The sequence below is a fragment of the Chitinophagales bacterium genome (genome assembly GCA_020636495.1).
Lineage (GTDB): Bacteria > Bacteroidota > Bacteroidia > Chitinophagales > Chitinophagaceae > UBA5543.
The window spans coordinates 1,153,428-1,211,098 of record JACJXQ010000008.1 but is presented as its reverse complement, the minus strand read 5'-3'; the positions used below and the strand labels follow the sequence as shown (position 1 = coordinate 1,211,098).

Here is a 57,671-nt window from a genome sequence, read left to right as displayed (position 1 = left end):
AGTAAATGAAGTATTATCACCTGAACAAATGGTACTTGAATAAGGGCTCTGTATCACTACAGGCGCGGTGTTGATATATAACCGTGCTGAGGCTGAACTTACCGGAGGCGTACAAGCGCCTGATACGACGCAACGATAAGGCGTATTATTCAGCGAAGCTCCCGCACCTACTATCGCAAGTGTATTAGTTGTTGCATTAGAATAAATACCTCCATTGGTAATGTTCGTCCATGCAGTACCATTGTGGAATTGCCATTGGTAAGATATGGCTGTTCCTGTAGCTGTAATACTGTAATTAGCAGAACCACCTTCGCATATAGTGCTGTTAACCGGTTGTGATGTAATAACAGGCAATGCATTTATAGTAAGGTGCAGCGTGTTGGTTGATGCTGTATTGCAAGGACCTGTTACTATACAGTGATAATGACGTGTAGTTGCCGTTACGTTTGTTGTAATGCCTGAAATATATAGTGTAGCAGAAGTTGCACCTGAATAAATACCCCCGTTGGCAACCGGCACATAACCAGTTCCATTGTTTACATACCACTGGTAGGTTGGATTGGAGCCAGTTACATTAACAGTATAACTCATACTGCCACCGCTGCATATCGTTGTATTTACAGGTATTGAACCTGAGTTGGTAATAGCAACCGGTGTATACACATCCAGGTGACCTTCTCCCGATGTGGTCGGCAAAGAACATTTACCGTTTACAATACACCTGTATCTTCCGTTATTATTAGCAGGAGTAAGATTGCTTAACGTTAACACAGACGTAGTAGCACCTGAATATACTCCTGTGTTGGTCAGGTTTGTCCAGTTTGTGCCATTATGTACCTGCCATTGGTAAGTAAGATCGGTACCGTCTGCTACTACAACAAAAGCAGTAGACCCCCCCGGGCAAACACCTTCATTGCTTGGCTGGGTTATGATAGCCAATGGGCTATATACTTTCAGCTTTGCAGATGCGGAAATTGCAGGCGGAGTGCATGTGCCGCTTACAACGCAACGATACATCGAGCCGTCCATACCGTTTATGGTAGTTACTTTCATCTCCCTGGTAGTTACATTGGTATACCCCCCCGTATTAGCAAGGTTCGTCCATGTAGTACCATTGTATGAAACCTGCCATTGATAGGTAGTTCCCGTTCCTGTTTCTGTTATGGCAAATGATGCGTCATTACCTGCGCAAGCTGTATCGTTCACCGGATTTGAAGTTATCGCCGGCAGTGCATTAATATTTAGTATCAATGTTTGTGTAGAAGCCGTATTACATGTACCTGTTACCAGGCAGTGATATTCTTTTGTAGCCGCTGATGGTGCTGCCGTTATCCCCGTTATCCTTAATGTATCAGTCGTAGCACCTGAGTAGATACCACCATTGGTCAAAGGTATATTGGTTAAACCATTATGAACATACCACTGATAGCTCAGGCCGGCACCTGTTGCCTTCACACCATACACCACGTTACCGCCACTGCAAATCGTAGTATTTTTCGGTGGCTCCGCAGTAATTACTGCAGGGTTATATACATTCAGCCTACCTGAACCTGAAATAAGTACAGGTGAACACAATTCGTCAATCAGGCAGCGATACAGGTAGTTATTCATACCGGTTGTCACATTGGAAACGCCCAGCATATTCGTCGTAGCATTAGCATACACGCCACCATTGGTTACGTTATTCCAGTTGCTACCTCCATTAGTGCTCACCTGCCACTGATAGGTAAGTCCGGATCCCCCGGTTGCCAATACCCTGAACGATGTGGATCCTCCCGGGCATATAGTGTCATTACCCGGTTGCGAAGTAATGGTGAGCGGAGCATATATGGTAAGTAATGCACTTGCCGATGTATCGGGCGGTGTACAGGCGCCACTAACAACACAACGATATTTTGTACCGTTTAATGATTGTGAAGTAGTTACTTTCATATTAGGCGTTGTTACATTCACATACCCTCCGGTATTAGTCAGATTTGCCCAGTTGCCGCTGTTGTACGATACCTGCCACTGGTAAGTCAGGTTAGTACCGGTAGCAGAAACATCAAAAAACGCGTCATTTCCTGAACATGTTGTTTCATCTATAGGGTCTGTTACAACTGCAGGCAGTGCATTTACATTGAGCAACAGCGTATTCGTTGATGCTATGTTACACGTACCTGTAACAATACAGTGATATTGATATGTACTTGCTGATGAACCGGTAGTAATACCAGTGATCTGTAATGTTGGTGTTGTAGCACCGGAATAGATACCACCATTAGTTATCGGATCATTGCTTGCACCATTTTTTCTGTACCACTGGTAGGTAAGACCCGATCCTGTAGCCGTTACTGTATAGGTTTTATTACCTCCGCTGCATATGGTACTGGACACTGCGGGTTGGCCGGTGATCACAACAGGACTATATAAAGTGAGCACTCCCGGATTAGATGGTGTTGCCGGAGAACAATCTCCATTAACAACACACCTGTACCAGTTATTGTTGTAAGCCGCGGTGACGTTTGTCAGGTGCAGGATATTTGTAGTCACTCCACTATAAATACCTGCATTAGCCAAGTTCGTCCAGGTACCTGCACCACCAGGTAGCACCTGCCATTGATAGCTAAGATTTGTGCCAGTAGCAGTTACAAAAAACGAAGCTCCTGTACCCGGACAAATAGTCGAATTAACCGGCTGAGTAGTAATATTAAGTGTATTATTAACACTCAACGTTGCAAACGCTGATATAGCCTGTGGCGGGCAATCCGCACTGACAACACAACGGTATTTTGAACCATGCATGGAAGGTATTGATGTCACCGTCATTTTAGAAGTAGTGACATTAGAATAACCACCACTGTTGGTCAGGTTTGCCCAGTTAACACCATTATATGACACCTGCCACTGAAATGTACGGTTAGGTCCTGTGGCCGATACCTCGAAAGATGCATCATCTCCTGAACACACAGTAACGTTAACAGGATTGCTGGTAATTGTCGGCTTCGCTTTTACATTCAGCAACAGTGTATTGGTAGCATCCAGGTTACAGGTACCGGTTACAATACAGTGGTACTGGTAAGTTGTAGTATTGACACCGGTAGTGATACCTGTGATAGTAAGAGTGGCTGTAGTAGCGCCGGAATAGATACCTCCGTTGGTAATTGGCACAGCGCTACCGCTAACATACGTGTACCATTGGTAAGACAGACCGGAACCTGTGGCTGTTACCGTATAGTTTACATTGTCTCCGTCACAAACTGTAGTGGATATTGCCGGTTCTGTTGTAATCACAGCCTGTGTATACACATTCAGTGTGGCGCTGTTTGATATCGCTGCAGGCGCGTCGGGTCCTGTAGCGATACACCTGTAAAGGTAGCCGTCCATACTAGCAGGCGCACTGTTCAGGTGCAATACATTAGTAGTAGCTCCTGAATATACACCTCCATTAACTACGTTGACGAACCCGCCGCCGTCATTTACCTGCCATTGATAACTTGTCGTGTTACTCGCATTCACTACAAAGGCTATAGTAGCAGGAGCACAGGCAGAAGTATTAGCAGGTTGCGCTGTGATGGATGGCGGTATCGCAAACGCCTTGATCGAAATAAAGAACATCAGTACAAAACAGGAAAAATAGTTTAGATACCGGTGCATGTGTGTGGTTGATAGTAATTGCTTTTCCATAAAAAAATAATTAACTCAGATTGACTATTAACAAAACATTTACAAAGTAATTGGACTGTAAAAATTGCATTTTTTTTTCATAGAACATCGTATTTCTTATATTATTTTTACAATCATATCCTACGTACTAACAAGTTTATATACATTAAAATATTAATTCCTGTGTTGGTTTAACAGAAAAACAATCATTTATTAACGTCCGCCTCCAATTGTTAACAACTTGTTAAAGCGCTGCACATCTGCATTAATATCTATTTTATCATTTTTTAATAAATGAGCCGTAAGTTGAGCGGAGAAATAAGGTGCTAATGAGCATCCTTTCGTACCCATACCATTAAAAATGCCGACATTAGGGCACAAGGGGTGCATCCCGACAAATGGACGCCTCTCAAGACTGGCAGGACGTATTGCAGCTCGGTGATCTTCTATGGAATATGGCAACTTCAACCATTTTTTTAGAATTGATTCTGTTTTTTGGCGAAAGGCCTCGGTAGGACGGTCATGCTCAAATTCCCACTCAAACGAAGAACCTATCCAAAACAGGTCGCCCTCAACGGGCACAATACTTACTGCCTGCTTGTAGATATTGGTGGGAGGCAGTCCGGGGATGCGAGCCAGAAGCGCTTCGCCTTTGTTCAGAGTATAGGGTAGTTTTCCAAAGTATTGATTGTCAAACCCATCAATACCGTTACATAGGATCAACTTTTCGGCATATATATCCCCATATTGTACCCCCTTATCAGTAACGATACAATGAGCTATTTCAAATGACTGTTCAAGGATAGCATTCCTTTTGCTCAAAACCTCACGCCAGCGTTTCATCATCAGTTGAACATCTACCAGCATACAGGGTGCAGTCACCCCTACTCCATATCCCGTTTCAAAATATGCTGAATACACCTCTGAATTACCGGCGTAGCTAATATAATCCTCTCCTTCAGCTATCCTGTCATGCCAGGCGCTTTTCATTTGCTCTGAGCTATGAAAAGTCAGCAGATCTATTTCCCTGGCTATAGGTGCTCCTAGTTCCTCACCAAAAGTTCTGTAAGCGTCAATAGCAAAAGGCAACAACTCCTCGATCATCCAGGTACGAACAACCCGTCTCCCTGTAACAGGGTTGATGATGCCACTGGCTACTCTACTGGCAGTATCTGGTCGGTTATCATCTATCACAAGAACCTGCTTCCCAGCATTCAGCAGGTTCCAACTGAGAAAAGTTCCGCATATTCCCTGTCCGATTATCAGGTAATCTGTTTGCACAGTTGCAAAGAAAGGAGATATTCATGAAGGGACATAAAAAAAACGTTCCCCTCCGTAATGCAGGGGAACTTTTACCCCACCTAATGAAAAAACTGTCTTTCTTTATTTCATGTTACCCTGGTCATGGCCTCGCATATCCCGCCGGTGCACCTTACGCATAGCATCCGCTTTTTCCCGCTGTTCGTCTGTCATTATTTTTCTGAATTCCTCATGATACTTTCTCCTGTCATAATCAGCTCCAGGATATTTTTCGTTCAGGGCTGCCAGCTTTGCTTTCTGTACATCTGTAAACTCAAGTTTTTCTGCTGCTTTTGCCGACATAGTTTTCGGGTCGGGCCTTGGCCTGTCTCCTTGTTGGGCAAATACTGTATTTACTGACATTACCAATAGTGTGGCCAAAATGGTTGTTGAGATTTTTCTGTTCATATCTACTGTTTTTTTATTACTGATTATCATTAATGCCTCCAGCTACCTCATAGGCCCAACCATCAGCAGTTTCTATTTTTTTGTACAAGGTGCCATTATATTCATAATATATCTTCCCACCAACAGTCATTTCCTGTGCTCCATCAGGCAGATCATATATTACACCACCAGCAGGTGGTGCCACCACTTCATAATCGTTAGTGCGGGTATCCTGCCTATAGAAAGTGCTTCCGAAATTGAATAACACAGTAGGACCAACCACTATACTCCTGTAACCTACCGGTAATACATGCATTCGCAGGCCTATCGGTGCAGGTGTCAATATATACCTTCCCGCCGTTTTGCGGTAATACATGCCACTGTTGCAATAGTAAGGTATACTACGATGTGTAATAATAGTCGTTCTGCCCGGCAAAGTGTTAATTGTTCGAGCAGGTATTGCAATGTGTGATGCCTTCCGTTTGGCAGGTTGTTTATTTACAACAATAGTTCTTGCAACAGTACCACCATTTCTGCCCTGAGCAGATGAGGTACGATTTATTACAGTAGTTCTCGGTGACTGAGCGTCAGCCTTTAAAAATGGCAGTATCATTACTACTATCAGAGTCACAGCGACATTTCTATACTTTTTCATTTTTACCTCTAGTTTAGTTATTCAGTAGACTGTCTACTGCTTGCATCGTTTAACCAGAGGGGCATGCTTTAACATTTCATTTCCCATAAAGGATTAACTTATTTTAACATCGCGTTAAATATATTTTTCGCAAATTTATCCTTGCCTCTTTTGCCTGTGCAATGATTTATAAGTATAATTAGCTTTATTTTAGCAGACTCAAATTTTCAATTTTATGAGAAACAGAGCCCTTGTGCTGGTTTTAATGATTGCACTATTTAGCCGGGCATATGCCCAGGAAATACTGGTAGATAGTATAGACCTAAATAAATTTTCGGGTGTGTATAAAGGTGGCAATATGGGAGAAATGGTATATGTACCTTATTTCACCACCAACAAATCAGGCAAAAAGAATTTTATCATCCGGCAAATTGAAAGCCATAGTTTTAATGAAGACAAAACTATAAGATTGGAGTTGCCCGAGACATATGAATTAAAGCACTCTGCCTTTAACGGTATGGGATATTTGCTTTCTTTTTACGATGCAGCAAAAAAAGAGAATGTCCTTATGACGGTTTCAAATGGTGCTGTTTACAAGAAAAAAACAAGTAAAGCTAATGGACAGGAGCTCATTCCGCTAAGTGGCAATGAAGGCTTTATCTTACTCACTGTAAATAGCAAAGGCGGCTACAGTATTGAAAATATTGATATTGAATTAAAAGCAAGATGGGAAAAGTCATTTAATCCGGCATCGGGTACTACATGGGATATCATAAGTGCAAAAAGTACCATGGAGGGTCTTGAGATAATCAGGAAAGAAAATGGCCAGGGAGGTAAATATGCGTTTACACTCCATACCATTCAGCCCGACGCAGGAGATGATATTGGACAGAGTGTGCTAGCGATGAATGAAACAAATGTTTACCCGACGTTCTTTAGTGGCAGCGAAGGTATGAGGTATACAGGCGGCTACTATTACAAAAACAACACTTATACGAAACAACCGGACGGTGTATTTATGTCGATGATAACTATGGACGGTACACTGCATGAAGTAAAGAAAGTACCATACAGCCAGGTAATAGAGGCCGTAAAAAGCACACTTGGTGGCACACTTGCATCAGGCAATAGTTCTATTATTTTTTCCGGTGGCACTATGTCACACGAAACTCAATCGTATATTCTTACCGGCCAGCTGATTAGCAAAGAAAATACTGAGAAAGGATGTTCTGTTACGCTAGGCGACTTTGTAACCGTAAAGATCAAATTGGATGGCGAAGATCCGGATGGTACGTTCAAGAACGCTACTGTAATTAAGTCAGAACCACAGATAATCAAATTCACAGGCAACGCCGCTGGAACGAACATACTGGATTTCGGCACCTGGATGCAACATGCCGGTTTGTTACATTTTAAATATTTTGCTCAAATGCCGGGCAATCCTGTAATGGCTTATACTAGCGTTGACAAGAACGGTGTATCCTCATTTTGTTTCAGGAATGTAGGACTGGACCCCGATACTATCGAGCCTATATGCATGCCGTTGAATCGCGAACCAAAACCAGCCAGGGATTATGCTTTCGCAGGCACTTCTATTCCACCTGACTTTGCTACTGATAATACCGTAATTACCCAGGAGCAGGTGCCTATTGATTATGCAACTTTTGGCTTCAATGACAAAATGCTCACATTAAGGAAAATGCCGATAGTATCGTTGGAAAAGTTGCAGATAGAAATTCAGCCGGACGAACCTGTTTTAGAAGATCCAGGTAGTCAGCCTAACCCGGATGAAGAGCAACGTGATGAAGAGCCACACGAAACGAACACTTCTGAAGGCTGACAAGCTTATTTATTTAAACACCGGACACCACGGTGTTTTTTTTATTCCCTTTTCAATAAAAGCGGGAAGCCCCCAAAAATAGAGGCTTCCCTATCAAACAAAACAAACAAACCTCTTTATACAGATATACAACCAGGTAGTTCCGGTTGTATAGTATTAATAATTTTGGTATGTCAGAACAGCAAAGGTAACGCACAATGATCATATAAAACAGGGGAAAATCACCCAATTATCAATCAATGTAAATTGTGTCTGAAGTATAAACGAACTACTATTTTATTACAACTCAAAAAAACTCAATATCCAATACCCTGCTTTGTACTCGTCAGATACGATAGTGCTGTTGAAGGTTTTGCCATTATAACTCACTGGCTTGTCATACCTGCTAATGGCCATTATCTTTTCGGGTGTGTATGTGGAATTGAAAATATAGTTATATATACTGGTCATAGCTGTCAGCTCAGCCGTAATACGCATGAGTTTTACGATCCTGCTCTTTCTGATCGTACTGTCAGGCATTTCTACCTCTTCTACCCTGAACTGGAACTCCAATTTTATTGATTCGAAATTATTATTGTCGTAATAATATTTAGATAGCATTACATTTTCCCTGTCAACAAAAGCAGGCTGGTAGCCAACTGTTTTGCTCATGATATCTTTACAAAACTTTTGCACTGCCTGTTCTGTGCTATCCATTACCAGCGCGCTTACCTCAGGCAAGAATTCATCCTCGGTCTGTGCATATACCGCAACGGGCAGCATTAGTAATAAAGTCAATACCCACCTCATTATCTGCTAAAATAGTAAAAGAAATACTCCCAGTACTATATAAAATGTATAAAAATGCCCGGCTCAATACCTGAACCGGGCTAAAATCATACTTAGTTATTATCTAATGTCTTATGGCTATCTTTTGACTTATAATACCATTACTACCGGATACCGCCAGAACATAATTTCCTGTTGGCAGATCAGACACAGGTATAGAGCGATGGTAGGCTACTTTTGTATCCTCATGTTGAAAAAATATGGTTCTTCCATACATATCTGTTAACACTAGGTTGAAATCCTGCGGTTGATCCCACTTAAGATTGATATTAAGATTACTATTGGCAGGAACAGGGTACACAACCATATCAGCATCCGTTATCAATTCATCAACACTTGTAGGGTCATATTGCTCATAGTAATAGTGTATGGAAATATCGCCGGATTTATGTACCCAGCCATTATTCCACGAAAAGTCAGTCACCACTTCAGGCAGCGATTTATTGTTGTATTTTATTACTTCCCGTCTGTTGTTAACAAAAGAAACTGAATTATTGTCCCAAGTCATTTCTATATCTTCTGTCTTATTATTATCGCTGTCATAATAATACAGGTTTTGCTTTACGTTCACCCAAGTTATGCCATCCCATTTTTGTTCAGTATTTGATATGACATTACCCATTGCATCGTAAGCATATTTCCACTTCGATATTTTGGTCCAACTACTGTTATCCCATACCTCAAGTGTATACTCTACTACATCATTGCCTACGTACAAGTAGTTTTTACGTTGGTTACTTACCAGCCCTCCCGATGACCATACTTTATCTTCTATTCTTACAAGGTTGTTATTCTGATCATATACAAAGTCTACAGCATATGTTGTTGAGTTCATATTGACAACATTGTTACTATTGTCGTATGACAATGTAGATACCATATCCTGAGTCCAGAGTGTGCCATACCACAACTGCAGCACCGAGGAAGTCATTTTGCCATTATTGTCGTATTTATACAAGTAGCGTTCTGCATTTTTCCATGTGGCATCAGATGGGTGCCAGTTCTTATATATCAACTGGTCTACCTTTTTACCTGTAAAGTACTGTACCCGTTGCTTATTATTCTCATAACCCCATATTGATGCGTTGAATTTGTAGTTAACACTCTCATCAAACAATATGTGATCATCATTATTCAGATTATCAGGGTTAGGTACACTACCCCTGTTTGCGCCGTATGAATAAGTAGTAGAATCTGTAGGGACAAACCCTGCGTCTTTATATGACAAATACGTTTTTGCTATCAACCTGAGGTCTGCCGATACAGACTGATTAAGAGCACCGCCATTAAAATGTGGGAACATGCCCCCTACCTGTGGTGCGCTCGTCACATTATCGTCACTTCCTGCAATAGCAGATGAACAGATTAACAATAGTGCCGGAAAGAGTAGTATTTTTCGCATATCATCGGCATTTTTATGAAACAAAAAGCAGCAGTAACCAGTTGCTATTATAAATTTAACAATAAGTATTGTCATATTACTCCATCAAGGCATTTTTATGACAAATTTATGACCGGCCAATGACAGATAATCAGAATATATGACACAGCCGTAACAGCCTGAATACTTTTATCGTTTCACTTTAAATATCAATTCTTCCTTTACTCTTCCATTATCCAGTATTATACTGTATTCACCTGTCGACAGGCCTGACACGTCTAAACTTTGTTGGTAAGTCATTTTCGCTTTAATTTCCCAGTGCTTCTCATTATTCCGATCCGACCCAGGCAAAGTGATAGAAAAATCAGTTGGCTCATTATAAGTAACATATATATTTACATACTTATCTGCCTCTATAGGATAAAGCTTTAAATGCATTTCCTGAGCATGCTTCACCGTGTCTGTTCTTTTTTGGTTACCGGTTTGTGAATAAACCATACTGCAGGATAATAAAAATATCGTAAGTGTGATCAATGCTCTCATAATAGTTATCATTTTAATGTAAATATAGCAAATACGCACCCCTCTTATGATACAGCGCAGAGTCAAACATTATAGGCAATGATATTTACTAACCGTTTGTTAACGATTAACACTTACGTTAGTTAACTGATTATAAATCAACAGTTAAGGGTCAGCAAATATTTGGCAGAAGGCATATTTATGTTGCATATTTGTGTCATCAGCGAAACAAAGGCGTTTCAAAACAAAATAAAAACACACAATTATGTCATACGTTTCTTCATTTGTACAGACGCAGCCGGTAAAAATAATAGCCGAAGAAAAGAAAGTTGAACAACCCGCAATAGTCAACACAGCTGCCAGGAAGGAAATCACAACCAAAATATTACTGTTTATCGGTATCATCACCTGCCTGGTACTGGCGGTGATCATCTGATAAACATCATTTAAGAAACTGCCGGCTACCATTCTATCGAGTGAGTGAAGAATGCGTATGTCCGGCAACCAATTTCTCTCTTATCCTCTATATGTAAGAAAGCCCTTATTCCTAAGGGTTTTTTTATTGTCCTGTACATAGAGACATAAGTCTGCCTGGTAGCAGATCATCTTTCCCAAGCACAATACCTAAACCGACCTACCTGATTCAGTGTGCTTCACATCCACTATTAGTTAACAGTTGCAAATATAGCCACAGTACTTATTTTCAGCTCCTGGCGGGGGTATTTATACCCTCCCATATTTCTTAATAGATGGTTAACGGTTAACATATCATGCTGTTAAGCATTTACAAAGCGGGCGTTAACCATTAACGATTTTTTGGAAACGGCCCCCTTTGTGTCGCATCTTTGTATTGTCAACGGAACGACAGCGTTTCAGACAGAAAATAAAAACACATTTAAACAAACACAAAACAAAAACATTTAAAAACACAAGATCATGCAAGCAACATTAAACATCCACTACACACAAAACATAGCTGCTACTCATAACGCTAATCCTGCTGCAGCTATCGTTCGCAAAGAAGCTAATACCAAGATCGCATTATTCGCCGGCATACTGGTTTGCCTGTTACTGGCTGTATGTATCTAATACAGGCTGATAAGAGAAAACATATTTAAACAAACAAAACATATAGAGATGAATTACACAACATCAATCGCGTATAATACACGCAACGGAGATTTTGAACAACCTGAAGGTTTCAAATTCATAACCATAAAAGAAACATACATCAAAGTATTTGCCGTTATGGTTTCATTGTGCTGCGCCGCCGGCGTCCTGTACCTGAACAGTCTGTAGGAAATACCTCCTATCCTGCTTACCACGAAAACAAAACAAAAAATAAAACACACGACAATGCAACACACTTCACGTATATCTTTCCTACAAGGCATGACCAATGCTGTAAAGAATACCATGGCCCAAAAGGCAGTTTTCATAAAAGCTGTACTTACCAACGAGCTTACTCAAAAGATAATACTATTTACTACGATATTAGGATTGCTGCTTATAGCTGCTAACCTGGATGCTATTATGTAAGGCATACGCCGGTTTTTGTGATGATCTTCCGGCATTGCCTTACATAACCTAGTTTGTTTTATCCTATAGTGTTTGTGAAATAGCCCCGCTTATGTTTGTGCGGGGCTATTCTTCTATCATTAAGTAGAACTTTATACCTGTTTCAATTCAGCAACAAGGTCCTGCAACACCTTTTTGGCATCACCGAATAGCATAGATGTTTTAGGACGGAAGAACAGGTCGTTCTCTATACCCGCATAACCCGGCTTCATACTACGCTTATTAACTATAACATGTTCGGCCTTTTCTACTTCGAGAATAGGCATACCATATATAGGGCTGGAAGGATCGTCTTTGGCAGCGGGGTTAACCACGTCGTTGGCACCAATGATGAGCACTACATTGGTAGTACTCATCTGGTCGTTGGCGTCTTCCATTTCCAGAAGCTTTTCATAAGGCACGTCAGACTCTGCCAGTAGTACGTTCATATGTCCTGGCATACGGCCAGCAACAGGGTGAATACCATATACCACTTCCACATCTTTCTCGTTGAGCAGCTTTTCCAGCTCATGGCAGGCGTGTTGTGCCTGGGCTACTGCCAAACCGTAACCCGGTATGATCATTACCTTTTGCGCATAGGCCATCAGTACAGCTGTATCGCTGAGCGAAATCTCCTTATAGCTACCCTGCTCTTTACCATCACCACCGCCGGAAGCTTTTGCACCGCCGCCAAATGAACCTATCAATACATTCTTGAGCGAACGGTTCATGGCATTACACATAAGAATAGTAAGGATAGTACCCGCAGACCCCACAAGTATACCACCTGTTAACATCACAGGATTGTCGTATAAGAAACCACCAAAGGCTGCAGCCACACCTGTAAATGAGTTGAGGAGTGATATTACTACCGGCATATCAGCACCGCCTATTGGCATAACGAACAGGATACCATATAAAGCCGCTAAAGCCAGGATGCTATAAAATACTGTAGGTGAAGTGTTGTAACCGCCAATCACCATTACAGACAAAATGATCAGGCCCGCGAATAATAAGAAGTTGATGATCTGTGCTGCCGGTACTGACCTATCTTTTATTTTACCTGCCAGCTTGCCCCATGCAATCATACTACCGGCAAAAGACACTGTACCGATGATCATACCCAAAACAATGACTATCATGATGCCCATGTGTGCAGGGTGTCCGCTATGTTGCAGGTGATTATACTCTACTATCGATATCAACATGGCACAGGCCCCACCCATACCATTGAAGAGGCTTACCATCTCCGGCATTGCCGTCATCTGTACTTTTTTAGCAATGAAGGTACCAATAGCAGTGCCTATCACCAGTCCACCGAATATCCAACCGTAATTACCCAGAGGATTACCATTCTCATCACGGTACAGAAATATTGTTACCAGTATAGCAACGGTCATACCAACTGCCGCCACCATGTTACCCTTTCGGGCGGAATCAGGGTGTGACAACATTTTAAGTCCGACAATGAAAGTTATGGATCCTATTAAGTAACCTAATAAAAGTATTGCTTGCTGAGACATGCAATTATGTATTAATGAAGTTGCAAAAATTATTTTTTCTTCTTTTTCTTACCGAACATTTCCAGCATACGGTCTGTAACCACGAAGCCACCAACTACGTTCAGTGTACCAAGGATAACTGCCAGGAAACCTAATGTAAGTGCCAGGTAATCATCTGCCGGGGCCTGACCCATTACGATGATAGCACCTATAATAACCACGCCGTGTATGGCATTAGCACCACTCATAAGTGGCGTATGCAGTACAGACGGCACACGGGATATCACCTCGATACCCAGAAATATAGACAGTATCACGATGGTGATCAACCGATACGTTGCTGCGTCAGTAAACAATTCTGATAAAGCGTTCATATAAAAATTATGCTTTTGTAGTTTGTGGGTTAATGAAAGACAGTACACGCTCGTTTACAATGCTGCCACCTTTTGAGATGCAAGTACCTGCTACTATATCATCTTCATAATTCAACTCAAGTGCACCTTCTTTATTAATGATGAGTTTCAAGAAGTTCAGCACATTCTTGCTGTACACCTTACTGGCATCAGATGGCATTTCACAAGGCAGTGCTGAGTTACCTATGATGGTCACGCCATTGTGCTGTATCTTTTCGTTGTCCTTCGTGAGGTCCGTATTACCGCCACTGACAGAGGCAATGTCAACTATTACAGAGCCTGGACGCATATCCTCTATCATCTCTTTTGTGATGAGTATGGGAGCTTTGCGGCCGGGTATCTGTGCCGTACTGATAATTATATCCGATTTCTTAGCATGCTCGTGTATCTTGGCGCGCTGCCTTGCCTGGAACTCTTCAGTTTGTGTAACGGCATAACCACCGGCTTTAGAAGCATCAGCAGCACCTTCTACCTCAACGAATTTCGCACCAAGACTCATCACCTCTTCCTTCACAGCAGGACGAACATCAAACACTTCAACAACAGCACCTAAGCGCTTGGCTGTTGCTATGGCTTGCAACCCTGCCACGCCAGCACCCAGTATCAGCACTTTGGCCGGAGGAATACTTCCTGCCGCCGTCATAAACATGGGGAAATACCGGCAATATTCCATAGCTGCCAGTAACACTGCTTTGTACCCTGCGATGTTGGCCTGCGAGCTGAGTACGTCCATAGCCTGCGCACGTGTGGTACGCGGAATACTATCCATACTGAAAACAGTATAACCTTTGCCTGCCAGGTCCTGCATTTTCTGTGTATCGAACAGGGGCTGAAAAACACCTATCAGCACAACATCTTTCTTAACCGTAGCCGGAATGTTGTCTGAATTGATGGTCAGCAACACATCAGCTTCGGCAGCAACTGCGTCGCGGTTTTTAAGAGTAGCACCTGCATCTGTATAAGCCTTGTCTGTGTGGTAAGCTGCTTCGCCTGCACCGTTTTCTACAGATACCTGTACGTTCATTTTTACCAATGCTGCAACTACTTCGGGCACGAGCGACACCCTCTTTTCAGGTTGCTGCTCTTTAAGTACGCCTATAATCATAATTATCTAGGAGATTCAATTTTCGGATACATGAATATATGGTTAAAATTTAGAAATCAAAAGTAAAAGGGGGTGCATTCCATACAATTTTGAAAAAAGATTCGCGTTATACGATAATAATCGTACTTTAGTACGACAAATATCGTACAATGAACAAAAAGGATATACATATAACGGAAGCAGAACTGGAGATACTACAAGTACTTTGGGAGCAGGGGCGGGCGACTGTAAAAGAGGTGCACGAAGCGCTGAGTGCTGTGCGCGAGGCTGGCTACACTACCACCCTGAAACAAATGCAGGTGATGTATGACAAAGGATTACTGACACGTGATGACAGTCGCAGGCAGCATATTTACTTTCCTGATGTGGATATAAAGAAAGTACAGCAGAAGTTTATGAGTAAGGTGATGAACCTGTTCAGCGGACGTGCTGGAGAACTGGTACTGAATGCGCTGAACAACTATAAGACCACTCCTGAAGAACTGGAGCAGATCAGGCAGACGATAGACAAAGCTAAACAAGCTAAAAAACCTTAGATTATGATATACCAGATAGCACCCATGGTTACCACGGCCATACTGCAATCGTTGCTGTTGGCAGGCATTTGTTATGCAACATTCGGTTTGCTACTCGCACCGATGAAGCATATCGACCCGCTGCTTAAATATCACGCAGGCAATATTATCCTTTTAGTTTCGTTTATAAGTTTTATACAACCCCTGTATACGATAACTGAGCCAACAGACGCAGCCCCTGTACACTCTGTTTCATTGCCTGCTACCGATACGAAAACTGTCAACGTACTCCCCTACGTGATGCAAGAAACTGCTGCCTTGCCTGAGTCAAGACTAACGTCTGAACAGGTATGGCAGCATGTCAATAACACACTTGAAGAAAACAGCAACACAATACTGCTGCTTTACCTAGCAGGACTGCTATTCTTCTCAGCAAGACTATTAGTACAATACCTAAAAAGTAGATGGTTGAAGACAAAAAACACATTACCTACTAGTGATACGTGGCAAACACTACTTAAGCAAACTAAAGAGCAACTGAACATCACTGCCAACATCAGCATTGCCTTTACCAAAAGAAATATCTCACCCTGTATCATAGGACATGCAAAGGCCATTATACTGATCCCTGTAGCTATTGCCAACAACCTGAGTACAGAACAGGCGGAATCTATATTACTGCACGAGTTAGCACACTACAAACATTACGACCACTATATCAACCTGGCTACGCAATGCATCAACTGCCTGATGTTCTTTAACCCTTTTGTATGGCTGATAAGCAAACAATGCGACAAATACCGAGAACTGGCATGTGATGCTACTGCTAAAAAACACAATCGCAGCATTGAACTGGCCGAAACACTGGCCTTGATAGCAGGTATGTATACACGCAAGAACAGTATGGCACTAAGCCTGAAAAAGCAGAGCCCGCTACTGGGGAGGATACAGGCTTTACTGAATGTTCAGCCAAGTGCGAAGACGTCGCAAAAGCCATTATCCTATATACTGGCGAGCATTATGCTGGTGACGGGTATCTTATTGGTTGGCAGCAGTGACCTATTCTCAAAAGAGCATGACAACACGAGGGAAAAGCTGCAACGCATCAGCAAAGAGATGTATGAGGCAGGGAATGAGAAATATATTTTTGTAGATGCAGTACTCGATAGCATCATAAAATTGCCCTCTAAAGCTGAAATGTTATATATGGGGCCGCAGTATTTTGCCTTTGAATCATCACAAGGCCCGGTAAAACCTGAAGGCAGCCTGAAAGAAAAATACCTGGCCAAGCTACAACGTTTTCTTGTGGCACAAGGCGAAACAAAATATACTGTTGTTGAATTTAAAGTAGGGGATGGGAGAAAAGCTTTTGATATAGACCACATTTACAGCGAGCAGTTTCAACAAGTATCACTGAGGGATCATTTTGACGCCGGAATAACTTCTCAGGCCTGGGCAGAGATATTTAATCATATCATGGACGACAATATGCCATTGTATACAAATGATGATTATGAACTGAACTACGGGCCAGATGGCATTAACATAAACGGCAACCAACTAACTGGGGAACAGGAGAAAAAATACCGCAGACTGTTCAGAGAAAAATTCGGTATAGACCTCGCAAAAGATAAATTGTCGGGGAGAATGAATCTGTACGGGCTGAGGAGCAGGCATATTGAACACAACAAAGCTGCTACACCTTTACAAAATGAATTTGCTGCTATCAGCCAGATACTGTTCAACGAAGGGAAAATAGAATACCTGGTGGCAGATGCCGTAAAAGATGGTTACCTGGCAGATGGTGAACGATTCACGCTTTCGTTCGGTGATAGCATAGCGAGATTTGCAGGCAAACGATTCTCCAAACAGGATGAAAAGGCCTATGATGCCAAATATAAAAAGTTCAGGGAGTATTATGTAGGCAGGGATTGTTACGGCATCATTACCAAGACTGTACATTTCACGGATATCCGGAATCCACGTTCTGACTTTATGAATGGTGAATTCCTCTTTAAAGAAAGACAACAGAAGCGTAGCAAAATCCTTTCCAACATATATAAGGAATTGCGGCAAGACAAACTGATTGACACCAATTACAGGACAGAGATAGATTACAGGGCCAAGGACGGGTTGTTCCTCAATTACGAACCGTTTAAAGCCAGCCTGACTGAAAAATATATGAAGATGTTCAGGCAGATAGAACGCGACCTGGATATTAACAGTAAGACAGCCCGATTCTCCTATACCTGGAAGATAGACAAACCCTTTCCTCAATTCTACTATGACAGGATGAGTAGTTTTATAACGAAAGACCTGCTACGCAATACAAGCAAAACCATGTATAAAGATGACGACACCAAATACATAGTAGCTGATGCTTTGGCAGACGGTATCCTGAAAGAAGGTGAGCGGTACGACATAGCATATAAAAATGGTATAGTAACCATAAGAAACAAAACGTTAACAGCTGAGCAACAAAATGAGTACAACAGTAAGTATGTTAGTTTCGTGCAGATACATCACCCGTCAGTGAATTACAGTGGCGCTATAAAAGGTACAGTGAACGTGAATGATATTATCAACAGGCAATCATCATACAGCAGGGACAATATACCAGGGTTAGTTCCGGGAACAACCGACACTTATTCTGACCATGTTATCAACGAGATGGCTAAAGAAGGGCTGATAGACACAAACTATTCGGTACGGGTGGAGTACTCACCCAAGGGCTTATATATCAACGATAAAAAACAGTCGGGCAGCATAGTTAAGAAGTATGGCACAATTTTCCAACATTCAGACCCTGCATTAGGCATTTCCAAGAAGACGAGTATTTTATGGACACCTAATAAAAGCGATGCAGGAAAAAACAGAGTAAGTGAAGATGACGCATTGAGGATACTTAGTGACAGGATGTTTGCTACTGGTAACCAGAGCTTTGCAATAGTAGATGCAATAAGGGATGGATATATAGAACAGGATAAACCCTATGAAATAAGTTACAGGGAAGGGAAATTTTCTGTAAAAGGCAAAGACATACCTACGGATATAAGGACGCGATATGAAAGGAGGCTAGAGAAATTCAGGTCGATATACGGTGATAGTGTGAATATGTGGGGCACCATAAGCAGCACACTGCATCGAACAGTGCGGGAGGATGAATTCAGCAAACAATTCGGCATTATGCTGCCTAAACCGACCAAGGCTGAAAGGGCAAAATATGAAGAGAGTAAAAAGCAGTACGAAAAGAACAAAAAACAATACGAAGAGAACAAACGAAACAATACTGTACTGGACGAGATGGTGCAGGCAATGCTAAGGGACGGGCTGTTGGACACAACTTCTTACTACAGAATATCGTACATGGAAGATGGGCTGTATGTAAACAATCAACACATAACAGGTAGCGGAGCTAAACATTATGAACAAATACTAAAAGAGCTGGGCTACAAACCCGGAGGAACAACCAACGGTATCATAAGAGAAAGCAGGTTTGACAATTCGCCCATACCTGAATGGGCACGGAGCACGACAAGTTTTGACACAAACTCCAAACTGCCTCATGATGCAGCAACTTTTGATGACCCTGTATCATCTACAGGGCAAACAAAAAGTACTGCTTATTTAGATAAAGTAATAAAAATGATGGCTGCGGACGGGCTGGTTGATACCACTAAAAAACACACCCTGAAATATAATTCCCGGGGCATTTTTGTGAATGGCAAAAAACTGAGCAAAGAAAAAGCTGCCAGGTATGAGCCAACACTGGAAGCAGGATTCGGGCATAAACCCCACTCAATAGCGGGGGATGAACTAAAGTACAGTTACGAGCCTTAATTGAGCAACATATTGTCGATGAGCCTTACATCACCAACAAAAGCGGCTATCAATGCCACCATCTGGCGTTCAGTATCGTACTCATCAAGCAGCGCCAGGTTGCTGGCATCTGCAAGCGCAACATATTCTGGCTTAAGCCCCTTATCAGCCAATATCTCGATGCACTCCTTCCTCACGACGCTGAAAGGCTGCAACCCGGCTTTTGTCTGTATAGACACCAGGCATTGATACAGCAAGTTAGCCACTGCGCGCTCTGGTTCTGTAAGCCTACGGTTGCGCGAACTCATAGCCAGCCCGTCAGGCTCGCGAAGTGTGGGGCATATCTTAACATGCATATTATGCAGTTGAGGTATTTGCTTCGCCAGGTCTTTTATGACCATACACTGCTGAAAGTCCTTTTGTCCTAAGTATAGGTTGTCAGGCTTTACTATCTCCAGCAGGCGAGCGACAACCTGCCCAACCCCCTTAAAATGTCCCGGTCGGTGTGCTCCTTCAAGAATCGTATCGAGGTAGCCGAAATCGTATACAGGTGTTTTTGCATACGATTCAGGGTATACCTCCGCAACAGAAGGGATAAATACTATATCGCATCCAGCCGCTTCCAACAGCATCTTATCTTCGGTAATGGCAGAGGGGTAATTATCAAAATCATTCTTATCATTGAACTGAGTAGGGTTGACAAATATGCTGACAACTGTAATATCGCCGTTTTTATGCGCCTGTTCTACCAGTGATATATGCCCCTTATGCAATGCCCCCATGGTGGGAATAAAGCCCAAAGAAGCACCTTTCTGCCTGATATTCAATAAGTAAGCGTTAATATCCTCTGCCTTTTTGAAAATAACCATTATGCCGTAAATGCCTTTAAGAACGCAAAGTAAGCGTTGTAAATTAATATTTTCGTAATTTTGCATTCACTTTCGTAAATACCTTTCTTTTTAATCAACTAATACATAAGCATGTCAGAAGACAAAAAACGTGTCTTAATCATTGCCAACGAGTTATCTCCTTATGTGGAATTCAGCGATTTCGCCCAGATACTGAATAGCCTGGCAGTAAAAACATTTGATAGTGGTGTAGAAGTTAGGATCATCATGCCACGTTTCGGAACTATTAATGAACGCCGCCACCGCCTGCACGAGGTTGTACGCCTGTCGGGTATTAATATTATAATAGATAAGGACGATTATCCGCTCATCATAAAGGTAGCTTCATTGCCTAATGCACGCCTGCAAGTGTACTTTATGGATAACGAGGACTATTTCAAACGTAAACAGGTATTTGCCGATGATAAAGGCCGTTTCTTTGAGGACAATGGCGAGCGTGCTATATTTTTCTGTAAAAGCGCATTAGAGACAGTTAAGAAATTTGGCTGGCCGCCGGATGTCATTCATTGCCATGGCTGGATGACATCACTGGTACCATTATATGTGAAAACCGCCTATAAAAAGGAGCCCGTGTTCAACTACTCGAAAGTAGTATACACTGCACAGAACGACCAGTTTGAGGGCGACCTTGGCGAAAACTTCCTGAAAAAGGCAATTATCAGCACAGATATAAAAGATAAAGACATAGAGCCATATAAGGATGGTACCAACCAGTCGCTGACACTGGGTGCCAGCAAATATGCCGATGTGGTAGTATATGGTGATGCAGATACAAACAAGACTATAACTAACGAAATAAAGCCAAGCAGGTATAAAAAAGTTGTAAAATATGATGAAGGCTGGAAGGAAGATGTAAGTGCATTGCTGGACTTATACAAAAGCTTAACAGAGTCTTAGTATAACTTTTATCACTTTCGCAGTAAATCACATTTTTTTGAAGCAGCGTTATTCATTTAATACCGGCATACTGATCATAGCACTGGGCTTGTTGCTGAGCACAGGGTGCAAGGAAGACACCATCGTAAAATCGAACATTACACCGGGAGATAACTACCTGGGTACACAAAGTGTTGGTGATACAATGACCGTTATTACCAAGACATTCCTGGTTGACAAATATAAAACCAGTGAGAAAATAAGTGGTTTACCTGTAATATTCGGACTGGGTACTATCGTCGATCCATTCTTCGGTAAAACCAACGCCGGGATCTATTTCCAGGTATTACCTACCGTTAACTCATTTTCATTCTCATCGGGTGGTTACCATGTTGACTCGGCTGTATTGATCATGCCGTTCTCAGGCTTTGCCTGGGGCAACAGAACCGATCCCAAACCGCAGAAATATAGAGTATACCGTGTAGAAGAACCCATGTCAATAGACAATGACTATTACAGTAACCAGGACCTGCAGGTAAACAGCACCTTACTCGGAGAAGCCACTATTGACCTGCAGAAAAGCATAACGGACACCCCTTACGTAATAGATGGCAAGGCTGGTTTCAAGCACCTGCGCATACCACTCAGCCAGGCTTTTATTGATGACGTGACCAGTAATATTGGCGATGACAAACATGTTTACAACACCGAGGCTGAATTCCTTGCGCACTTCAATGGCTTTTATGTAGCTCCGGATTCAGCCACAAACATGGCCAACAATACCGACCTGATACCCTATATCGTGCTGGACGGTGGAAGCGATTACTCCAATGCAGCAGTTGCTTTTTACTACAGGGAAGACAGTAACCCGACAATAACCAAGGTAGCATTCTTCAATTACAGGCGCGAGAGCAATGTTGAAAAAACAGCTGCTTACAGCCATATCAGCCGCAACTATTCGGGCTACCCTGCTGAAACCTTCATCAACCGTTACAACAGCACTATCAATATATCTGATGACACTTTACTGCTGCAACACGAGCCTGGTGTCTGTATTGATATACGCGTGCCGTACATAAGCAACCTGCCTGTAGCTTCTATCATCAAGGCAGAGATAGTATTGACCAAGATAAGCAGTGGTGTAGACGCCGACAGCCTGCTTACACCCTCCAGGCTTATCCCTGTTGGCGTTAATGAAGATGGTTCCGAGTATGAGATACTGGACTTTATCAGCTCTGATATAACAGCTGCTGTACAATACATCGATGGACTGAAAAGAACTGAAAAAGATAGCCAGGGTAATGACATTACGACATATAGAATTAATGTACCCAGAGAGTTACAAAATGCTATTATTGATAAGCGTAATGAATTACATTTGCGTATAAAAGGGTCCAAGGGCTTCCCTGGTGCATACCGCCTCGTGGCAGGTGGCCGTGGGCATAGCACCTACAAAATGCAATTGAATATCGTTTACGCAAAACCAAACTAAAAAACTATATTATGTGCGGCATAGTCGGGTATATAGGCAGCAAAGACGCATTTCCTATATTAATTAAAGGCCTTAAGAGGCTGGAATACCGGGGGTATGACAGTGCCGGAGTGGCCCTGCTAAACGGCAACCTGACGATATACAAAAAAGCCGGCAAAGTAAGCGAACTGGAGAAAGTAACTGACGGACAGGAACTGAGCGCTACTATAGGCATAGGACATACGCGCTGGGCGACACATGGCGAACCTAACGACAGAAACGCGCACCCGCACATATCGCAATCTGGTAACCTTGCCATCATTCACAACGGTATTATTGAGAACTATGCTTCGGTGAAGGCAGAACTTCAAAAACGTGGGTATACATTTCAATCTGACACGGACACAGAGGTACTCGTGAACCTGATAGAAGAGGTACGCAAAGATTACCCGGAACTGGAAGATGCCGTGCGTGTTGCACTGAACCAGGTGGTAGGTGCCTATGCGATCGTCGTTATAGATAAAACCAACCCTGATCAGCTGGTGGCAGCCCGCAAAGGCAGCCCGCTGGTAATAGGTATTGGCGAAGGAGAGTTTTTTGTTGCCTCAGATGCTACACCGATCATAGAATACACTAAGAACGTAATATATCTCGATGAGCAGGAGTATGCAGTGATCAACCGTGACGGCCACTATACTATCAAAACGCTGGGCAATGTTGAGAAAAGCCCTGCAATTCAAGAGCTGGAAATGAGCCTTGAAATGATAGAGAAAGGCGGCTTTGAGCATTTTATGCTAAAAGAGATATATGAGCAGCCAAAGGTAATAGCTGACTGCCTGCGTGGCCGTATGAACGCCCCGCAAGGGTGGATAAAACTGGGTGGACTGTCAGAATATGTGAATCGTATAGATAATGCTGAACGCATACTGATAACCGCCTGTGGCACGTCATGGCATAGTGGCCTGATTGGTGAGTACCTCATAGAAGACCTAGCACGTGTGCCTGTTGAAGTAGAATATGCTTCTGAATTCAGGTATCGCAACCCGATCATTAATGAGTCTGACATCGTCATGGCGATATCGCAGAGTGGTGAAACAGCAGATACATTGGCTGCCATTGACCTGGCTAAGGGCAAAGGCGCCTTGATATATGGTATCTGTAATGTCATCGGTTCGTCTATTGCGCGTGCTTCTCATGCAGGTTCCTACACACATGCCGGCCCTGAGATAGGTGTGGCATCTACCAAGGCCTTCTCAACGCAGATCACCATACTGACTCTGATAGCGCTGCAGATGGCACATGAGAAAGGCAGCGTGTCCACATCAAGGTTGCGCGAGATATTATACGAATTGGAAAACATTCCTAAGAAAATAGAAGAAGTACTGAAGCTGGATCAGCAGATAAAAGAACTGGCAGCCCAATATAAAGATGCAAAGAACTTCCTGTACCTGGGACGTGGTTATAACTTCCCGGTGGCATTGGAAGGTGCACTGAAACTGAAAGAGATATCCTACATACATGCTGAGGGCTACCCGGCTGCAGAGATGAAGCACGGACCGATAGCACTGATAGATGAAGAGATGCCTGTAGTATTTCTGGCAACTAACCAGAGTGCTTATGAGAAAATAGTTTCTAATGTTCAGGAGGTGAAAGCCCGCAAAGGCCGTATCATAGCAGTAGTACACAAAGGAGATACTATGATACGTGATCTGGCTGATCACGTAATCGAAGTGCCTGAAACGGAAGAGATACTCTCTCCGCTTATCAGTATTGTCCCGTTGCAGTTGCTGGCTTATCACATAGCTATTCTACGCGATTGCAACGTAGATCAACCGCGTAACCTGGCAAAATCAGTAACCGTGGAATAAGTGAAAAGAATTATCATTTTAACAGTTAAATCATAAAATAAAAAGAATGTCCTATTTATTCACTTCGGAGTCCGTATCAGAAGGACATCCTGACAAGGTAGCAGACCAGATATCTGACGCTCTTGTTGATAACTTTCTTGCATGGGATGCCAACGCAAAGATCGCTTGTGAGACTTTGGTAACTACAGGCCAAGTGGTGCTAGCTGGAGAGGTAAAATGCAAAACATACATCGATGCACAATCCATAGCCCGAGAGGTGATAGCAAAAATCGGCTATACCAAGAGCGAATATATGTTTGAAGCACAGTCTTGCGGCGTATTGTCGGCTATACATGAGCAATCACCAGACATTAACCAGGGTGTAGATAAAAAGAAAAAAGAAGAACAAGGAGCAGGCGACCAGGGCATGATGTTTGGTTATGCCACCAACGAAACCGCTAACTATATGCCACTGGCACTTGATATGGCACATGCCCTTTTGCTGGAACTGGCTGCCATCCGAAAAGAAGGTAAGCTTATGAAATATCTTCGCCCCGATGCAAAAAGCCAGGTAACTCTTGAGTACAGCGATGATAACAAACCTGTTCGTATCGACACTATCGTTATATCTACACAACATGACGATTTTGCTGACGAGAAAAAAATGCAGGAAGCTATTAAGAAAGATGTGCTGAATGTATTGATACCGCGTATCATGAAAGCATATCCCCAGTACAAGCACCTGTTCAACAAAAAGATCAACTACCACATTAACCCTACAGGTAAATTTGTTATTGGTGGTCCACACGGAGATACAGGCCTTACCGGACGTAAAATAATCGTAGATACTTACGGAGGTAAAGGTGCACACGGAGGTGGTGCGTTTTCAGGTAAGGACCCAAGCAAAGTAGATCGTTCTGCTGCGTACGCTACCCGTCACATTGCTAAGAATCTTGTTGCAGCTGGTGTTTGTGATGAAGTACTCGTACAGGTATCCTACGCAATCGGTGTTGCCAAACCAATGGGTGTTTACATAAATACCTATGGTACTGCAAAAGTAAATATGACTGACGGCCAGATTGCGAAAGTAGTAGAAAGTGTATTTGACATGCGCCCTTACTACATTGAGCAGCGCTTGAAACTACGCCAGCCAATGTACAGCGAATGTGCTGCTTATGGTCACATGGGGCGTAATAACGAGACGGTTACCAAACAGTTCACCAATGGTGAAGGTAAAACCAAAAAAATGAAGGTTGAGTTGTTCACATGGGAGAAGCTGGATTACGTAAGCAAAGTGAAGAAAGCTTTCAAACTGAAATAAATAAAGATCATATAATACAATAAAACGCCCGTATGATGCATCATACGGGCGTTTTATTGTATGCCTTACTACATCATAATCGCATACAACTGAATCTTATTACTGAGATAAAATAAAACGTCCCTCTTTGCAAGAGGGACGTTGGTATGTATAAATTCTGTTGTTATTATTTCTTAGTAACCCTCATTACTTGGTTATGAACATCATCAGTGTATTTCACTATATAAATACCTGATGGTAGTTCAGCTGCATCTATAGTCACTTTATCAGAATAAACAGGCGCATTGTACACTACTTTTCCGGTCAGGTCTATCAGTGTCAACCTTGCATTGTTGCCTATCTGGCCATTGAACTGAACTGTTAGGTTATCCTGCATCGGGTTAGGATAAGCATCCATTACGAACAATCCTGTTTGAGACAATGTGTTTACAGACAATGGCCCCAGTGTTTTAAAGCCAGACTTAGCCCAACCTGATAAAGGTGTAGGAGTACAACGGCTGCGTACATGAACGAAGAATGTTGTTTTGCTTGCCAGACCTTGTAATACTACAGAGGTGCTGGTGGTAAAGGTGCCTTTCTGTGGAGGGTCTGTTGTGGTACTTACTGCATATTCATATCCTAGTGCAGTAGCTATCGGATCCCATTGTACACGGGCAGTAGTGCTGCTTATCTTATCCACTTTTACTTGTGGTGTATAGCAACAGGGCTGTGTGGTAAATGAGTCCCTTACCCACTCAGATTTCTTCCAGTCCCGAGCGATCTTACGTGCGCTGTCGCAAATCAGGCGAACCATGATGTAATATTTAGTATCACACTGGAAAGTATCAACATCAACAGACGGAGTAGTAGTAAATGTGAAACCAACTACTGTATCGTGTGGAATAGTATCAACCGGGGTGATAACATACTCATAGAACTCAGCGTTCAGTTTAGGTGTCCATGCAAAATCTGCAGATTTGTAGTCGAGATTAGCTACAGAGATCACATTTGGAGGTAAACATGGGTTCACAACCTCTACCCTGTAATCCTCAGCCTCTCCACGGCTACCTTGGCAAGCTGTTACACCCGGATCGTATATTACACCCAAAGAAGAAGTAATAACACGCATCCTGGTAATACCTTCTTTAGCATGCCCTGGGACATCCACCTTAACAGTAATAGTTGAGTTGGCTGTCTGGTGGGCATGTGGGTGTGTACCCTGAATAGGCCCCGGAGAAATATACTCGTCCTGGTCATCAAAGTCACCATCTCTGTTCCAGTCGATAAACACTTTGTCTAATGAAGAAACGATATTCTGAGAAGAGTTCCCATTCCAGGTAATAGCTACGTTAAATGATTTGAATGCTTCCTGTTTTACGTAGAAAGACTCCGTAGTATAATCAGAGTAAGACGTAGAAGAGTTGGCACAGTTGGTGTTTGAGTTATTGAAGTTTACAATACCTCCGGTGGTGACAACACTCCTGATAGAAGCGCCTGTGGAGCATCCTATACCAAAATAGGGTATCAATGAAGGACTACAAGCTGTAAGCGGTGGCATCTGCGCACTAGCATTAAAGCCTGAAATAAGCAACACTAACCCCAGCAGGAAGGCTTTAGGAAATAAAGAGTATCGATTTATTTTCATAACGAACACCTATTAATTATCGTATTTAAAATTTGTTCAAAGTACAATATACAAAAAACAGTAAATATAGAGCTTAAATTTATGGAATGTTTCTGATTAAAAAAAATATCAACAGCCCATTCGGTGCAACAATTTTCAAAAACCTCGCATCGCTGATATTATTGAAAATCAACAAACAAGACCATCAAACAACAAAAAATCATAACATGTATTCCTGATAGTTAAACTTTGTTACCTGATGGTGCTTGCTCATGTGTGTATTACTTATTTGGTTATCTTATTTATCTGATTATGTATCTCATCTGTGTATTTCACAATGTATATACCTGCCGGTATCTCAGAGGCATCAATCAGGATTGTCTTTCGCTGCACATTACCTCGGTAAACCTGTTTACCTGCCAGATCAAAGATCGTTATGAAGGCATTGGCAGCCGGTTCGGCATTAAGTTGTATGTTGATCCTGTCTGTTACCGGGTTAGGAAATATATCCAAACTGAATCCATCTTGGACGTTAAGCCCGTCAACAGATGTTGTTTTTTCTGTTTTAAAGGTATTCATCGTCCAATCAGACTGCGGAGTAGGTGTGCAACGGCTGCGTACGAACAAGTAGTAGTTGGTTTTTGAAGACAGCCCTTGTTGCAACACTACTGTTTGTGTGGTGAAAGTACCTTGTTGTGGAGGAGAAGGTACTGTTGTAACTGCATATTCATAACCTAATGCCGTAGCGATAGGCATCCAGGAGAAACGCGCAGTGTTGTGTGTTACCTTATCAACCGTCACTACCGGTGTATGGCAGCATGGATTTGTCACAAATGAATCCCTCATCCAGGCTGATTTACTCCAGTTGGGTGTAGTTTTACCTGCCGTATCGCAAATAGCACGTACTAATACATAATATTTCACATTGCACTGAAATGTATCGACATCTACAGATGGTGTTGTAGTAAATGAAAAACCTATCACGGTGTCATGTGGAATCGTATCGACCGGAGTAATGACATATTCATACATTTCAGAGTTAAGTTTGGGCGTCCATGTAATGTCTGCAGATTTATAGTCAACATTAGCAACTGAAATGACGTTTGGTGGTACACAAGGGTTTATTACCTCAAAAACATAATCTTCTGCTTCACCATACTTTGCATTCCCGCAAGCATCTGTATTGAAACCATAAATATGATTATCGGCTCCTGTTACTATTCGCATCCTTGTAAGACCGTCTTTGGCATATGCAGGTACATCTACTGTAACGTTTACTGTCAGGTGACTGGGACTAACGGTATGTACATGGGGGTTGGTAGGTATTACAGAAGCAGGGGCAATGTATTCATTGTTTTCAAACAGCCCATTTCTGTTCCAGTCTATATATACCTTAGTAATAGAAGATTCTATAAAATAAGGATTGTTTGTATTAGGTGTCCATGTTACATTAACTGTGACAGATTTGCCTGCTTCCTGCGTAACCTTCATGCCGGAAGTCGTATAGTCAGAATAAGAAGTACTAGTATTGCCACAACCTGTGCTGTTGTTAGTGATATTATTGCTTCCACCCGTAGTTGTTACACTGTTGATATATCCACCGTTTGTACACCCTACTACAAAATTAGGTATTAAAGAAGGGCTACATTGTTTTAACGCAGGTAATTGCGCTGAAGCGTCTGCATAAGACAGGGAAGCTACCAGGGCAAGCAGCACGGTTTTGGAAAATGAGTAGATCCTGATTTTCATATCGTTTGATTTTGTTTACGTATCTGTTACCATAACAGGACACAACAATCAAACAACACTCTCCCTGAAAGTAGTTGTTGTTAGCCTGTTGCATTCTGTATGTACCCGGGCAGACAGCAACAAAATCAAAATGGTTAGGTAGTTTAATATGTTTTAATAATTAAAGCCGGAGAAATTTCTCCGGCTTTAATTATTAGTTAAAAAATAGATGCTATTATCGTTTATTGAACTTAACCTGTTTGCGATGTGTATCATCTGAATACTGTACTATATACATTCCGGCAGACAGGTTACTTACATCTATTGTTATCCTGTCTGTTGTTATGTTTTCAGTCATCAATAACTTTCCCGTCACATCCAATATATGTATAACACCATTATTATTGGGCCTGCCCGTTATATTAACTATCATTTGTTCCCTGACAGGGTTAGGATACAGGAATATCTGCTTATCGCTGATATCAATATTATTTACGTCTACACCAATTGTCTTGAAAGAGAAGGTAGCCCAGGATGATGATGTCTTGATGTCATGATCATCACAATAGCTCTTGGTGTGGAAATAATATGTTGTCTTATCATCAAGGTAAGGCAACAGCTTACTCAATGCAACCGTTTTACTGCCTACAGGTGGCAGAGCTGATGTTTCGGTAATAGCATATTCATATTCAATGGCTGTATTGGCAGGTGCCCAGTACGCTACCGCCCTGCTTGTTGTTAGGTCGTTGAACATAACTATAGCACTGCGGCATGCTATAGGTACATAGAATGAATCCAGCGACCAACCCGAGCTATCATTACCAATGCATAAAGAACGCATATGCACGTAATAAGTATTTCCTTCTGTTAAACCTGTTGTGCTTACATAATTGCTGGTAGTAGAATTAGCTCCTTGTGCTGATGTTGGTGTCGCTCTGTCCTGGTCAATAAAATATTGATATTCTACCGCAGTAGACAAAGGTGTCCAGGTAAAATCTGCAGAACTTGAATCTACATATGTTACAGCAAACCCTGAGGGCTCGGAACAAGGAGGAAGTGTTGTAAAAGGCGCGCTTGTCGTCCATTGCGAAGGGTAACCTGCACAGTTATTTCTTACATGAACAAAATAAGTTGTATTTGGGCTGAGACCTGTTACCAGCGCTGATGTATTATTGGTAGAGCCGGAACCTGAAGATGGACCATTTTGTGAAGTAGTAACCGCATAATCGTACCCTAGCGAACCTGTGACCGCCGACCAGTTGAACTGTACGGAGCCGGAATTGACAGCACCTATATTAATTGATGCGGGTGCGGCGCAGTTACTTACCACAGTAAAATTGTAATCTTCACACTCACCATAGCTTTGGTTACCACATTGCGGAACACTTGTGGTGGCGTAGGATGACCTAACCCTCATACGTGTATTACCGATCGATGCCGTAACAGGGATCGTAAAACTACCCGTGCGCGTTCCACCCGCAGAAATAGTGCTGCTGGGATTATATACTTTTTCACCGGCATCATTAAAATCACCGTCCTGGTTCCAGTCTACCCATATCACAACTCCCTGGGGGTAGCTGGACCCGATAGTAACAGAGAAATTGACTGAAGAAAGAGGAGCTCCTTCATGTACCATACCGCTGTAATATGTATAACTAGTAGAGGTATTACTGCAGTAGGTGTTGTTGTTGGTGATATTAGTTATGCCTCCTGTAGTACTGAAAGAGCGGATATACATATTGTAACTGCTGCATTGTACGCTGTATGTAGCAGAACAATACTGAGCATTAGCTCCTGTAGCACCTAAAAAGCAGAGGATAATTAATAATAATGAATGATTGTACCCGGATAAAAATGATCTCATAATAGCAATATTTATTTTTAGTTACCTGTTTGTATTTTTTCAGATGTTACAAAACGTGGTTCTGAATAACTCTGCCGATCATCTTCATTTATAATGGCAGATACCGGAAATAATATAACATGCTTTCACCGCGATGAACAAACCGGGATATGAGGAAGTATACTAAAATGAATATTATAGAATTTATCAAATCAAAGGAAAAGCGCCCTCGGTTTTTAATTTTCAGTTAATGTCTGAATTAAGAATATTAATCAGACCTGAATCGACATGCTATATGTAATTAGTAGTTGCATATCAACGAATTAGAAGTAGATAAATACAAAGAGGGCTATCGTTAACCGATAGCCCTCGTATTGTCAAGATTAATATGTTACTAATCTACTGTTTCTATTGTTTGTTAAATCTTACCTGTTCTCTGCGTGCATCATCCGCATATTGCAGCACATACACACCTGCCGGGAACTCGGTCATATTCACTGTGATCTTTTTACTGTTGGCAGGGATAGTTTTCAGCGCCCTGCCAGAAACATCCATTACAGTGACATTAGCATCCGCACCGACCTTGCCGGTAATAGTTACTACCATTTGGTTAGTTACCGGGTTGGGGAGTACGCTAACACTATTTGTTTCCATTTCTACATCCCCTACAGCAAGTGCCCATGTTTTATACATAGTTTCTGCCCAAGGTGATATTGATTTTATATTATGGTCATCACAATAACTCCTTGCATAAACATAGTAGGTTGTGTTGGGATCCAGGTATGGGAACAGGTAGCTGTTGGTAGATTTTTTGATACCTGCTGTTGGAGTGGTTAATTGCACTGAGGAGTTCAATATATCATATTCGTATGCTGTTGCCGGTGTGTTCCAAAATGCAACTACCCTTTCTGAGTTAAGGTCGTTGAACTGAACCGAAGGTGCTCGGCAAGGTATAGGCACGTAGAAAGAATCCAGTACCCATGCTGAGCTATCTCCACCCAGACACTTAGCCCTCAGGAAGATGTAATATGTTTTACCCGGATCCAGGGCGCTTACCTGCACCTGGTTGGATGTAGTTGAACTCGAACCAACATCTGTAGTAGGGGGTGTATTATTGTCCTTAATAAAATACTGGTACAATATTGCCGGCGTAATTGTGGCCCATTGGATGGTGGCAGAATTGGTATCTATCTGCGGGATCTTTATTGAAGGAGGTATGATACAAGGAGGCAGAGTTGTGAAGCTCGTTGTTACCCATACTGATTTACTTGGGCTATCACACCTGTTACGTACATGCAGGTAATAGGTAGTCGAAGGTGTCAAACCACCCTGTGAAGCAGTAGTATTAGTAGTAATTGTACCTGTCGGGTTACCGGTAGGACCAGTAGCATTCTGGTCTACAATGAACTCAGAACCATTTGAACCTGTAGGAGGTGTCCATGTAAAGAACACTGCGCTTGAATACACAGCTGTAATTGTAACATTGGTTGGGATCGGGCAAGGAGGGCCTGCATTGAATTCAACTGTTATGGTCTGAGAAGGGGCACTGCAGGTTGTACCCTGTCCACCCCAATTCAAGTTGCCGATACAGGGGCGTGCGCAATATCCTGAAGAACACAGGCAGTTGCCGTTATTTACAGACAACTCCCAGCCTGTTACTGTAGGGCTTCCACCGGAACCACAAGTACCTACATTCCATATATTAGAACCATCTGTCCATGTTCTTGATACACCCGTTCTTAAACAAAGGGCAATATCTGCAACAATTGTGGGGTTAGTACAGGTAATGGTAGCCGGAGTAGAACCGGCTGTTATACTTACACTGGTATATGAATATACAAGAAGTGACGCCCTGAAAGTTTCCCAGGCATTACACTGTGTTGTTGAAGTAGCGCTTTGTGTGAACGACTGTGAATAAGTAAGCACCTGCGCCCGCAAAGCAGAAGTATTAACTAAAAGCACAGTAAATAAAGTGAGCAAAGCCGCCGAACACCTGCCTATCACAACATTAGAAATTGTAGAGATCTTGTTTCTCATAATGGAATTTTAGTTAATTTTTACGTATCGAAAAATACATTTTTGTCATTATTCAGTAATTCGTTTACTATGATAACAGGGGCTCATGCAGGATAACAGTCCTGCATATTTTCATTGACGATGCAGGCGTAGAAGAGTGATTTAAAAATAGATAAAAAAACACATAAATATCAATACCATTTAAAAAAATCACAACACATTGCCTATCAATTACTTACAAAAAAAATTAGCCTTTGCAAATTAAAAAGCAAAAAAAATAGCCACGAAAAATCGTGGCTATTTGCAAGAATCTTTAACCGATAATTAATACTATTGCTTATATACCTTGGCTTTAAGTGTATTATTTCTATCTGTGTATTGAACAATGTATAAGCCTTGTGCAAGGTCATTTACATCAATAATTATCCTTTTGCTGTCAACAGTCTGCAACCTGAGCAATTTACCTGTCATATCCATAATGCTTATCTTACCATCATGATCTACAGCGTCTACCATCACAATAACCCTGTCATGAACAGGGTTGGGAGAAATAAATAGCTGATTGACCTGACCGGAAATATTATCAACTCCCAGTTTCCAGGTAGTGTAAGTAGTTGTAGACCATTTAGACACTGTCTTTATTGTTTTGTCCTCGCAATAAGACCTTGCATATACGTAGTATTCAGTTGCCTCATCAAGGAAAGAAAATAATCGACTGGTGCTGGTTGTTTTTATTCCCGATGTCGGATTGCTTATCGGTGTAGAGGAATTTATTATCTCATATTCATAAGCAGTCAGTGGTGCTGACCAGAAAGTTACAACACGGTTACTGCTCAGATCGTTGAACTCAACATTGGGTGCGCGACATGGTATAGGTACATAAACCGAATCAACTATCCATGCTGAACTATCATTGCCTGAGCATTTCACTCTCAGGAAGATATAATAAGTCTTACCCGATTGAAGGGAGGTCAGGTTAACCTGGTTGGTAGTAGTTGTTGTACCTGAGCTACCACTTGATGGTGGTGTATTATCTGTCTTTACAATATACTCATATTCTATGCTGGTACTTACGGTTGGCCATGTCACAGTAGCTGAGTTTGAGTCGATCTGTGGTATTTGTATACCCGGTGCACCAATAACACAAGGAGGCAAAGTATTAAATGAAATAGTAACCCATTGAGAGTAGTTATTAGTTCCGCACTGATTGCGCAGGTGAATATAATATAATGAAGAGGGTTGTAACGCGCTTGCACTGGCAGAAGTACTCGTAGTTGTAACGACATTTGCCGATGATGTGGGAGCAGCAGAGTTCTGGTCAATTACATACTCATAACCCACACTTGCCGCTGCAGCATTCCATGAGAAATCAACATGAGTTGAGTTGACCAATGTTGTAGCCAGTCCAGACGGTGAAGCGCAGGGTGCACCCGGATCCCAGGCATAACTCTGCCCGGTTGCAGGTACCGAACTCAGGTTAGCTGTATATGTAGATGATGAGGAGGTTGGGTTGCTGCTTACATTGTTAAGCACCTGCCAGTCTGTTGAAGACTTACCGATACCGATGGTAGCGCCACCACTACTCCCTAAAGAAACAGAACCTGATTCCTGTTTATAGATACACTCCACCACGCCGGTAGCTTCATACAACAAAACCTGGAATGACACACTGGGTGTTGAGGCGGCATAATCCCAAAGATAATTACGACACTCCCATGTAAATATTCTGTTAGGAGCAGTTCCTGTTGTAACGTATGTTGAAGTACCGCCTACTCCACTAATATCTTCGTACAACGCATATACTGCAGGCTCAATACCAGAATTTGGTGTGGCGTTATAGTTCCAGTTAGGTACGGCAGAGCCTACGCCTGTACCAAACCTCAACCACCCATTTGAACAAACGGTTACGTCTGTGTAATTAGCGCCGCAAAAGCGGAAGGTAAAACCAATAGGAATGGTTGTGTAACCATCGTCTACTTCTACAGCAGTAACCCTGGTACCGGAGCTAAGGTAGCTGAATGTTCTTGAGCTGGCTGTAAAATTGTAACCGGAGGCTACGACAGATTGCGCTAATGATCGCTGAGAGAATGAAAACAGTAATGCAGTGATCAAAAACAGGTACTTAAGATAGTATCTCTTTTTCATTTCATTTAATTTGTTCAAGGTTTACAATTGCCGTAAGATGATACGCCGGCTTCTCAACGAAAAACACAGCATATACCTTGAAAGACCATTAAACGGGGTGCATTGTTGGTTAAATTATTGTATTTTTTATTAATAAATATGACATAATACACCTGTATACTAATCGAAACAGGCATAACACATTAACTGCCAGCAATATATTTCCTGAAAAAAGTGCAAAAAAAATCACCCTTTATGGGTGATTTTTTATCTATAATTAAAATAGTTAGAACTTATTGAACTTAACCTGCTCTTTCCTGTCGTTGTCTGAGAATTGCAGTATATACATACCAGGCTGTAATTGCTCAACGTTAATATGGGCTTTCCTACCTGACGAAATTGAATGTACACTCAGCACCCTGCCGGTAACATCCATTATATGTAGCGAAGCATTTTCACCTACTTGTCCTTGTATATCTACCGTCATTTGCCTGTCTACTGGATTAGGGTATACACTCATCTGATTGTTTACATCCAGATCATTTACATCAAGCGCCCAGGTACTGTAAAGGAAAGTAGCCCACGGAGACTCTGATTTTATACCTTTGTCATCACAATAAGACTTAGCGTACATATAATATACTTTACCTTCATCAAGATATGAGAACAAGTAGCTTTGTTGCACCGTAGGTATACCTGTTGTGGGGGTTGTCATAGATGACGAGTTGAGTATCTCGTAGCTTGTTGCAGTAATAGGTGCATCCCAGTATGCTACAGCCCTGTTAGAGTTTATATCGCTGAACATAACATTAGGAGCACGGCAAGGGAACGGAACGTACAGCGAATCCAGTATCCATCCGGATGTGTCATTACCCTGGCACCTTACCCTAAGGAAAAAGTAATATGTTTTACCTGCTTCCAAAGCACTTAAACCTATCTGATTGCTGGTAGTGGTTTTGATATTTGAATTAGTATCAGGAGCTGTTGTATCGAGTTGTACAATGTAGTCATATTCAAGACCTGTACCGACTGTCGGCCATGATACATTAGCCGAGTTAGAGTCAACATAAGGTACATTGATACCGGAAGGAGCTACGACGCACGGTGGTAATGTTGTAAACTGAATCGTGGTCCATACAGAACCATAACCAGTACACATGTTACGCACGTGCAGATAATACAGAGTAGAAGGTGTAAGACCTTTTATGGTAGCTGAGGTATTAGTAGTAGCAGTACCTGTCTGTGGAGGATTACCGGTTGTTGTAATAGCATACTGGTAACCTTGTGAATTGGTAACAGGTGTCCAGTTGAAATCTACGCTCATAGAAGCAATGAGCGTTGTAGTGACAGAGGCAGGTGCGTTACAGTTACTAACTATGTAAAAATCATAGTCTTCCACTTCACCCCATGTACCACCTGTACATGCATTTGTAGCATATCCGCCATAATTTGCGAATACCCTTAAACGCGTGAGGCCTGGTGTAGCAGAAGATGGAACACTGAATGAACCGGTTCCGTTTGCACTATAGTTGATATATGCTGTATATACAGTCTCACCTGCATCAAAAAAATCACCATCCTGGTTCCAGTCTACAAATATGTTGTAATACTCACCATAGTTAGGGTTATTGTTGATAGTAAAATTCACGGTGCCGCTCGGTACAGTGGTATGTGTCTGTGATGAAACATAGGAATAGCTGCCTGAACTACAACCACTGTTAGTGTTGCTGATATTAGTGCTACCACCCGATGTTGTAAAACCATCTATCTGATCTCCGAAAGCAGAGCATCCTGAAGAAAAGAAGCCCGAGTTGCAATATTGCGCATTGGCTGAAATGCTCAACATGATGAGTGCAAAAGCAAGGGTTACTGTCCTGTACAATGACAAGTTGTTTTTAGGTTTTTTTGTAAAGTTTGATATCATATTATTGTTGAATTTATTAAGTCCGGTATCCATTGCTTTCATAAAAATTGGTTTTTGAGTAGTGGTAATCAATTTAATGATAAAATTAAGTATTTTTTGTTGCTTCACATTGCGGTTCAAGCATATATAATATGACAATGTATATACATTTCAGCTATAACGGCGCAAATTAACCTTATTTATAATTCCGAAAAATTAAAAAGGCTGCCGTGTTTTAATACAAGCAGCCTTTTATATTAAGATTTATTATTAGTGACTTATGCAATGGTAATTTCATTATCCAGGTATACATCCTGTATCGTATTCAGCAGTGCCACACCTTCGTTTATTGGCTTCTGGAATGCTTTACGTCCACTGATAAGCCCCATTCCGCCTGCGCGTTTGTTGACAACAGCAGTCATTACAGCTTCAGCCATATCAGATGCACCTTTACTTTCACCACCGGAGTTGATCAGGCCTACCCTACCCATATAGCAATTGGCTACCTGGTAGCGGCAAAGGTCTATCGGATGATCAGTTGTCAGCTTTTCGTATACATCTTTATGAGTCTTACCAAACTTCAGTGCGTTATAACCACCATTATTAGTAGGTAGTTTTTGTTTGATGATATCTGCCTGAATGGTTACGCCAAGGTGGTTAGCCTGTCCTGTAAGGTCAGCAGCAGAGTGATAATCTACCCCGTCTTTTTTGAAGTCGCTGTTGCGCAGGTAACACCACAGAACAGTAGCCATACCCAGTTCATGAGCATATTCAAATGCTTCAGCCACTTCTACAATCTGCCTTTTACTCTCCTCACTACCAAAATAGATGGTAGCACCAACAGCAGCAGCACCCATATTCCAGGCATCCTTAATGTTACCAAACATGATCTGGTCGAAACCATTAGGGTATGATATGAACTCGTTGTGGTTGATCTTTACGATAAAAGGTATTTTGTGTGCATATTTACGGGCAACAGAACCCAGCACGCCGTAAGTAGATGCAACAGCGTTGCAACCACCTTCCATAGCCAGCTTCACAATATTTTCAGGATCAAAGTACATTGGGTTGGGTGCAAAAGAAGCACCCGCACTATGTTCTATACCTTGGTCAACAGGTAAAATAGACACATAACCTGTATTTGCAAGGCGGCCGTGTCCCATAATAGACTGTATGCTACGTATGGTCTGTATGTTACGGTTAGATGGTATCCATGATTGGTCTACCGCATCGCCTGATGGGATATGCAATGATGATTTATCAATTGTAGTGCATTTGTGGTCCAGGTAAAACGAAGCCTGGTCGCCCAACAGTTCCTGAATTTTTTTAGAAGCCATAGATATTATTTATTGTTAAAAGCGGTGCAAAAGTAATAACTAAATAGATAACACCCTAATATGTAGCTTTGCCAGCCAAAAATAATATATGAATACACCATTCAGTTTATCGGAAGCAACAGACATTGCGGAGGATTTCAGTGACCTGGTTGAGACTGGCCTTGTAGTAGAATCAGGTGCAGAAACTATGGTCTGTACCATACAAAACATTGTTATTGCTCCTTTTCAACCCGAAGAAAGAGCCTCATTTGTACAGGCAATGATGGCCGGAGGTGAGTTAAGCACCATCTTGAGGGACTACCAGGGTACTGATTTTGAAGTATTGATCATAGCAAGAGAAAACACGAATATAGCTAACATAACCCTGCTACCCATAAGGGATTATACCCGGATATATGATATACCATACCGTTATCCCGGTACATACTAAAATAAAAAAAACAGGAGTTACGGCTCCTGTTTCCCTTTCCCATTTTTGTTTTGAGACTGAGTATTGTACTAAGAGAACATCTGCTCGAGGTTGTACTCTAATGCCATTCTCATTGCATCACGCTCTGTTTTGGTGCATAGGCGTTTAGTCGCCTTCTCCTGCAACAACCTGAAGCCGTTCTCCAGTATGGACATGTAATAATCAAAGTCCATTCTGTCGCGGTACTTCCCACTATATATTTTCACTGCAATTTCGCGTTCCATGACATTTGTTTTTAATAATTCATAAAAGGTTTTACCCTCTCCTTTTGCTCTCCCTTATATATTTATTCTTTTTTATTGGTTAACAATTAGGTGTTCTTTCACCTTGATACAAATATGGGACAGGAACGGCTCCCTTACCAAAAAGTTGCTCTTTGTTAACCATTCATTTGCAAGTGGTTAACGAGCGGTTAACAAACGGGAAGCATTCATAAAGAAATGAATTACAGCTGTTTAAACAAAAACAACTATTACCCTGGATGAAATATGCAACTGAAGTGTATAATTACTGGCTGCTTCTTGAAGGAGCCATTTTACTCCTGATACCACGCTGACGGTATAGTTCTGCCGTACGTTTGATGTAGTTGAAATAAGTGTACTCGCTCATACTTCGCAGTTGATCATAGGTCGGGCGAAAGAGCTCCATATAAGTTTGGAGGCTATCTCCTTCCAAACCGGTAATAGCATTAACAAGCTTGTTATTGAATGTATAATCTATAAACTTCTGTTCCTGGTAAAACCTGTACTCATCCTGGAATGCCCATATCTGGCGATTCTTCTTGCTCATTGCACTGAAAGGATGTTGTAGTGCCTCCAGCCCGGTCAGTTTCGGAAATTCCAATGATTCTTTATACAAGGCGTAATAGCGCATGCTGTCCGTTTTATAGTCAGGCGCAGCCTCGCGTGTATGCATATAATCTACCACATCTGTACCTGAGCGCTGCATCATTACCCTGAAATAGGAAGGACGTTTGCCTTGTGGTATGCGCACCCTGAGTACTTTGTAACCCTCTTTGCGAAACTCTACCAACTGACCTTCGTCAACAGCAACACTAAATGCGCCGTCTTTGTCGCTATTCATACGCTCATCAGTAAATATGTTGTTTACCAGCACACCTTCCATAGGCTTTCCGCCACTTACGTCCAGCACATGCCCCTGCATGGGTTGGGCACATACCAATGTGTGCGTCAACCATGACACCATAATACTCATGAGGGTTATATATCCACGCATATTCCGGACTAAAGATAAGAGATAGGCTGATAGGTATATGATGTCAAAATGTTAAAAAACATACAACTATGTTGCATTATCTTTGCGCGGTATGTATAAGCTGATACGCACAATTCTGTTTACGATAACGCCTGAAAAGGTGCACTATATGGTAATGGGCTGGCTGAGCACCGCTTATAAGTTAACCCCTCTTCGTTGGTTGATGCGTAAATTGTTTACTTATAGCTCCAGCAGACTGGAAAAAGAACTATGGGGCATACGCTTTCCTAACCCGGTGGGTCTGGCCGCAGGCTTTGATAAAGATGCTCGCTGGGTGGATGAACTATCCTGCCTGGGCTTCGGATTTGTGGAGATAGGTACCGTAACCCCTAAGCCTCAACCCGGCAATGACAAACCACGACTGTTTCGCTTGCCTGACGATGAGGCCCTGATCAATCGTATGGGCTTTAACAACCAGGGGGCAACCGTGGCTGCCGAAAGGTTAAAACACAGAAAAACCAATATAATTATAGGTGGCAACATAGGCAAGAATAAAGTGACACCTAATGAGAATGCCCTTGACGATTATGAGCAATGTTTCCACGACCTGTATGAGGTTGTAGACTATTTTGTGGTGAATGTTAGCAGCCCCAACACTCCCGGCCTGCGCGAGCTACAGGATAAAGAGCCGCTGATGCGCATACTGAACAGGCTGAAGGAAATGAATGAACAAATGGGCGATCCCAAACCCCTTCTGCTGAAGATAGCCCCCGACCTGACCAACGAGCAACTGGATGATATAGTTGAAATAGTAACCCAAACCGGCATACAAGGCATTGTAGCCACCAACACTACTATTGACCGCAGCAGCCTGACTACACCACCCGGCGATGTAGAAGCTATAGGTGCCGGCGGACTAAGCGGCAAGCCATTAAGAGCAAGGGCTACAGAAGTGATAAAATACCTGCACAATAAAAGCAAAGGGACCTTCCCTATCATTGCTGTAGGGGGTATATACACCGCTGATGACGCTATTGAAAAACTGAATGCCGGGGCATCACTAGTACAGGTGTATACCGGGTTTATATACGAAGGCCCGGCCATTGCAAAGAATATCTGTAAAGGTATCATCAATCAAAACACACATTCATGACAGCACTATTTACAGTCGACGGACTCATCAGTCTACTTACATTGACTATACTGGAAATAGTTTTAGGTATAGACAACGTAATATTCGTGTCTATTATCATGGGCAGGCTACCGAAAGAGAAGCAGCTGGCAGCCCGCAGAATATGGATGTTTGCCGGCATAGCTATGCGCATACTGCTCCTGCTGGCACTTAGCTGGATGATACAACAGAAAGGCAAGCCCATTATTACTTTGTTTGGAAAAGGTTTTGACGTGGCCAGCCTTGTGATGCTGGCAGGAGGATTATTCCTGCTATATAATACAGTGAAAGAGATACACCACAAGCTGGAAGGCAACGATGAGGATGATATACCCAAAATAAAATCACAGTCTCAGGCTTTCGGGGCTGCAATAGTCCAGATAGTGTTAGTGGATATGGTTTTTTCGTTTGACAGTATCATTACTGCGGTTGGCATAGCCAAACATATACAGGTAATGATGGTTGCCGTATGTATTGCCATGTTCATCATGTTCCTGTTCAGCAAGCGTATTGCCGACTTTATTCAGAAACACCCTACCCTGAAAATGCTGGCTTTGTCATTTTTGGTTATGGTAGGTATGGTACTGATAGTAGAAGGCTGGGACAGCGAGCGCGCACATGAAATGCAACTAAAGAACTATGCATACTTTGCTATGGCTTTCTCTTTTGCTGTAGAGTTGCTTAACATGAGGCTACGCAAAAAAGGTAAGGTTGTAAAACTACACGAGCCCAAAGCAGAAGATAACAAGGATTAAAACAAACAATAACGCAAGTTTGTCACAACAGCATCTATTGGCTGTAAAAAGAATGTCATATACACTGTTGCTCCTGTATTAGTTCATAATGCCATTTTACTTTTATTATTCATTAATAATAAAACCATAAAAAACAGGCATTATGAAACATTTATATCATCTGGCTATTATCGGGTTATTAATATCATCTCTTTATGTTCAGGCTCAAACAACTACTCGACTGAAAAAGGTAATGATAGAAAGATACAATCCTCAAATAAGCAGTTATGAAAAACAAGACTCTGTTGAATATTATTATGCTCCGGGCAATGGAGGAGCCATATCTGTTGAAGAGGTAACGGGGGTAGGCAATCCTTTTCACAGGTTTGAGCCGGCTACTTTCCTGCCGGGCATGTTGTATGACAGTGCGTTGGCTTACAGAAGGCAAATGAATACCCCTGGTCAGGCATTTCAAAAAAACATTCAGGCTATAAACAATATGGCCATAGATAAATTTACCCGCTACAACTACAACATGACCAACTGGATAAAAGGAGACACTGTCAGCAATACATACTCAAACAACAAGCTAACCAAACAAGTTTATAACGGGGACATCTTAGAATACATATATAATTCGGGCAAGCTGGACACTTTAAAAGTAAGCAATGTCGGTGGCGGCTCAGCTACCATTAGTTATAGCTACTACAATTATAGCATCAGCGATATTAATTACCTGTACACCTATGGCACTTATACTCAACAGGTAAAAGATCATTATGTATACTCACCATCTACCACCTTGCCCGACCAGGTAGTGCATACCATCTACAACCCGGGAACATCGCAATGGGATACAGTGAACGTTAAAACATATACTTATAATAACAACCTTGTTACACAAGAGCAGTTTTTGGAATACAATCAACATGGTCACACCGGAGTGGTGACTACCTATAAAATAGACATACAATATGACAATCAAAATCGCAGGTTAGAGGACATTATCTGGGAAGACTTTTATATACACGGCCCCTCCTATGCCGGCCTGGTAAAACATATGAGGAAACAATATACTTACAACCAATATGATAAACTGGCTACTTATAATGTAGACCACTGGGACAGCGCGTCTAACTCGTGGCAACCATTGCTGGATACTGCCATGGGCTATGCCAGCAAAACATGGTTTGAATATGAAGTGTACTGGCCTGCAAGCATTATACAAGCAAAACGAAACGCAACAGATATAAAACTGTTCCCCTGCCCCGCATCAGACTTCATACGCATCGAAGCAACATTTGAAAAAGCAGAGAGCTTTACCGCAAGCATAGTTGATATAAGTGGACGCATAGTAAGACAGTGGAACGAGGAAAACATTCAACAATACACACGTACCGTACCACTAACAGAATTACCGAGTGGTAATTTCATATTGAAACTTTCAGGGAACCGGTTAAATAGCATTACCTGTTTTACAGTAGCCAGGTAAATATTATTATTCATATTGACAATACTAAAAGGCCCCCTGGAAAGGGGGCCCGTTACATATAGAGGATAAGAGAGAAACGTGTAAAAATGCCGGAATGGCTTCGGGAAGATCATCACAAAAACCCAATAGCCTTTGGCCCGGCATTAAACTATTTTTATAAGTTCACAGCCAGCACCAGGCAACTTAATATCCCGATAAAAAGAAGTATCTTTTGATTAGAACGCTTGTCAGCGTTGTGCAGGAATGGTAGTACTTGTTGCATTATGTGTGTGTTTATTTTTAGTTTTGAAACGCCCGATATATATATCGTTTGTTTGCTGATACAAATATGGGGGTACACAGCACCCTATTCCAAATAAACACCTGCCCTTAACCTGTGCTTAGGGAATGGTTAACCGCGGTAGTTGTTAATCATTAACCAATGATTTACAAAACAGGGATAGCGACACAATTTTTGGAAGAACCGGAGTGCAATAGCACAAAAAGAAAAAGCTCCGATAAACGGAGCTTTTCTTTTTTATGTCGGGAAGACAGGATTCGAACCTGCGACCCCCTGGTCCCAAACCAGATGCGCTACCGGCCTGCGCTACTTCCCGGACACCGGAGGCATTACTGCCTGATATTTTTGTTGGCCTGCGGTGAGGGCGGGATTCGAACCCGCGGTACACGGTTAAGCGTACGACAGTTTAGCAAACTATTGGATTCGGCCACTCTCCCACCTCACCTGTATTTTTCAATACACTTCCCCCCTTATTTGGGGATTGCAAAGATAGTGTTATTCGCAAATTTTCAAAAAGAATTTTCAACTCATTTTTCATGTGTTCCCATTATACTTGTTTATCCTAACAATAGGTAAAAAGGATATATAAAAAGGCCTTTGTATATTGTAGTTATGAAAGCCTTGGCATTGTTGTGTTTCCTCGCTATCAGCATAAACACTGATGGTCGTGAATGGAAACACATGAAGCAATATTGTACCACTACCAGCCGGGATACCTTAGGCGAAAGCGACTGGTTGAAAAAAGACAGGAAGCATTGCACTGAGAAGTGGACAAATGCAAACAGGTATAATATATCCCGGGCTAACGGATATAAACAGTACAGATCCTTTGCTCAAAAGAATGCCTTTTATTATTGGCTGGATAATGCATACCGATGCAAAGGCAATGAAGTGCAATGGCCAGGAATAGCTTACGAAGTAACCAAACGGCTCAGGATACTCGACAGTTGGCCAATACAGAAACTAATCATCCCGAATAAGCAGTTTGTAGCCTTTATGCAGGAATGCAATGAACTTATACTACAGAACGTGTTCACTGACCTGCACAACCTGTACGAAAGCAATGTGGCATTAACAGGCATAGCTGCAAGGCACTGGGACACTGTGCTCATTCATAAAGAACAATGTGCTGTTTTGGACACTTTATATGCACAACAGCCAGAAAAAGTAATCCATAAGCTGAACCGCATGACACAAGGTAAAGGCCTGTACGGAATAGCCCTACCCCGCAAACTGCGCAATGACACAGACATACGCAGTTGTGACAACAGGTGCAGATATGGCTTGCATATTATCGCGCCGTACCACAAAGAACACAGGAGCAACTAATGCTACTGCTCCATAGAACGCATGAGTTCGGCAAAACCGACTACTTCCTCTTCCGTAGTATCCCATGAGCACATGAGCCTGACCTCGTTTGTATGCTCATCCCAGACATAGTAGGGATATTGCTGCCATATGGCCTTATTCCACCCCTCGGGGTGAATGGCGAAAACACCGTTAGCGTTGACTGGCTTGGTAATATTAACCCCCGGTATATCAGCTATTGAATTTTTTAACAATTGTGCCATCGCATTAGCATGCCCTGCATGTTTATTCCAGAGATCGTCCTTCAGCAGTGCGCCAAACTGGGCAGATATGAACCTGGTCTTAGAAGCCAGCTGCATGCTCTGTTTGTGCTTATAATTGATATACTCTGACAACTCAGGGTTAAATACTACAACAGCTTCTCCATACATCATGCCAGCCTTTGTACCTCCCAGTGATAGAATATCCAGGCCAACATCGGTACTCATTTCTTTTACGCTGCAACCCAGCGATGCTGCTGCATTAAAAAAGCGGGCTCCATCCATATGATAATAGAGGCCCCTGGTTTTCGTAAGGTCGCCAATGGCTTTTAATTCGTCCTGAGTATACACAGTTGCATATTCCGTAGACTGGGTAATAGAAACAACTGCAGGTTGTGCAAAGTGCATATCACCTTTGCGTATCAAACGTTCAGCGATCGCAGCAGGTGTCAGCTTACCCTCTTCATTGATACGGACAGGCACAAAACGACAGCCTGTGAATGTTTCAGGTGCCGTGGACTCGTCCCAGTACATATGTGACGTTTCGGCACATAATACGGAGTTGAACGATCGCGTACAGGCACTCATACTCAAAACATTAGCACCTGTACCATTGAACACGAAGTGTACCTCTACATTCGTACCAAATACTTCTCTGAACAGATCAATTGTACCTGCCGTAATGTCGTCCGCACCGTATGAACGGGCATGTTCCATGTTAGCCTGATACAGTGCTTCCATTATCTCAGGAAGCACACCTGCATAGTTGTCACTGGCAAAACCTTTCATGCTTGCAAGAAATGTATTTTTCGGGGTATTACGAAATTATTATTCAGCCTGTCGAAACCTATCTAACGTTAACGAGATTGTTAAAAGTAACTTTTGTTACATGGTGAATAGGATATGAGCCGTACTTTTGTATCGTTTTCATGGTGATAGGGTTTATAGGGGCTGAGCGTTTATACGCTCGGCTTTTTTATTTATCTCCAATCGGCCCCCTGATGCCTCCCCAAATTGTTAAGTATTGTTAACTCACCGATGGTATTTTTTTGTTTTAACAAGTTCGAACGCCACACTTGGAAAGTGGCCTGAAATCTGTAATTATTAAATTATTCTTTTTTGTTGCAAAAATCCACAACTCATTTTTTCGGTATTGTGCGCCAACCTGTTGGACACGCAATTGTTGCATTTTGTTGTATTTTATTGTCATTTCTGACATTGCAACCGGTTTCCTTAAACTGGTAATCACATCTTGCTAATTGGCACACAGAATTAATCCGGACGACATGCAAAGAACCCGGGTACAGCCAGACGGAAAATATAAATCAAATATACAATAAATAAACGTATTTTTACATTAAAAGCAAATCTATTTTTATGGTCAGCGTCTATGCAAACCCGGGGAAATATCTAAAAAGCTTGTGAGAAATTTTTGAGAACAAAAAAATAAAAGGGTTTCAGTAAACTGAAACCCTTTGTTTATTAAGCTCCCCCTTCAGGACTTGAACCTGAGACCCCCTGATTAACAGTCAGGTGCTCTAACCAACTGAGCTAAGGAGGATTGTCAATTGGGATTGCAAAAATAACCACTTTATTAAAAGGACAAAATATTTTTACTAAAAACCTCCCAGATATTTAAAATTCGCAAGTATCAGGTTAATATCAGTAGCAGATTCGTACTCCTGTGCATAGGTGGTATCCAGTGTATCCTGTATGGCCTCATCAGGCTGATAATCAGCTAAAAGCCTGTATGGCGGAACTACTCCCGGCCTTATAACAGGCAACTGCGGCTGCGCATGTGCATAGCTGACCCATGTGCACTGACCACTCAGTACCCGGAAAATATTACTTAAAAACGCTCCGGGCTTTTTTACAATAAATGCCATGAATGGGAAAAACAGGATAAATAACGACGATGACAATACATCTATTACCCGCTTATTACGCTGTTTAGCAAAATCAGAGAGATTATACCTCTTATCAAGAGTATACAGGTCGCCGGAAGTGTGGCTCGAATTACTACCTACAAAGCTGTTGCTGCCCGGGATATGTATCTTATATTCATAGGCGCCGCCGCAACGCTGCATCTCATCCAGCACATCTTTATATTTCAACCCGTTGATACTGAAAATGATCTCCTCTATAGCTGCCGTGCGCACAAAAGGCCGTAATTCCTGCAGACCGATAATTGCTGTTCCCTGCTTTTCTTTCGGGTCTACCCTGCCCAGTATGTCCGGCGAATAGGTTACATGTTTTAACGTCTGCAGTGTAGTAATATAAGACTGCTCTGTGGCCACAATAACGCCTTTGCCGGGAAGTTCGTCGTATGGAATGAAGCGGAAGATACCCAGCCTGTACAGTAGCCCGTGCAGACCCAACATAGCAACCGTACCTATAAAGCCTGTAAATATGATAATAGCCCTGGAATAACGAAGTTCAGGTGGAAGCAAACCATAGTAGGCCAATATAGCCACAGTACCTATGGCCATGCCCCTTACTACCCTTACAGCCCTGTAGGAACGGTCATAAGCCCCGTTAAAATACAGGCTCAATATCCATAGAAGTATATATACCGGGAATGTCTTAAGAATAGAGCTGAGCGGTATCGGCAAAATGTTCTTTACTTCCTCCACCCAAAATTGTGTCATTACCGTCAACGTTCCTAACAGTATCAGCGCATCAAAAAGCGGCATGCGGAGCACTTTCAACACCTGTTTCAACACACCGAATATAGCCCTCAAAACAATACCCACGTTTATGAGCATGATGAAGAGGCTGGCATTGGTTTTGGAATAGTGTTTCCTGACAAAAACCGACAGTGCATCATTAAATATCCTTACATGTGATATAGAGGTTTTGCGGGTGCTCTCTCCTTTGTAGTGTATTAGCGTTACCCCGGGATAATAGATATTCTTATATCCTGCCTGCTGTATCCTGTAGCACAGGTCAAAATCCTCGCAATACATAAAGTATGCTTCGTCAAAAGCTCCGCCAATGGTTTTCAGCAAACTATGGCGCACCATCATACAGCAACCTGACAAGATATCTACCTCAGCCGTTTCATGTTCGCCTACATGTACCGCATAATATTTGTTGAAGAAGGTAGACTTACTGAATATCTTATTGATGCCCGTGGTTTTAAATATTGCCACAGATAATGAAGGGAATGATTTTTTACCATCGGGTGCGTATTGCCCTTTACCGTCTATAAGGCGCGGACCTATAGAGCCTGCCTCAGGATGGCTATCCATATAGCCGATCATCTTCTGCAGAAAATCCTCCGGCATTACCGTGTCCGGGTTCACAAACAGGATATATTCACCCGTTGCCATTGCCACGCCCTGGTTGTTAGCCTTTGAAAAACCAAGATTGTCTTTATTCTCCACCAGTTTCACCTGTGGGAAACGTGACTTTATCATAGCACAACTATCGTCTTTCGAGTTGTTGTCAACCACTATCACCTCTGTATCAATACCTTCAGCAGCCCTTAAAACAGAGTGCAGGCATACTTCTATGAAGTACTTAACATTATAATTGACTATAATTACTGATAATTTCATCGGGCCTGACGGCTATATTCAATCTGCTAATATAATGGCAGCATATGTAAATAACGAAAAAACAGTCCTGCTATTGCAGGACTGTTTTGCATATATTATTGCTCACCTTGTTTATTGGTGCAGGTAGTAGATATTGGTAATGTATTTATTGCTATCAGCCTCTTCCTGCGGGCCTGCAACATATTCTTCCAGCATCAAAGGATCTGTCAGTCCATTTTCTGCAGCATAATTATGCAGAGCAGAGTGTGCATTCATGAAATTTTCCATTGAATAAGAGCCAACCATTTGCAACTTATACCCTTTACTTTCAGGTACATTTATCATGGTCATGCCTTTCACGTCGGCACTTACAGGAAAAGCAGCTGCAACATCGGCCTGTCCGTTAGCCTGGTCCCACATATAGGTAATGTCATATGCATGCCCGGTAATTTTATCACCTGCGGCAGCACCTATTTTACCGTAAGACTCTTTAAAGAAACCATCCATTTCAGCAAATGGTATCACCTTACGTATGGCTGCAAATTTTGTTGCCGGGAAGGTCACTTCAGTAATTTCATAATGAGGAGCAGGCATTTCAGCCTTACCGCTTTCACAATAGTTTTTCAGCAGCTCCAGTCCTCTTTCAAAGTTTGCCCCCAACATTTTACCAGTGAATAGTGTTGCTGCTCCACGCATCAGGAAACCTGTTTCCTGTGAATATGTTTGTGAAGCTACTACTTTACCGTCCTCACCTTCTACTTTATAAGAGCATTTCGCCTCTCCTTTGAAAGGCGTAATGAATTGCAGGTCAAAATTCATCGTGTAACCGTCAACTGAAGTAATGGTCATATTGCCAGAACCTGATCTTGCGCTGGTCCACTCAGATCTTGCTCCAACCTGGCCATCGGTACCACTATACACAGAATTGATAGTTGAATCCTGCTCTGCCCAGGGACTCCAGTGTTCATAGTTCTTTAAATTCACCATCTGGTTCCAAACCATATCTTTAGGCGCATTAATAGTAATACTCCGCTCGATGGTCAAAGTAGCAGGAGCAGTAGCGCAAAGTATAAGGTACCCTACCAGTAATATCAGAATAAGAATACCCAGAAAACGCAATACCTTTTTCATAATCGTGATAATTTTGCTCTAAATTATAAAAAAACATATAAGTGCAAGACTGTTTCAGCATTTTTTACCAACTGGTAATAGTTTTTTAACCTGCAGGCACTATAGCAGATATTTACTCATACCAACGTACCTTTGCAAGATGAAGAATTTAAGGCAGTTAAGCTTGCCGGAGATAGAGGAGTTGTTAGAAAGCTGGGGCGAACCTAAATTTCGCGCCAAACAGGTGTATGAGTGGCTTTGGAAAAAGTTTGCCGGTGATATCAATGATATGACTAACCTGTCAAAATCGCTCCGAGAAAAACTATCCGCTGAATTCTTCATTCCCAAAGTAAAAACACACCACAGCCAGTTCAGCAGTGACGGAACTATAAAAAACAGGCTGCAACTGCACGACGGGTATTTTATAGAAAGTGTCATCATACCTACCGATAAAAGGATGACCGTATGTGTGTCGTCGCAGGTTGGTTGTTCTTTATCCTGCAAATTTTGCGCAACGGGATTTTTACCCCGCAAACGTAATGTAGACTTTGACGAGATAGTAGATGAAGTGGTACTTGCCAATGAACAGGCTTTACAACACTATGGCCGTGGGTTGACCAATATTGTATTCATGGGTATGGGTGAGCCATTGCTTAACTACAATAATGTACTGAAAGCAGTGGATATGATCAGCTCGCCCGACAGCCTTGGCATGAGCCCACGCAGAATAACGGTATCTACTGCCGGTATAGCAAAAATGATACGCAAACTGGGCGATGACCAGGTACGTTTTAAACTGGCTTTGTCATTGCACGCAGCTAATGATATGAAGCGTGATGAGATCATGCCCATCAACGAAAGCAATAACCTGAAGGAGCTGATAGACGCACTGAACTATTTCCACAAGCTGACCAAAAACGAAATAACATTCGAATACATCCTGTTCAATAACCTGAACGACGAGATACAGGATGCGGACGAGCTGGTAAAAATATACAGGCAGGTGCCTGCCGACCTGGTGAACATAATAGAATACAACCCCATAGACCAGGCAGATTTCAGCAAGCCTGATGAGGATAAGACCGACAAGTTCATGCGCTACCTGGAAAGCAAAAAGGTAAATGCAAAACTCCGCCGTAGCCGTGGTAAAGATATAGACGCCGCCTGCGGGCAGCTGGCCAATATAGACCACCCGGCAGCGAAATAGAATGCCAACAAACTTTCATATCTTAGTAATATGAATAAGTTTCACGGTTTGATGATAATTGCGTTGTTAATGCTGGTATATAGCTGTAACAAAATTTCCATCTTTCCGATAGATAAGCCTGATCAGGCACTTGATGATGACAGGCTTATTGGTAAATGGAAATTTGAAGAAGACACTAACAAAAACAATTTTTACGAAGTATATCCCAGCGTATATCCGCACCAATACCATGTAAGGTTTTGGAATAGGGGAGGCACTAATCCTACATACGAGGCCAATGTTTTCTATTCTAAGGTTAATGATGAGAAATTTCTGAACGTACCCTATTTTACTGACCCTCTTGAAGGGCATTGGTATATATTTATCAGGATGTTGAATATAAATAAAGAAGGCACAAAAATGACAGGTGCAGTTGTTGGTGATGAATCAATGCTTAATCTGAAAAGTGAAAAACAAGTACAAGATTATATTGCCCAAAATATAGACAAACGTAGTTTCTACATAGACACAGTGCATTTTTTCAAAATAAACTAGTTATGGTCTCCTCTCAAACAGCACGCGAACTAGCACTTGCTTTTGACGAAGTGACCGAGGAACCACACTTTGACAAAACATCATTCAAAGTGAAAAAGAAGATATTTGCCACTATGAATGGACCCGAGAAACGCATGACCTTGAAACTTACTCCGCTCGATCAGGATGTTTTTTGCACCTTTGATAAGAATGTTATCTACCCTGTACCCAATGCATGGGGCAAACAGGGCTGGACACACGCCAACCTGAGAACCATCCGCAAAGACATGCTACAGGATATACTTACCGTTGCTTACTGTACCGTTGCCCCTAAAAAACTGGCTGATAAATACAGGGTAGAATAGTCTTCTATTTATAAAACGTCATCGCTATCTCCAGCACTTCTTTTATTGTATCTACTGGAATGTCTTCTGAAGGATCGATCAGAAATATTTTCATGCGGGCACGGTCTTCTTTCAGCAGGTTGGGGTGTTCTATCTTTCCTCCTTCTACAACGCCGATATAGGGTTCTTTATACTTTTTATGTACGCGGATATAACAGAACATTTTGCCTTTGTAATAATAGACCGGCATCCTGTATCTCCATTCCTCGGTTATTTTGTCGCTAAGCGATAGGATGTAACTACGCAGAAAGAGCATGGTGCTTTTGTACGGCTCTTCTAGTTGCAGAAAGTAATTGTCTATATCGCGCAGCATACCTTAAAAATAAACAGAATGCCTTTAATACAACAAAACCCACTCTACGCAGGCCTAGGAAAACATTTAAGTTAACTCAATGTAATCGCCTTCGTCATACCCACAAACTATATGAATACCGTCTGGCAATAAATCATTATACAGTGTACACTGGACAACTATGTCGCTTAAAATAAAACAGTAGTATCCCAAGGGTAAAATCCAATCTAAGAATGCAAATCTATCATCGGAGTCGTTAATAATACTTAACAGTTCGTTCACCCCATCAATAACAAAATATCTATTTTCAGGCATATAGGTTGGCTCTGTTGCCCATTCAATATTACTCTCAGTGTATTGAGTACTTCCTATACAGTACGATGCATATATCTCCCTATTCTCGTACGTTGCTTTGAATACACCTATCCATATTGCATCAGTATTAGGTGGAATTGGCTCTGTTCTGAAAAGTTTCGTAATCCAATCTCTTAGCTCTTCAACATCTTTTTCAATATTAATATCTTTTAAGGACAACCCGATGGCGTCCTCCTTTGAAAAGTGATAGTCTACCAAGTCACTCCATTTTTCTTTATTTTTTTTCTTACTCTTCAGTAGAGTTTCAAGTCTTTCCCAAGATGCATCGTGGTCATATCCCATTTTGATATTTTACAATTGCCAAAATAGTAATAAAAAGCCTGCACAAGGCAGGCTTCATAAAATCTTATTAACCCCAACCCTTAAAAGGGGCTACAGTTCCCACTTCAGGGGGTTAGGGGGTATCATACGCCCACTTAATGTAAGTAGCCCCCCATGTGAAGCCTCCACCAAATGCTGCCAGTATAATATTGTCACCCTTGTGCAGTTGTTTTTCCCACTCCCACAGACACAGCGGTAATGTACCATTGGTAGTATTACCATAACGCTGAATGTTGACCATTACTTTGCTTTCATCCAGCCCCATACGCTCTGCTGTTGCATCAATGATACGCTTATTAGCCTGGTGAGGTACCAACCATGCCACATCTTCAGACGTCAGGTTGTTACGCTCCATAATATCAGCAGCCACATCTGCCATATTCTTCACGGCGAACTTGAACACCGTTTTACCTTCCTGGTAAACATAGTGCTCCTTGTTCATAACCGTCTCAATAGTAGCCGGCTTTACTGAACCACCAGCCTTTTGATGTAAAAACGCACGCCCGGCACCGTCTGTATGCAATTTAGAATCTATCAAGCCATAACCTTCAGTATTAGGCTCAAGCAATACCGCACCACTGCCGTCACCAAAAATGATGCAGGTAGCACGGTCTTCGTAATTAAGTATAGAACTCATTTTGTCTACACCTATCACTATTACTTTTTTGTACTTGCCTGTTTCTATGAACTGCGCGCCCGTAGTAAGCGCAAAAAGGAAACCACTACACGCAGCACTTACATCGTAGCTAAACGCATTTACAGCACCTATCTTGTCTGATATTATATTGGCCGTAGCCGGGAACACCATATCAGGTGTTGTAGTAGCACAAATTATCAGGTCTATTTCCTCAGCACCAATACCTCTTTTTTTCAAAAGGTTCTTTGCTGCTTCTGCCGCCATATCGCTCGATCCCAATCCTTCACCTTTCAGTATGCGCCTTTCTTTGATACCCGTCCTGGTAGTTATCCATTCGTCCGTTGTATCTATAATTGTTTCCAACTCTTTGTTGGTCAATATATAGTCAGGAACATATCCGCCAACTGCTGTTATCGCAGCGTTGATTTTTTGCATTTAAAATGATTTATCCTGTAAAATTAGGAGTTTAATAGAACATTAGCTATCAGATAAAGGTTATTATCATGTATCCATGCCGCCACAAACGCCTATTACTTGTCCTGATACATAACTGCTCATGTCAGAAGCCAGGAACAGTGCTACATCTGCCACTTCCTCCGGTTTGCCGAAACGTTGTAATGGTATTTTGGCAAACCATTGCTCCGCCCCGCCATCTTTCAAATAGCCGGTCATGTCTGTTTCTATAAATCCGGGGGCAATAGCATTGCAACGGATATTACGGCTGCCCATTTCCAGTGCAATAGATTTAGTGAACCCTATTACACCCGCCTTAGATGCAGCATAGCTGCTTTGCCCGCCATTGCCACTTACACCTACTACAGAGCTCATATTGATAATGCTGCCCGAACGTGCCTTCATCATATGACGTATCACATGTTTAGTAAGGTTATATACAGATTTCAGGTTGGCGGTTATTACCTCATCCCACTGTTCAGGTGTAAGGCGCAGCAACAAGTTATCGCGTGAAACGCCGGCATTGTTTACACATATATCTACGCCGCCAAATTCTTTTACCACATCAGCCACCAACTGTTCCGCTGCAGCAAAATCGCCCGCGTCGCTCTGGTAGCCTTTGGCTTTCACGCCCAAACCCGTCAGTTTTTCCTCTAAAGCCTTAGCTTTTTCAACAGAAGAAAGGAAGGTAAAAGCCACGTTAGCGCCTTGCTCAGCAAACTTGATGGCAATGGCCTCGCCTATGCCCCTGCTGGCACCGGTAATGATGGCGGTTTTATTTTCGAGTAGTTTCATTTTTGCAGAAGTGTATTTGTGCGCTAAAATAGTCATAAGCGCAAAGAAATACACCCTAATCGCACGATTAAAATATTATACATGCAGCCAATCTGCTATATCATTAAAATTTATAGTTCTTAATTGAACTTCACGGAGTAGGTTCTAAATTAACAATGTCTTTATAATCTGACCCCCAGCCCGATACGCGCACTGAAATACCTGGGCGCAAGTTGCACATCCACCAAACTGTATTTTTGATTGCGTAATGGCAGTGTGGGGTCGGCAATATTCTGCCTCACCGTACCCATGTCCAGCAGGCATATGGGCACATTCATGTCCATAAATACCTTTTTAGAAACATTTACCTGCAAACGGGGAACAATAAAAGATTTTATACCAAGTGTGGTAGTTGTTACAGGTACATTGGAAGATATGTAAGGTATTTGTGCAAACCTGTCGAAATAAGGCATGGCAGCCCAGCCTAAAGTAGGTATGAACCTGGTATTGTTTCGTTTTACCAGTGTGATAATATATTCATACCTGAAAGCGATACGTGTACTGCTGAGTTTATAAACAGGCCTGTAATAATATCCGCCTGCCGGGTCCTTAAACCGTTCGCTGACATCTGTATGCCTGAAATCGACATTACTTATTTCAAACTCGTGAAAATTACCTCTTTGGGTTCTTATCATTACAGCTGCCGAAGGGTGTATATAATCACGCGACTCTGCCAGAGGACGCCAGTTGTAACCATCATTGTTATACGGAGAAAATAACCCGGAAAGATATGCCTTTACTGCGTATTTATCGCCGGTAGGTAGTTCATCAGCGGTTTGTGCATGCACATTACATGTACAGGCAACTAATAATAAGGCAGGAATATGTTTCATAGAATATTTACAGCTATAACGCACCTGCTTTTATGTTATTGCATGTGCTATAGCCGCTTAACCCATTTCTGAAAGGGCGAATGTCTCTTTGATTCGTATCCTTCCCTTGTCATCCTTCGTCAGCGAAGCACACTCTATTTTCGGGTCATGTTCAAAGATGAATGTCCAGTTGTGCGCAACTGCCAGATCCAGCATTTTTTCTTTTTCGTGCAGTGTATCTAGTGGGCGCATATCATATGCCATTACCCAAGGCAATGATACGTGTGCTGCACTAGGGAAAAGGTCAGCGCAGTATAACAGTGTATTACCATTATAATCTACCTGTAATAACATCATTTGCTCCGTATGTCCGTTCACATAATGGATACGTATACCGGGTATCCACTCTTCTCCATCGGGCGTATCAATAAAATGTAGCTGGCCGCTTTCCTGTATCGGCACTATGTTCTCTTTTAAGAACGATGCCTTTTCGCGCGGGTTGGGTGTCAGTGCCCAGTCCCAGTGCGACTTATTACTCCAGTACTTAGCATTATGAAAAGCTGTTACCAGTTTATCACCTTCCCTTTTTATTGAGCCTCCGCAATGGTCAAAGTGTAGGTGCGTGAGAAATACATCTGTAATATCTGTGGGTGTATAACCCAGTTTTGCCAGTGACGAATCTATCGTATCCTCACCATGCGGATGAAAATGGCTGAAGAACTTTTCGTCTTGTTTTGTGCCCATGCCATTGTCCACCAATATCAGCCTGTCTTCGTGTTCTATCAACAGGCAGCGCATTGCCCAGGGACACATGTTGTCATCATCTGCCGGGTTCACTTTCTGCCACATGCTTTTGGGTACTACTCCGTGCATGGCACCACCGTCCAGCTTAAAATATCCTGCTAATACTGTATGTACTTTCATATGTTCTTATCTTACTGAAGCCTGTATGTTCTGCTTCTTCGCTATTCTTAATGCAAGATACAAAATGATGCCCCCTACGACAAAAAACACCAGCACAGCCAGCACAGATTTGCGCATACTACCGGTAAGGTGCTCAATCAACCCAAACGAGAATAGTCCTATCACAATAGCCACCTTTTCTGTAACATCGTAAAAACTGAAGAAAGAGGCTGTATCTTTTGTTTCGGGCATGAGCTTTGAGTAGGTAGAGCGGCTGAGTGATTGTATACCGCCCATAACCAAACCTACAAATGTGGCTATGATATAAAACTCCGTTGCAGTATGTATGAAGTAAGCATACACACAAATCCCCATCCACATGATCACCACACCTATCAGCACATTTATGTTACCGAAACGCTCTGACAGTTTGGCCATAACATAAGCACCGGCTATTGCCACCAGTTGTATGATAAGTATGGTTGTTATCAGTTGACCTGTTTCTAACCCCAACTCTTTTGCACCAAAGGCGGCCGCAGCCAGCATAACAGTCTGCACTCCCATAGAATAGAAGAAGAAGGCACTAAGATATGTACGTAATACAGGCATTTGTTTTACCTGAGCCAATACTTTTTTCAGTTCATGAAAACCATTGCTGAATACATTGTGTTCGGGATGTTGTTCTAATGGTTCTCCCTTGGGTAATGCCCTGAAAGGGATCTGCGCCCAAGCCATCCACCACAGCCCAACCAGCAGGAAGGATATTCGGGCAGGCAAAGTACCATCCGTGATACCGAATAGTTCCGGCTTCATCACAAACACCAGGCAAATGATCTGTAATATAACACTACCGATGTAGCCATAAGCAAAGCCCTGCGCACTGACACGGTCACGGTCTTCTTCGGGTGCTATTTCGGG

General features: G+C 42.1%; 49 protein-coding genes and 3 tRNA genes (2 of these 52 cut by a window edge). 19 read left to right on the top strand and 33 right to left on the bottom strand.

The genetic code is table 11. The annotated features are described in order from the left end of the window. The 4 genes from H6550_05260 to H6550_05245 form a co-directional block, all read right to left on the bottom strand. Positions 1 to 3,666: the 5' portion of a T9SS type A sorting domain-containing protein gene (locus H6550_05260; GenBank protein ID MCB9045531.1), read on the bottom strand. 2,445 nt of this gene lie to the left of the window's left edge; only the first 3,666 of its 6,111 coding nucleotides appear in the window; it begins with the start codon at positions 3,664 to 3,666; its stop codon lies off the left edge, out of view. Positions 3,667 to 3,858: 192 nt separating this feature from the next. Then, positions 3,859 to 4,926: an FAD-binding oxidoreductase gene (locus H6550_05255; GenBank protein ID MCB9045530.1), complete on the bottom strand. Its 1,068-nt coding sequence runs from the start codon at positions 4,924 to 4,926 to the stop codon at positions 3,859 to 3,861. A gap of 102 nt (positions 4,927 to 5,028) precedes the next feature. Further along, positions 5,029 to 5,352, bottom strand: a complete 324-nt coding sequence (locus H6550_05250; protein ID MCB9045529.1) for a hypothetical protein — start codon at positions 5,350 to 5,352, stop codon at positions 5,029 to 5,031. A gap of 16 nt (positions 5,353 to 5,368) precedes the next feature. Next, positions 5,369 to 5,986 carry a hypothetical protein gene (locus H6550_05245; GenBank protein ID MCB9045528.1) on the bottom strand — a complete coding sequence of 206 codons (618 nt, stop codon included), beginning with the start codon at positions 5,984 to 5,986 and terminating at the stop codon, positions 5,369 to 5,371. Between the two features lie 214 nt (positions 5,987 to 6,200). Between H6550_05245 and H6550_05240 the strand changes: the two genes are divergently transcribed. Beyond that, positions 6,201 to 7,805: a hypothetical protein gene (locus H6550_05240; GenBank protein MCB9045527.1), complete on the top strand. Its 1,605-nt coding sequence runs from the start codon at positions 6,201 to 6,203 to the stop codon at positions 7,803 to 7,805. A gap of 279 nt (positions 7,806 to 8,084) precedes the next feature. Here H6550_05240 and H6550_05235 read toward each other — a convergent pair whose 3' ends face one another. From H6550_05235 to H6550_05225, 3 genes are all read right to left on the bottom strand, one after another. Continuing rightward, positions 8,085 to 8,594, bottom strand: coding sequence for a hypothetical protein (locus tag H6550_05235; GenBank protein ID MCB9045526.1), 510 nt, complete (start codon positions 8,592 to 8,594; stop codon positions 8,085 to 8,087). Positions 8,595 to 8,697: 103 nt separating this feature from the next. Next, positions 8,698 to 10,035 (bottom strand): T9SS type A sorting domain-containing protein, encoded by a 1,338-nt coding sequence (locus H6550_05230; protein MCB9045525.1) that lies wholly within the window; start codon positions 10,033 to 10,035, stop codon positions 8,698 to 8,700. A gap of 168 nt (positions 10,036 to 10,203) precedes the next feature. After that, positions 10,204 to 10,557, bottom strand: a complete 354-nt coding sequence (locus tag H6550_05225) for a hypothetical protein (protein MCB9045524.1) — start codon at positions 10,555 to 10,557, stop codon at positions 10,204 to 10,206. A 244-nt stretch (positions 10,558 to 10,801) separates the two neighbouring features. Between H6550_05225 and H6550_05220 the strand changes: the two genes are divergently transcribed. The 4 genes from H6550_05220 (at position 10,802) to H6550_05205 (ending at position 12,075) form a co-directional block, all read left to right on the top strand. Beyond that, a complete protein-coding gene (locus H6550_05220; GenBank protein ID MCB9045523.1) occupies positions 10,802 to 10,972 on the top strand; it encodes a hypothetical protein in 171 nt (56 codons plus the stop codon). A gap of 500 nt (positions 10,973 to 11,472) precedes the next feature. Then, positions 11,473 to 11,625: a hypothetical protein gene (locus H6550_05215; GenBank protein MCB9045522.1), complete on the top strand. Its 153-nt coding sequence runs from the start codon at positions 11,473 to 11,475 to the stop codon at positions 11,623 to 11,625. 48 nt (positions 11,626 to 11,673) lie between these two features. Further along, entirely contained in the window at positions 11,674 to 11,835 is a 162-nt protein-coding gene (locus H6550_05210; GenBank protein MCB9045521.1) for a hypothetical protein, read from the top strand. Positions 11,836 to 11,892: 57 nt separating this feature from the next. Further along, positions 11,893 to 12,075, top strand: coding sequence for a hypothetical protein (locus H6550_05205; protein ID MCB9045520.1), 183 nt, complete (start codon positions 11,893 to 11,895; stop codon positions 12,073 to 12,075). A gap of 131 nt (positions 12,076 to 12,206) precedes the next feature. Here the strand turns inward: H6550_05205 and H6550_05200 are convergent, their stop codons facing one another. Genes H6550_05200 through H6550_05190 form a run of 3 tightly spaced genes read right to left on the bottom strand, consistent with a single transcriptional unit; the run spans position 12,207 to position 15,113 of the window. Next, positions 12,207 to 13,616 carry an NAD(P)(+) transhydrogenase (Re/Si-specific) subunit beta gene (locus H6550_05200; GenBank protein MCB9045519.1) on the bottom strand — a complete coding sequence of 470 codons (1,410 nt, stop codon included), beginning with the start codon at positions 13,614 to 13,616 and terminating at the stop codon, positions 12,207 to 12,209. Positions 13,617 to 13,645: 29 nt separating this feature from the next. After that, positions 13,646 to 13,969, bottom strand: a complete 324-nt coding sequence (locus H6550_05195) for an NAD(P) transhydrogenase subunit alpha (protein ID MCB9045518.1) — start codon at positions 13,967 to 13,969, stop codon at positions 13,646 to 13,648. A 7-nt stretch (positions 13,970 to 13,976) separates the two neighbouring features. Continuing rightward, positions 13,977 to 15,113 carry a Re/Si-specific NAD(P)(+) transhydrogenase subunit alpha gene (locus tag H6550_05190; GenBank protein ID MCB9045517.1) on the bottom strand — a complete coding sequence of 379 codons (1,137 nt, stop codon included), beginning with the start codon at positions 15,111 to 15,113 and terminating at the stop codon, positions 13,977 to 13,979. 149 nt (positions 15,114 to 15,262) lie between these two features. Between H6550_05190 and H6550_05185 the strand changes: the two genes are divergently transcribed. Further along, a complete protein-coding gene (locus H6550_05185) occupies positions 15,263 to 15,649 on the top strand; it encodes a BlaI/MecI/CopY family transcriptional regulator (GenBank protein MCB9045516.1) in 387 nt (128 codons plus the stop codon). 3 nt (positions 15,650 to 15,652) lie between these two features. Next, a complete protein-coding gene (locus H6550_05180) occupies positions 15,653 to 19,468 on the top strand; it encodes a M56 family metallopeptidase (GenBank protein MCB9045515.1) in 3,816 nt (1,271 codons plus the stop codon). On the opposite strand, the gene H6550_05175 is transcribed toward H6550_05180, so the two are convergent. Next, positions 19,465 to 20,316: a pantoate--beta-alanine ligase gene (locus H6550_05175; GenBank protein MCB9045514.1), complete on the bottom strand. Its 852-nt coding sequence runs from the start codon at positions 20,314 to 20,316 to the stop codon at positions 19,465 to 19,467. The genes H6550_05180 and H6550_05175 overlap by 4 nt on opposite strands. A 111-nt stretch (positions 20,317 to 20,427) precedes the next feature. Here H6550_05175 and H6550_05170 point away from each other — a divergent pair, with 111 nt between their 5' ends. The 4 genes from H6550_05170 to H6550_05155 are packed head-to-tail and all read left to right on the top strand — an operon-like array spanning position 20,428 to position 25,870. Next, positions 20,428 to 21,252: a glycogen/starch synthase gene (locus H6550_05170; GenBank protein ID MCB9045513.1), complete on the top strand. Its 825-nt coding sequence runs from the start codon at positions 20,428 to 20,430 to the stop codon at positions 21,250 to 21,252. 37 nt (positions 21,253 to 21,289) lie between these two features. Continuing rightward, positions 21,290 to 22,723 carry a DUF4270 family protein gene (locus tag H6550_05165; GenBank protein MCB9045512.1) on the top strand — a complete coding sequence of 478 codons (1,434 nt, stop codon included), beginning with the start codon at positions 21,290 to 21,292 and terminating at the stop codon, positions 22,721 to 22,723. An 11-nt stretch (positions 22,724 to 22,734) separates the two neighbouring features. After that, positions 22,735 to 24,570: a glutamine--fructose-6-phosphate transaminase (isomerizing) gene (gene glmS / locus H6550_05160; GenBank protein ID MCB9045511.1), complete on the top strand. Its 1,836-nt coding sequence runs from the start codon at positions 22,735 to 22,737 to the stop codon at positions 24,568 to 24,570. Positions 24,571 to 24,616: 46 nt separating this feature from the next. Further along, positions 24,617 to 25,870: a methionine adenosyltransferase gene (locus H6550_05155; protein MCB9045510.1), complete on the top strand. Its 1,254-nt coding sequence runs from the start codon at positions 24,617 to 24,619 to the stop codon at positions 25,868 to 25,870. A gap of 166 nt (positions 25,871 to 26,036) precedes the next feature. Here the strand turns inward: H6550_05155 and H6550_05150 are convergent, their stop codons facing one another. The 7 genes from H6550_05150 to H6550_05120 all read right to left on the bottom strand — a co-directional run bounded on the left by H6550_05150 (position 26,037) and on the right by H6550_05120 (position 38,424). After that, positions 26,037 to 27,494: a T9SS type A sorting domain-containing protein gene (locus H6550_05150; protein MCB9045509.1), complete on the bottom strand. Its 1,458-nt coding sequence runs from the start codon at positions 27,492 to 27,494 to the stop codon at positions 26,037 to 26,039. A 264-nt stretch (positions 27,495 to 27,758) separates the two neighbouring features. Then, positions 27,759 to 29,222, bottom strand: a complete 1,464-nt coding sequence (locus tag H6550_05145) for a T9SS type A sorting domain-containing protein (GenBank protein ID MCB9045508.1) — start codon at positions 29,220 to 29,222, stop codon at positions 27,759 to 27,761. Positions 29,223 to 29,436: 214 nt separating this feature from the next. After that, positions 29,437 to 31,065 carry a T9SS type A sorting domain-containing protein gene (locus H6550_05140; GenBank protein ID MCB9045507.1) on the bottom strand — a complete coding sequence of 543 codons (1,629 nt, stop codon included), beginning with the start codon at positions 31,063 to 31,065 and terminating at the stop codon, positions 29,437 to 29,439. Positions 31,066 to 31,452: 387 nt separating this feature from the next. Continuing rightward, the gene (locus tag H6550_05135; protein ID MCB9045506.1) at positions 31,453 to 33,081 is read right to left on the bottom strand and encodes a fibronectin type III domain-containing protein; all 1,629 of its coding nucleotides are present in this window, start codon (positions 33,079 to 33,081) and stop codon (positions 31,453 to 31,455) included. 309 nt (positions 33,082 to 33,390) lie between these two features. Then, positions 33,391 to 35,205, bottom strand: coding sequence for a T9SS type A sorting domain-containing protein (locus tag H6550_05130; GenBank protein ID MCB9045505.1), 1,815 nt, complete (start codon positions 35,203 to 35,205; stop codon positions 33,391 to 33,393). Between the two features lie 265 nt (positions 35,206 to 35,470). Then, positions 35,471 to 37,150, bottom strand: a complete 1,680-nt coding sequence (locus H6550_05125; protein MCB9045504.1) for a T9SS type A sorting domain-containing protein — start codon at positions 37,148 to 37,150, stop codon at positions 35,471 to 35,473. A gap of 215 nt (positions 37,151 to 37,365) precedes the next feature. Continuing rightward, complete coding sequence (locus H6550_05120) at positions 37,366 to 38,424, bottom strand: class I fructose-bisphosphate aldolase (protein MCB9045503.1); 1,059 nt, start codon at positions 38,422 to 38,424, stop codon at positions 37,366 to 37,368. A gap of 88 nt (positions 38,425 to 38,512) precedes the next feature. Here H6550_05120 and H6550_05115 point away from each other — a divergent pair, with 88 nt between their 5' ends. Further along, positions 38,513 to 38,854, top strand: a complete 342-nt coding sequence (locus H6550_05115) for a hypothetical protein (protein MCB9045502.1) — start codon at positions 38,513 to 38,515, stop codon at positions 38,852 to 38,854. A gap of 68 nt (positions 38,855 to 38,922) precedes the next feature. On the opposite strand, the gene H6550_05110 is transcribed toward H6550_05115, so the two are convergent. Together H6550_05110 and H6550_05105 are read right to left on the bottom strand one after the other, a co-directional pair. Further along, positions 38,923 to 39,117, bottom strand: coding sequence for a hypothetical protein (locus H6550_05110; protein MCB9045501.1), 195 nt, complete (start codon positions 39,115 to 39,117; stop codon positions 38,923 to 38,925). Between the two features lie 283 nt (positions 39,118 to 39,400). After that, positions 39,401 to 40,129 (bottom strand): hypothetical protein, encoded by a 729-nt coding sequence (locus H6550_05105; protein MCB9045500.1) that lies wholly within the window; start codon positions 40,127 to 40,129, stop codon positions 39,401 to 39,403. A 91-nt stretch (positions 40,130 to 40,220) separates the two neighbouring features. Here H6550_05105 and H6550_05100 point away from each other — a divergent pair, with 91 nt between their 5' ends. From H6550_05100 to H6550_05090, 3 genes are all read left to right on the top strand, one after another. After that, the gene (locus H6550_05100; GenBank protein ID MCB9045499.1) at positions 40,221 to 41,261 is read left to right on the top strand and encodes a quinone-dependent dihydroorotate dehydrogenase; all 1,041 of its coding nucleotides are present in this window, start codon (positions 40,221 to 40,223) and stop codon (positions 41,259 to 41,261) included. Beyond that, positions 41,258 to 42,034, top strand: a complete 777-nt coding sequence (locus tag H6550_05095; GenBank protein ID MCB9045498.1) for a TerC family protein — start codon at positions 41,258 to 41,260, stop codon at positions 42,032 to 42,034. The genes H6550_05100 and H6550_05095 overlap by 4 nt, the downstream gene beginning before the upstream one ends. 142 nt (positions 42,035 to 42,176) lie before the next feature. Continuing rightward, positions 42,177 to 43,505, top strand: coding sequence for a hypothetical protein (locus H6550_05090; GenBank protein ID MCB9045497.1), 1,329 nt, complete (start codon positions 42,177 to 42,179; stop codon positions 43,503 to 43,505). Positions 43,506 to 44,027: 522 nt separating this feature from the next. On the opposite strand, the gene H6550_05085 is transcribed toward H6550_05090, so the two are convergent. Together H6550_05085 and H6550_05080 are read right to left on the bottom strand one after the other, a co-directional pair. Beyond that, positions 44,028 to 44,101, bottom strand: a tRNA-Pro gene (locus H6550_05085). 40 nt (positions 44,102 to 44,141) lie between these two features. Next, a tRNA-Ser gene (locus H6550_05080) sits at positions 44,142 to 44,230 on the bottom strand. 167 nt (positions 44,231 to 44,397) lie between these two features. Here H6550_05080 and H6550_05075 point away from each other — a divergent pair. Beyond that, positions 44,398 to 45,114 carry a hypothetical protein gene (locus tag H6550_05075; protein MCB9045496.1) on the top strand — a complete coding sequence of 239 codons (717 nt, stop codon included), beginning with the start codon at positions 44,398 to 44,400 and terminating at the stop codon, positions 45,112 to 45,114. Between the two features lie 2 nt (positions 45,115 to 45,116). Here the strand turns inward: H6550_05075 and H6550_05070 are convergent, their stop codons facing one another. The 4 genes from H6550_05070 to H6550_05055 all read right to left on the bottom strand — a co-directional run bounded on the left by H6550_05070 (position 45,117) and on the right by H6550_05055 (position 50,023). Then, positions 45,117 to 46,142 carry a low specificity L-threonine aldolase gene (locus H6550_05070; protein ID MCB9045495.1) on the bottom strand — a complete coding sequence of 342 codons (1,026 nt, stop codon included), beginning with the start codon at positions 46,140 to 46,142 and terminating at the stop codon, positions 45,117 to 45,119. 698 nt (positions 46,143 to 46,840) lie between these two features. After that, positions 46,841 to 46,914, bottom strand: a tRNA-Asn gene (locus H6550_05065). 55 nt (positions 46,915 to 46,969) lie between these two features. After that, a complete protein-coding gene (locus tag H6550_05060; GenBank protein ID MCB9045494.1) occupies positions 46,970 to 48,913 on the bottom strand; it encodes a glycosyltransferase in 1,944 nt (647 codons plus the stop codon). Positions 48,914 to 49,024: 111 nt separating this feature from the next. Beyond that, positions 49,025 to 50,023 carry an SRPBCC family protein gene (locus tag H6550_05055; protein ID MCB9045493.1) on the bottom strand — a complete coding sequence of 333 codons (999 nt, stop codon included), beginning with the start codon at positions 50,021 to 50,023 and terminating at the stop codon, positions 49,025 to 49,027. A gap of 139 nt (positions 50,024 to 50,162) precedes the next feature. On the opposite strand from H6550_05055, the gene rlmN reads away from it, so the two are divergent. The 3 genes from rlmN to H6550_05040 are packed head-to-tail and all read left to right on the top strand — an operon-like array spanning position 50,163 to position 52,087. Next, on the top strand, positions 50,163 to 51,209 hold the full coding sequence (rlmN, locus tag H6550_05050) for a 23S rRNA (adenine(2503)-C(2))-methyltransferase RlmN (protein MCB9045492.1): 1,047 nt from the start codon (positions 50,163 to 50,165) through the stop codon (positions 51,207 to 51,209). Between the two features lie 30 nt (positions 51,210 to 51,239). Beyond that, the gene (locus H6550_05045; GenBank protein MCB9045491.1) at positions 51,240 to 51,743 is read left to right on the top strand and encodes a hypothetical protein; all 504 of its coding nucleotides are present in this window, start codon (positions 51,240 to 51,242) and stop codon (positions 51,741 to 51,743) included. Positions 51,744 to 51,745: 2 nt separating this feature from the next. Next, positions 51,746 to 52,087 (top strand): MmcQ/YjbR family DNA-binding protein, encoded by a 342-nt coding sequence (locus tag H6550_05040; GenBank protein ID MCB9045490.1) that lies wholly within the window; start codon positions 51,746 to 51,748, stop codon positions 52,085 to 52,087. Between the two features lie 4 nt (positions 52,088 to 52,091). On the opposite strand, the gene H6550_05035 is transcribed toward H6550_05040, so the two are convergent. From H6550_05035 to H6550_05005, 7 genes are all read right to left on the bottom strand, one after another. Further along, entirely contained in the window at positions 52,092 to 52,439 is a 348-nt protein-coding gene (locus H6550_05035) for a DUF1801 domain-containing protein (GenBank protein ID MCB9045489.1), read from the bottom strand. Positions 52,440 to 52,505: 66 nt separating this feature from the next. Next, the gene (locus H6550_05030; protein ID MCB9045488.1) at positions 52,506 to 53,075 is read right to left on the bottom strand and encodes a hypothetical protein; all 570 of its coding nucleotides are present in this window, start codon (positions 53,073 to 53,075) and stop codon (positions 52,506 to 52,508) included. A 112-nt stretch (positions 53,076 to 53,187) separates the two neighbouring features. Beyond that, a complete protein-coding gene (locus H6550_05025; protein MCB9045487.1) occupies positions 53,188 to 54,186 on the bottom strand; it encodes a ketoacyl-ACP synthase III in 999 nt (332 codons plus the stop codon). Positions 54,187 to 54,252: 66 nt separating this feature from the next. Further along, positions 54,253 to 54,999: a 3-oxoacyl-[acyl-carrier-protein] reductase gene (gene fabG, locus H6550_05020; GenBank protein MCB9045486.1), complete on the bottom strand. Its 747-nt coding sequence runs from the start codon at positions 54,997 to 54,999 to the stop codon at positions 54,253 to 54,255. Positions 55,000 to 55,160: 161 nt separating this feature from the next. Next, the gene (locus H6550_05015; GenBank protein ID MCB9045485.1) at positions 55,161 to 55,871 is read right to left on the bottom strand and encodes a hypothetical protein; all 711 of its coding nucleotides are present in this window, start codon (positions 55,869 to 55,871) and stop codon (positions 55,161 to 55,163) included. A gap of 57 nt (positions 55,872 to 55,928) precedes the next feature. Beyond that, entirely contained in the window at positions 55,929 to 56,774 is an 846-nt protein-coding gene (locus H6550_05010; protein MCB9045484.1) for an MBL fold metallo-hydrolase, read from the bottom strand. A gap of 6 nt (positions 56,775 to 56,780) precedes the next feature. Then, on the bottom strand, positions 56,781 to 57,671 hold the 3' portion of the coding sequence (locus H6550_05005; protein MCB9045483.1) for an MFS transporter. Its footprint extends 438 nt past the window's final position; only the last 891 of its 1,329 coding nucleotides appear in the window; its start codon lies beyond the right edge, outside the window — the gene reads right to left on this strand; it ends in the stop codon at positions 56,781 to 56,783.

Bases quoted from the DNA above. Each gene is read 5' to 3' on its own strand.
- H6550_05250 (MCB9045529.1), bottom strand. From the start codon at position 5,352: ATGAACAGAAAAATCTCAACAACCATTTTGGCCACACTATTGGTAATG.
- H6550_05245 (MCB9045528.1), bottom strand. From the start codon at position 5,986: ATGAAAAAGTATAGAAATGTCGCTGTGACTCTGATAGTAGTAATGATA.
- H6550_05240 (MCB9045527.1), top strand. From the start codon at position 6,201: ATGAGAAACAGAGCCCTTGTGCTGGTTTTAATGATTGCACTATTTAGC.
- H6550_05235 (MCB9045526.1), bottom strand. From the start codon at position 8,594: ATGAGGTGGGTATTGACTTTATTACTAATGCTGCCCGTTGCGGTATAT.
- H6550_05230 (MCB9045525.1), bottom strand. From the start codon at position 10,035: ATGCGAAAAATACTACTCTTTCCGGCACTATTGTTAATCTGTTCATCT.
- H6550_05225 (MCB9045524.1), bottom strand. From the start codon at position 10,557: ATGAGAGCATTGATCACACTTACGATATTTTTATTATCCTGCAGTATG.
- H6550_05220 (MCB9045523.1), top strand. From the start codon at position 10,802: ATGTCATACGTTTCTTCATTTGTACAGACGCAGCCGGTAAAAATAATA.
- H6550_05215 (MCB9045522.1), top strand. From the start codon at position 11,473: ATGCAAGCAACATTAAACATCCACTACACACAAAACATAGCTGCTACT.
- H6550_05210 (MCB9045521.1), top strand. From the start codon at position 11,674: ATGAATTACACAACATCAATCGCGTATAATACACGCAACGGAGATTTT.
- H6550_05205 (MCB9045520.1), top strand. From the start codon at position 11,893: ATGCAACACACTTCACGTATATCTTTCCTACAAGGCATGACCAATGCT.
- H6550_05200 (MCB9045519.1), bottom strand. From the start codon at position 13,616: ATGTCTCAGCAAGCAATACTTTTATTAGGTTACTTAATAGGATCCATA.
- H6550_05195 (MCB9045518.1), bottom strand. From the start codon at position 13,969: ATGAACGCTTTATCAGAATTGTTTACTGACGCAGCAACGTATCGGTTG.
- H6550_05190 (MCB9045517.1), bottom strand. From the start codon at position 15,113: ATGATTATAGGCGTACTTAAAGAGCAGCAACCTGAAAAGAGGGTGTCG.
- H6550_05185 (MCB9045516.1), top strand. From the start codon at position 15,263: ATGAACAAAAAGGATATACATATAACGGAAGCAGAACTGGAGATACTA.
- H6550_05180 (MCB9045515.1), top strand. From the start codon at position 15,653: ATGATATACCAGATAGCACCCATGGTTACCACGGCCATACTGCAATCG.
- H6550_05175 (MCB9045514.1), bottom strand. From the start codon at position 20,316: ATGGTTATTTTCAAAAAGGCAGAGGATATTAACGCTTACTTATTGAAT.
- H6550_05170 (MCB9045513.1), top strand. From the start codon at position 20,428: ATGTCAGAAGACAAAAAACGTGTCTTAATCATTGCCAACGAGTTATCT.
- glmS (MCB9045511.1), top strand. From the start codon at position 22,735: ATGTGCGGCATAGTCGGGTATATAGGCAGCAAAGACGCATTTCCTATA.
- H6550_05155 (MCB9045510.1), top strand. From the start codon at position 24,617: ATGTCCTATTTATTCACTTCGGAGTCCGTATCAGAAGGACATCCTGAC.
- H6550_05150 (MCB9045509.1), bottom strand. From the start codon at position 27,494: ATGAAAATAAATCGATACTCTTTATTTCCTAAAGCCTTCCTGCTGGGG.
- H6550_05145 (MCB9045508.1), bottom strand. From the start codon at position 29,222: ATGAAAATCAGGATCTACTCATTTTCCAAAACCGTGCTGCTTGCCCTG.
- H6550_05140 (MCB9045507.1), bottom strand. From the start codon at position 31,065: ATGAGATCATTTTTATCCGGGTACAATCATTCATTATTATTAATTATC.
- H6550_05135 (MCB9045506.1), bottom strand. From the start codon at position 33,081: ATGAGAAACAAGATCTCTACAATTTCTAATGTTGTGATAGGCAGGTGT.
- H6550_05130 (MCB9045505.1), bottom strand. From the start codon at position 35,205: ATGAAAAAGAGATACTATCTTAAGTACCTGTTTTTGATCACTGCATTA.
- H6550_05125 (MCB9045504.1), bottom strand. From the start codon at position 37,150: ATGAAAGCAATGGATACCGGACTTAATAAATTCAACAATAATATGATA.
- H6550_05120 (MCB9045503.1), bottom strand. From the start codon at position 38,424: ATGGCTTCTAAAAAAATTCAGGAACTGTTGGGCGACCAGGCTTCGTTT.
- H6550_05115 (MCB9045502.1), top strand. From the start codon at position 38,513: ATGAATACACCATTCAGTTTATCGGAAGCAACAGACATTGCGGAGGAT.
- H6550_05110 (MCB9045501.1), bottom strand. From the start codon at position 39,117: ATGGAACGCGAAATTGCAGTGAAAATATATAGTGGGAAGTACCGCGAC.
- H6550_05105 (MCB9045500.1), bottom strand. From the start codon at position 40,129: ATGCGTGGATATATAACCCTCATGAGTATTATGGTGTCATGGTTGACG.
- H6550_05100 (MCB9045499.1), top strand. From the start codon at position 40,221: ATGTATAAGCTGATACGCACAATTCTGTTTACGATAACGCCTGAAAAG.
- H6550_05095 (MCB9045498.1), top strand. From the start codon at position 41,258: ATGACAGCACTATTTACAGTCGACGGACTCATCAGTCTACTTACATTG.
- H6550_05090 (MCB9045497.1), top strand. From the start codon at position 42,177: ATGAAACATTTATATCATCTGGCTATTATCGGGTTATTAATATCATCT.
- H6550_05075 (MCB9045496.1), top strand. From the start codon at position 44,398: ATGAAAGCCTTGGCATTGTTGTGTTTCCTCGCTATCAGCATAAACACT.
- H6550_05070 (MCB9045495.1), bottom strand. From the start codon at position 46,142: ATGAAAGGTTTTGCCAGTGACAACTATGCAGGTGTGCTTCCTGAGATA.
- H6550_05060 (MCB9045494.1), bottom strand. From the start codon at position 48,913: ATGAAATTATCAGTAATTATAGTCAATTATAATGTTAAGTACTTCATA.
- H6550_05055 (MCB9045493.1), bottom strand. From the start codon at position 50,023: ATGAAAAAGGTATTGCGTTTTCTGGGTATTCTTATTCTGATATTACTG.
- rlmN (MCB9045492.1), top strand. From the start codon at position 50,163: ATGAAGAATTTAAGGCAGTTAAGCTTGCCGGAGATAGAGGAGTTGTTA.
- H6550_05045 (MCB9045491.1), top strand. From the start codon at position 51,240: ATGAATAAGTTTCACGGTTTGATGATAATTGCGTTGTTAATGCTGGTA.
- H6550_05040 (MCB9045490.1), top strand. From the start codon at position 51,746: ATGGTCTCCTCTCAAACAGCACGCGAACTAGCACTTGCTTTTGACGAA.
- H6550_05035 (MCB9045489.1), bottom strand. From the start codon at position 52,439: ATGCTGCGCGATATAGACAATTACTTTCTGCAACTAGAAGAGCCGTAC.
- H6550_05030 (MCB9045488.1), bottom strand. From the start codon at position 53,075: ATGGGATATGACCACGATGCATCTTGGGAAAGACTTGAAACTCTACTG.
- H6550_05025 (MCB9045487.1), bottom strand. From the start codon at position 54,186: ATGCAAAAAATCAACGCTGCGATAACAGCAGTTGGCGGATATGTTCCT.
- fabG (MCB9045486.1), bottom strand. From the start codon at position 54,999: ATGAAACTACTCGAAAATAAAACCGCCATCATTACCGGTGCCAGCAGG.
- H6550_05015 (MCB9045485.1), bottom strand. From the start codon at position 55,871: ATGAAACATATTCCTGCCTTATTATTAGTTGCCTGTACATGTAATGTG.
- H6550_05010 (MCB9045484.1), bottom strand. From the start codon at position 56,774: ATGAAAGTACATACAGTATTAGCAGGATATTTTAAGCTGGACGGTGGT.